Annotated in this window: 25 protein-coding genes, 2 pseudogenes and 1 riboswitch; of the genes and pseudogenes, 15 read left to right on the forward strand and 12 right to left on the reverse strand. The window is 47.2% G+C overall.

What is annotated here, in order from left to right:
- Positions 1-16: 16 nt before the first annotated feature.
- On the reverse strand, positions 17-2,983 hold the full coding sequence (locus tag B5D35_RS13915; RefSeq protein ID WP_078753163.1) for a DUF6531 domain-containing protein: 2,967 nt from the start codon (positions 2,981-2,983) through the stop codon (positions 17-19).
- 536 nt (positions 2,984-3,519) lie between these two features.
- On the opposite strand from B5D35_RS13915, the gene B5D35_RS13920 reads away from it, so the two are divergent.
- The gene (locus tag B5D35_RS13920) at positions 3,520-4,806 is read left to right on the forward strand and encodes a DEAD/DEAH box helicase (protein WP_078753164.1); all 1,287 of its coding nucleotides are present in this window, start codon (positions 3,520-3,522) and stop codon (positions 4,804-4,806) included.
- Positions 4,807-4,892: 86 nt separating this feature from the next.
- Here B5D35_RS13920 and B5D35_RS13925 read toward each other — a convergent pair whose 3' ends face one another.
- Both B5D35_RS13925 and ribB read right to left on the reverse strand, forming a co-directional pair.
- Positions 4,893-6,815 carry a BCCT family transporter gene (locus B5D35_RS13925; protein WP_078753165.1) on the reverse strand — a complete coding sequence of 641 codons (1,923 nt, stop codon included), beginning with the start codon at positions 6,813-6,815 and terminating at the stop codon, positions 4,893-4,895.
- Between the two features lie 276 nt (positions 6,816-7,091).
- Complete coding sequence (ribB, locus tag B5D35_RS13930) at positions 7,092-7,754, reverse strand: 3,4-dihydroxy-2-butanone-4-phosphate synthase (protein WP_078753166.1); 663 nt, start codon at positions 7,752-7,754, stop codon at positions 7,092-7,094.
- 120 nt (positions 7,755-7,874) lie between these two features.
- A riboswitch (FMN riboswitch) is annotated at positions 7,875-8,018 on the reverse strand.
- Positions 8,019-8,431: 413 nt separating this feature from the next.
- Between ribB and B5D35_RS13935 the strand changes: the two genes are divergently transcribed.
- Complete coding sequence (locus B5D35_RS13935; RefSeq protein WP_078753167.1) at positions 8,432-8,905, forward strand: DUF2127 domain-containing protein; 474 nt, start codon at positions 8,432-8,434, stop codon at positions 8,903-8,905.
- Between the two features lie 188 nt (positions 8,906-9,093).
- Complete coding sequence (locus B5D35_RS13940) at positions 9,094-9,459, forward strand: DUF4870 family protein (protein ID WP_078753168.1); 366 nt, start codon at positions 9,094-9,096, stop codon at positions 9,457-9,459.
- Between the two features lie 42 nt (positions 9,460-9,501).
- Here the strand turns inward: B5D35_RS13940 and clcA are convergent, their stop codons facing one another.
- Complete coding sequence (gene clcA, locus B5D35_RS13945) at positions 9,502-10,917, reverse strand: H(+)/Cl(-) exchange transporter ClcA (RefSeq protein WP_078753169.1); 1,416 nt, start codon at positions 10,915-10,917, stop codon at positions 9,502-9,504.
- A 591-nt stretch (positions 10,918-11,508) separates the two neighbouring features.
- On the opposite strand from clcA, the gene B5D35_RS13950 reads away from it, so the two are divergent.
- A complete protein-coding gene (locus B5D35_RS13950) occupies positions 11,509-11,991 on the forward strand; it encodes a RidA family protein (RefSeq protein WP_078753170.1) in 483 nt (160 codons plus the stop codon).
- Positions 11,992-12,230: 239 nt separating this feature from the next.
- Positions 12,231-13,442 (forward strand): cation:proton antiporter, encoded by a 1,212-nt coding sequence (locus tag B5D35_RS13955; RefSeq protein ID WP_244556608.1) that lies wholly within the window; start codon positions 12,231-12,233, stop codon positions 13,440-13,442.
- Positions 13,443-13,534: 92 nt separating this feature from the next.
- On the opposite strand, the gene B5D35_RS13960 is transcribed toward B5D35_RS13955, so the two are convergent.
- Positions 13,535-16,846 carry a M64 family metallopeptidase gene (locus B5D35_RS13960; RefSeq protein WP_244556609.1) on the reverse strand — a complete coding sequence of 1,104 codons (3,312 nt, stop codon included), beginning with the start codon at positions 16,844-16,846 and terminating at the stop codon, positions 13,535-13,537.
- 777 nt (positions 16,847-17,623) lie between these two features.
- Here B5D35_RS13960 and betI point away from each other — a divergent pair.
- From betI to B5D35_RS14005, 9 genes and pseudogenes are all read left to right on the forward strand, one after another.
- A complete protein-coding gene (gene betI / locus B5D35_RS13965; protein WP_078753172.1) occupies positions 17,624-18,235 on the forward strand; it encodes a transcriptional regulator BetI in 612 nt (203 codons plus the stop codon).
- Entirely contained in the window at positions 18,236-19,696 is a 1,461-nt protein-coding gene (gene betB / locus B5D35_RS13970; RefSeq protein WP_078753173.1) for a betaine-aldehyde dehydrogenase, read from the forward strand.
- Positions 19,697-19,705: 9 nt separating this feature from the next.
- Positions 19,706-21,421, forward strand: a pseudogene (gene betA / locus B5D35_RS13975) (choline dehydrogenase).
- Positions 21,422-21,534: 113 nt separating this feature from the next.
- On the forward strand, positions 21,535-22,446 hold the full coding sequence (locus tag B5D35_RS13980) for a choline ABC transporter substrate-binding protein (protein WP_078753174.1): 912 nt from the start codon (positions 21,535-21,537) through the stop codon (positions 22,444-22,446).
- 85 nt (positions 22,447-22,531) lie between these two features.
- Entirely contained in the window at positions 22,532-23,380 is an 849-nt protein-coding gene (gene choW / locus B5D35_RS13985) for a choline ABC transporter permease subunit (RefSeq protein ID WP_078753175.1), read from the forward strand.
- Between the two features lie 3 nt (positions 23,381-23,383).
- A complete protein-coding gene (gene choV, locus B5D35_RS13990; protein ID WP_078753176.1) occupies positions 23,384-24,574 on the forward strand; it encodes a choline ABC transporter ATP-binding protein in 1,191 nt (396 codons plus the stop codon).
- A 322-nt stretch (positions 24,575-24,896) separates the two neighbouring features.
- The gene (locus tag B5D35_RS13995; protein WP_078753177.1) at positions 24,897-25,427 is read left to right on the forward strand and encodes a hypothetical protein; all 531 of its coding nucleotides are present in this window, start codon (positions 24,897-24,899) and stop codon (positions 25,425-25,427) included.
- A gap of 198 nt (positions 25,428-25,625) precedes the next feature.
- Positions 25,626-26,798 (forward strand): MerR family transcriptional regulator, encoded by a 1,173-nt coding sequence (locus tag B5D35_RS14000; RefSeq protein WP_078753178.1) that lies wholly within the window; start codon positions 25,626-25,628, stop codon positions 26,796-26,798.
- Positions 26,799-26,837: 39 nt separating this feature from the next.
- The gene (locus B5D35_RS14005; RefSeq protein WP_078753179.1) at positions 26,838-27,374 is read left to right on the forward strand and encodes a GNAT family N-acetyltransferase; all 537 of its coding nucleotides are present in this window, start codon (positions 26,838-26,840) and stop codon (positions 27,372-27,374) included.
- A 115-nt stretch (positions 27,375-27,489) separates the two neighbouring features.
- Here the strand turns inward: B5D35_RS14005 and B5D35_RS14010 are convergent, their stop codons facing one another.
- From B5D35_RS14010 to B5D35_RS14040, 7 genes and pseudogenes are all read right to left on the reverse strand, one after another.
- On the reverse strand, positions 27,490-29,910 hold the full coding sequence (locus B5D35_RS14010; RefSeq protein WP_078753180.1) for a VolA/Pla-1 family phospholipase: 2,421 nt from the start codon (positions 29,908-29,910) through the stop codon (positions 27,490-27,492).
- 348 nt (positions 29,911-30,258) lie between these two features.
- Positions 30,259-31,623: a guanine deaminase gene (gene guaD / locus B5D35_RS14015; protein ID WP_078753181.1), complete on the reverse strand. Its 1,365-nt coding sequence runs from the start codon at positions 31,621-31,623 to the stop codon at positions 30,259-30,261.
- Positions 31,620-32,924: a solute carrier family 23 protein gene (locus tag B5D35_RS14020; RefSeq protein WP_078753182.1), complete on the reverse strand. Its 1,305-nt coding sequence runs from the start codon at positions 32,922-32,924 to the stop codon at positions 31,620-31,622. The genes guaD and B5D35_RS14020 overlap by 4 nt, the downstream gene beginning before the upstream one ends.
- 313 nt (positions 32,925-33,237) lie before the next feature.
- Positions 33,238-34,095, reverse strand: coding sequence for a hypothetical protein (locus B5D35_RS14025; protein WP_078753183.1), 858 nt, complete (start codon positions 34,093-34,095; stop codon positions 33,238-33,240).
- A gap of 549 nt (positions 34,096-34,644) precedes the next feature.
- Positions 34,645-36,305: pseudogene (locus tag B5D35_RS14030) on the reverse strand (N-acetylglutaminylglutamine amidotransferase); the annotation flags it as partial.
- 890 nt (positions 36,306-37,195) lie between these two features.
- Positions 37,196-37,804, reverse strand: a complete 609-nt coding sequence (locus tag B5D35_RS14035; RefSeq protein WP_078753184.1) for a DUF805 domain-containing protein — start codon at positions 37,802-37,804, stop codon at positions 37,196-37,198.
- 437 nt (positions 37,805-38,241) lie between these two features.
- Positions 38,242-39,975, reverse strand: a complete 1,734-nt coding sequence (locus tag B5D35_RS14040; protein ID WP_139367770.1) for a hypothetical protein — start codon at positions 39,973-39,975, stop codon at positions 38,242-38,244.
- 432 nt (positions 39,976-40,407) lie between these two features.
- Between B5D35_RS14040 and B5D35_RS14045 the strand changes: the two genes are divergently transcribed.
- Positions 40,408-40,761 (forward strand): nicotinamide mononucleotide transporter, encoded by a 354-nt coding sequence (locus tag B5D35_RS14045; protein WP_170915183.1) that lies wholly within the window; start codon positions 40,408-40,410, stop codon positions 40,759-40,761.
- Positions 40,762-40,777: the final 16 nt, after the last annotated feature.

Raw genomic sequence — 40,777 nt, forward strand, 5'->3', positions numbered from 1 at the left:
ATCGTAGCTTCTAGATTTAGTTCCATCGATTTAAGCAACAAAGCCCCTCCACGATGCGGACAAGGCGCCCAGCCTTGTCGTAGTACTTGTGTCTGGCGGCACCATTGGGACGTGTTAGTGAGGACAGTGCCCCCATCGCATCATAGCTATAGTCGGTATCCGCCCCTGTGGTATCTGTCAGCTGAGTTAACAAGGTGTCATGCCAATAGAACTGAGTGGCATTGCCATTGGCGTCAATCGATTGTGTCAGCCTGTGTGCATCGTCGTACTCGTAGTACACGCTACCTGACGGTGTCGTCACTGAAATGACCCGGTCCAACTCGTCATAAGACAAGGTTTTGAGCGTCGCCAGTCGGTTGCTGACGCTTTCCAGTCGTCCCCACTGGTCATACTGGTACGTGAGCGTTTTACCATCTGGCTGCACCACGTCAATCACCTGACCGTCGGTGTTGTAGCCGTAGGTCCAGGTATGGCCTATCGCATTGGTCAAGCTTGCTAGCTGGCCGTCTGAATTGTAGGTGTATTGCGTTTTGTTTTGAGGGTCGTAATTGAAAGCACCGCTGAGATCTCCTGCTTCGGTGATGTCTGCAACAACATGGTGGTAGCGCTCTGTCAGGCGTCCAACATCGTCGTAAATGAAGTGCTCCCCAATACCACTGGCGTTCGCAGTCAATATGGGCTGATGACCAGCGTTGTACATGGCTCGTAAACTTTGTCCTTGCGCGTTGGTGATGCGATTGAGGTTGCCGAGAGCGTCATAGGACAAGTCTGTTTGGTGGCCTTTTGCATCCATATGCCGACTGGGGCCAAACGTACTCTCGTAGCGGTAGTGGGATGCGCGGTTAAGTGCGTCGGTGCCTGTCAAGGGGCGGAAGGCATCATCGTAGTAAAGGGTTTGTTCAAACCCGTTTGAGGCTGTGACGGTGGATTTTCGTGCCCCTAGGTCAAACGCTTGTGTTTGTGGAGAGATATCGCGGGTGCCTTTGGCAACCTGATGGGCGCGCTTGTAGATATCATAATCTGCCTTCGCCAGTGTTTTACCGTCCGGCCCCATGACCTCTTGCAAACGGCCTTCTGTGTCATAACGGAAACTGGCTTGCGTGACACCACCAATGCGGACTTCACGCAATTGGCCTCCGGTTGTCAGTGAGTACGTTGGCTGTAGGCGGGCAGGTGTCGCCGCAGTTTGAAGATACCCGCTTTGAGTGTAGGTAAGTGTTATGGCTCTACCGCCTGAGTGCCGAATGGCAGCAAGGCGGACTTTTCCAGCGAAGGAGGCATATTCGTAGGTCAGTTGCTGCCCACCACCATCACTGACGGTGGTGAGCTGGCCGGCGGCGTTGAAATTGATGCTGCCTGAAGGCAGGAGCACTTCATAGATTTGGGTGCTGGGTGTATATACAATACGTGTTTTTCCCAGCTCAGCACGATAAACCAGTTTTCGGTCATCGGTGACGCCTAACAAAGTAAATGCAGCTTCCTGCGCTCCCGTGCGCATCACAAACTCAAAGTGGCCTTCTATCGGCTGGTTATTAACGGTAAGTGCCAGCGGTTCCCCACTGAAACGAAGACCCAAAGGGGTGACGTGCCAGCCCATTCCCAACCCTTCATCCCTTACACTGAAGGAGTTGTAATAGCGCCCAAATGAGAGTGACAGGTTGCCCCGCGTGGGGAAGGTGGTGTCTGTTCCTGCCCAGATGAAGTTGCCGTCTTTCCGGCTGCGTTCTAGAGTCTGGGCTATCGCTGTGTATTGTTGACCAGCATGGTTGAACGTCCAGTGCAGGTTTGTGTCTTTTGGCCGCTGGGTTAAGGCATTGTCCATGATGGCGACCGCTTGTTGCTGGGTGACCTGTGCATAATTGGTATTATCAAGGTGATAAGTGACACCGCCACTCAATGAGAATACTGTTTGCCCCTCAAGCCCATGCACGCCGAAAATAATAACGTCATTGACGACTTCTCTTTTGGTCGTTTCGGTTGGGATATGCCCTCTGTCTGGTTCGAAGTCACTGAACATCGATAAATCAAGAGGAATGTCGTTGTCCTGTATCCATTTTACAATGGCGGTGATTTTCCCCAGCCGTTTCAGTTCGTGGAAAACTGGGTATTGGTTAGCCACAGCGTCGTAATTTTGCTCCATCCACAGGGCGAAGTTGCGGTTCGCTGGGTTGACACCGGATGAGCCTGCCACAAGCACTTTCATTGTTACCGGGTCAAAGGTCAGCGTTTGTGTCTCTGGGTCAGTGTATCCCCTCACTGAACCCGGCTCTATCCAGATACGTTGCGAGCCGAAGAGACTGGTTTGGTTATTGTAGTGGTCAACCCATCGCGCACTGTCGTCTGCCGTTTCCATGATAACGGTTGTATCCGGGCCTTTGTAACTGCCGTTCAACCAAAAATAACTGGTTGGCAACGCCTCTTCGAAAAAGCGCTTGGAAAAGCTCTTATATCCGGACGCATTAGCATGCATAGGTTGTCCCGACTGGTTGTCCAACCTCATGGTTAACCCTTTTAGGATACGGTCTGCTTCATAAAGGGTATGGCCAAATGTCGTGTTTTCCAATGCTCCGTCGTAACGCACTTTGACCGTATTGGGGTTGGAGGAGGGCTCGGTGTTAATTGAAACTCCAGGGTATTGCGGCGATTTGCCTTTTAAGCCATACAGAGATTGCACCGCGACGGCCATGTCACTGATATTCAATTTAGGCAGAGCGGGCGCAGATTGACCGTAAAATATGATTTGTCCGGTTGCTTTGTCGTAGGCTGCGCCTTGAATATCAGTGACGTTCAGTAGTAAGTCTGCAGTCTTATTTAATGATATCCCCCCATAACCCAAGTTAAGAGGAGAGTGGTGTCCGTATGAAGGCATGGATACCATGGGGTGTTCGCAATTCATGGCTGTGGCGGTCGTTGAAATAGTGCTTAGGGTGCTCAATGTGAGGGCAGTAAACAGCCCACGACACGCGAGATTGAATCTACTCATTGCCAACTGTCCTTGTTGATGTGTTTACCAGGTAGATAGGAAAACCGTCTTTCGGGTTTATTTGTTTTTTTGCGACGAGTTAATATAAATATGCAAACTACTTATAGGTGTCTAATATCAACGACTGATATAAGTGGCACTTTCTCTTGTATGATTCGTTTTCTTAATTATGAGTCAGTGCGAATACAAATCTGATTGCATATTATCGTAAGAGGATCTGTAGTGTATTCATGTCTTTATACAGTGGATGGGGTGTGATTGGTAAAGACTGACTTTGATGAAAACAGCGTCTTTTTTAAATACTCCGAAGAACAAAAAAGGGAAGCCAATTTAAGGAATGATTGCCTGACATGTTTCTCTGTTCCTTTTTATGGTTTTGGCTAAACCTGCGAAGGGATCGTGATTGATGACATCCATCAATCTTGCACGTTTACGAGCTTTTAGATTGTGTGGCGATAGAGATATCACTAACGGGGTAGGGCAGAAATACACTACTATGTCCGGCTATTAATTTTAGCTTTGAGCCTTTTATCTTAATGACTACTGCAAAGACACCTGCCAGCTTTTCTGAACTTGGCCTTATATCACCACTGTTAGCACGATTAGCGGAACTTGAATACCAACAGCCAACACCTATTCAAGCAGAAGCGATTCCGAGTGTGTTAACAGGACGCGACCTGATTGCAGGCGCAAATACAGGTTCAGGGAAAACGGCCACCTTTGCACTGCCAATGTTGCAGCAGATTATGGAGCAGGGCGATAAGTCAAAAGGCGGCAAAGGTAACTTTGTGACAGGGCTGGTTTTGGTGCCAACCCGTGAACTGGCAAAACAAGTTGCAGACAGCATTAAATCTTATGCCGTACACAGCAACGGCGCGGTGAAAACCGTGGCGGTTTTTGGTGGTGTATCTGCCAATACTCAAATGCTTGCGTTGCGCGGTGGCGCCGATATTCTTGTTGCCACGCCAGGCCGTCTGCTTGATTTGATTTCGAGCAATGCCATCAAGTTAGATCGTGTGAAAACCCTTGTGCTTGATGAGGCAGATCGCATGTTGAGCCTTGGCTTTACCGAAGAGCTCTCGGCACTATTGGCACTGTTACCAAAGAAAAAGCAAACACTTCTGTTCTCTGCGACCTTCCCTGAACAGGTTCAGGTGCTTACGCAAGAATTGCTGAACGATCCAGTTGAAATTCAACTTCAAAGCGCAGATGCCAGCACCTTGGTTCAGCGTGTATTTACAGTGAATCAAGGTGAAAAAACGGCGGTTCTGGCGCACTTGATCAACCAGAATGCATGGCGACAGGCGTTGATTTTTGTCAACGCGAAAAAGCATTGTGAACACTTAGCAGAGAAGCTGGAAAAACGCGGCATTAAAGCAGAAGTGTTCCACGGCGACAAAGGTCAAGGTTCTCGTACTCGTGTGCTTGAAGGATTTAAATCTGGTGAAATCGACGTATTGATTGCAACAGATATTGCAGCTCGTGGTCTAGATATTGAAAAGCTGCCTGTGGTGATCAATTTTGATTTACCACGCAGCCCTGCAGACTATATGCACCGAATTGGTCGAAGTGGCCGTGCGGGTGAAGTGGGCCTGGCATTGTCTTTGATTGATCATGAAGATTACCATCACTTCAAAATTATTGAGAAGAAGAACAAAATCCGACTGGATCGCGAAGAAGTTGAAGGCTTTGAAGTTGATGCGTCTGTTGTCGATGCACTGCTAACGGTGGAAAAACCGATGGCGAAACCCGCTGGAAGCGGTAAGAAGAAAAAGAAAAACCAAGGACTTACAGCGGCGGAAAAGTGGCTTAAAGGGCTATAAGCAATTCAATGAATTGATTGCTTTATAACGTTATTCAAAAAGAAAAGGAGCACACTAGGTGCTCCTTTTTGTATCTATATCAATTGTTAAGCAGATGCTCCGGCGATCTTCGCCTCTTCTTCAATGCGCTGCTTTTCGCGAATGAGTTCATTGAAGTCCATGCGGGCTTGCTGTGCCGCTTCAGAGGCTTGAAGTTTATGCTCTTTTGCGGCCATTGCTTCGTCGGTTAAACGCTGGATTTCAGCCAGTTGTTCTTCCGGTGCATCACCCAGTTCTGCGCCCGTTTCGCCACGGGAAAGCGCTGCCATACGAATTTGCTTCTTGAGCTGCCAAATCGCATCCAGTTTTTCGCGCTCTTCGCTTGCCGCTTCAATTGCTTCATCTTTCAAGCGCTCAAACTTCGCCATCGCCATGCCTTCTTTCGACCATGGATCGACATCTGGGAATTCTTCAATGTTGATGACAGGGTCAACATAGCCTTCCTGATGTGCAAGGTCGAGCGTTGCGGCTTTTACTCCGGAAATCATTAGCATAACGGCAATGACAAGCAATGGTAGACCACCGACGATTGCGGCTGTTTGAAGCGTTGCTAAGCCACCCATGAACATGAGTACTGACGGCATGAATGACAACGTAAACGCCCAGAACAAACGGTTCCAGCGCAGTGGATCTTCAGTCACGTTATTCTGAACGACGGATGCCAGAATGAACGAAATAGAGTCAAACGTGGTTGCGGTGAAGATAATACACAGAAGTGTGAATACCGCGATGACGACGGTACTAAACGGCAATTGCTCAAGAATAGCAAATATCGCCGTTGTCGGGCCTTCGGTGTTCAGAATGGAAATAACATCTAATTGGCCGGACAGTTGCAGAGACAGGCCGAAGTTTCCCAAAATCATAAAGTAAAGGGCACAACCCAAAGAGCCGAAGAAAATCGAGCCTGATACCATTTGCTTTATTGTGCGACCACGGGAAATACGTGCAACGAACAAGCCCATGCTTGGTGCAAACACCAGCCACCATGCCCAGTAGAAAATGGTCCAATCTTGTGGGAAGTGGGTGTCTTCAAACGTGCCATAGCCACCGAATGGTTCCGCCCATGTTGCCATGACGAAGAAATTGGACAACATACGACCGATAGAATCCAAGCCAGTTTCCAGCATGAATAGCGTCGGGCCTGCAAACAGTACGAACGCCAGCAATGCCAATGCACCCCAGAAGTTGATGTTACTCAACACTTTGATGCCTTCATCCATCCCTTTGTAGGAAGAGTAGGCAAACAAGGCCGTACATACGAGCAATACGCCAATCTGCGTGACCGTTGTAGAAGGGATCCCAAAGAGATAACTGATACCTTCATTAATGAGTGGTGCTGCAAGCCCCAGTGTTGTCGCTGCGCCGCCCAAAAGACCAAAGATAAACAGGACGTCGATGATTTTCCCCCAGCCACCGTGGCTGCGTGCTTCACCGATAACGGGCATTAATGCGGCAGAAACTTTCAGAACAGGTTGCTTACGCACGTAGAAGAAGTAAGCAATTGGCAATGCAGGGATAAGGTAGATAGACCATGCGATTGGGCCCCAGTGGAAAATACCGTAGGTTGCTGCCCAGCGAACGGCTTCTTCACTGCCTGCTTCGAGTTGGAATGGGGGGCTTTGATAGTAGTACGCCCACTCGATTGTGCCCCAATACAGGATACTTGCGCCGATACCGCCACAGAAAAGCATCGCTGCCCAAGACGCGGTTGAAAATTCGGGTTTTTCGTCAGCATCGCCAAGCTTGATCTGGCCGATATCACTGAAGATGATATAAACCATAAAAAAGAACGCTGCGATGCCGAGGGCGAGATAGAGAAAACCGAGTTTGTCGGTCATAAAGGTTTTGGCAATCGCAATCCATTCGGCACCTTCTGCCGGCCAAATCAGCAGCGGGATGATCACTGAAAAGAGAAGCCCTAGTGCCCCAAAAAATGTGGGCTTATCTATGAGCTCAAAGTGCTTTTTCATAAAATGTCCTTATACACTTGTCGTAATAAGGAATTTTTATATTTTTAACAACTTGGGGCAATTTGCATTACGAATGGTGCTAATGAGTAACTTTTATAATATTGACGGGGTAAATGCGAGGAGGGGAATTGCGGCGTGACTCTAATGATAGTTGCTTCGTTATTGGATAATGTTAACAATAAACGCCAATTTGCTGGTTTTTTGTGCGTAACGGAAATGTTGGGAATTGCGGTAGAAACATGTGTTTTTTCTACCGCAAATAACACTGATATAGCGTTAGGCAATATTGGCAGCCTGTGACAGGCGATACTGCACCATATCTTCAATGGTCAGCACTGGCATGTTGTGCTTTTTACCAAACGCAATAATCTCAGGTGTTTTCGCCATTGAACCATCTTCATTCTGTACTTCGCAAAGCACACCTGCGGGGGAAAGACCTGCCATTTGCATCAGATCGATCGTGCCTTCAGTGTGACCACGGCGCGTCAGTACGCCGCCTTTGCGTGCACGAAGGGGGAACACGTGCCCTGGACGCGCCAGGTCAGTTGGTTTCGCATTTGGGTTAGACGCCGTTTTAATGGTCGTCACACGGTCTGCTGCTGACACACCGGTGGTTACGCCGATTTTGGCTTCAATAGAAACAGTGAATGCGGTTTGGTTTGCGCTGTTGTTGTTCATCACCATCGGTTGAAGTTCCAGCTTGTCGGCTTGTTCTTCCGGCAGACACAGGCACACGATGCCGCTACATTCACGGATCATCAAGGCCATTTGCTGGTTGGTTAGGTGGTCAACAGAGTAGATAATATCGCCTTCGTTTTCGCGATCTTCATCATCCAACAATAATACGCTGCGGCCTTCGCGAAGGGCTTCTAGTGCAACGTCTACACGTTCAAGAGGGGTGCCAAACTCGGCAAGCAGTGAGGTGTGTGTCTGATTCATGGTAACTCCTGTTAATTAATACCAGAATCAGGGCATAGATGAGCCGTGGACATAACGTCCACAAGCAATACGGCAAAAAATGTGGGGCGCAAACTCGCACTGCAAAACTTGGCGTATTTTTATCATCCTCTTTCATCCGGACTCTAACCGTCGGCTTTGGCATCTCACCAAATCTGCTGACCCCAAACGATGTTTGGGCGCTCGCGGGCTCGTCATTTCTGACATACCGCCGGTGGGGAATTTCGCCCCGCCCTGAGAATAATTTGCTTCAATAAGCACAGTGATACTACTGTGATTTCGAACAAAAAGGGAGAGGGTAGAATCTGATTGAGCAATATTTGCGCACAGCAAAGACCTTTTGTTATGGCGATGTTTGGTAGTGCTCTTCATTAGGTATCAAATAGTTAAGCTTGCTGCTTGGAGTGTGAATAACGTTATGTGGTTGGTCATTTATTGCGTTCAATATTTCCCATTGCGAGTTGTCTAGATTCAAACTGGCGTTTCTTGTTCCCAACCCTTTGATGGCATAGCGGCAAGTGTAAAGCTGGCACGCACTGTAAGTGTTCATGTTACTTGCCGACTCTCAAGGGTTTAGATCCTAGATTTCTTGACCCTGCTACGAACTGTCCAGAGAATACCGCCCAAAATAGAACTATCTCACAGAAGGTGCAGTTAACATGAATTCACAGCCTAAAGGGTTGCGGGCCATTGCAATTTTGGAAGCAAGTAAAGGCTTGCTAGCCTTGGTCGTAGGCTTAGCATTGCATGAGTTGGGTGGGCCAAAAATTCAAGCCATATGTGAAGCATTATTGCAGCATTTGAGGATGAATCCTGCAGGTGAAATTCCCAGTGTTATCCATGAAGCGCTGGCTAACGTTGATGACAAAAACCTTACGATACTTGCTGTGGGCACTGTGCTTTATGCATCGGTAAGATTGATAGAAGCATTTGGACTTTGGCGAGGTTACGCGTGGACGGAGTGGTTTGCACTGGCAAGTGGCGCTATCTATGTCCCCTTTGAGGTTTATGAAGTGTTCACCACAGGTAAGGTGCTACCAATTCTGGCATTGGTAACAAACTTGATCATCATTGGCTACATGGCGTTAGTTATCGCAAAAAGGCGGCGGGAAACCAAGGTAGGCACGCCGTGATTGCATAAAGATAAACGGCTAAATTTTGACGGTTAAGCGGTATATATTTGACTGACATGAGTGCTAAATGAGCAGTGAGTGCTTTGTGTGATACTTTTCATCGCACAGAGTGCTTATTTGTTGATTTGGGTCATTTTTATGGATTAATATGCTTTTTTTCACACTTTAGCAATAAAAGCATAATTATAATGACAAAAGATACAAAGCCTTCAAAGTATAAATCTCCCGCCATGATCGCTTACATGCTCCTTCTTAGTGGTTTGCTGACGTTTGGTATTTTCAGTATTGCTGGCGCAGTCTTTGCGTACATCAAACGTAAAGAAGCAAATGCTGCTGGCGAAGAGATGTACGCAGATCATTTTCAATGGATCATCAACACGTTTTGGATAGCACTGCCTTTGGCGTTGATTAACCTGATCTTGATACCGTTGGGAATTGGTTTGATCACGGCAAGCGTTACCTATTTGTGGGTATTTTACAGAGGCATGTATGGCGCGAAATCGCTGACTGACCTTCACAGCCCATACAATCATCGCCGCGAATTAAACGCTTAACACTGTCAGACAAAAAGAAAGCCGCTAACAGCGGCTTTCTTTTTATGTGGTAGGTTGTTCTTGGCTTTCGCTTTCTTCCTCTCTGGCTTTTTGCTTCGCCAATGAACGCTGTAATAGCTGGCTATAAAGCGGCTTGCCACCGAGTGCTTGTGCTGTCATCGTCGCGCCGAGTGTGGTGATCAGAAGCGGTAGGATCAGCTCATATTTATGGGTTAGCTCGATCACCAGCAAAATCCCTGTAATGGGCGCACGCACCGTGGCGGCAAACAATGCGCCCATGCCTGCGACGGCGAACATACCTGCCGATATTTCCATCGACGGAAAAAAATGCATTGCTCCGATGCCGAAACAGGTGCCAAATAAGGTGCCTAGTGCCAACATAGGCGCGAAAACGCCGCCAGGTGCCCCAGAACCAAAACAAACCAGAGTGGCCACAGTTCTTGCAAGGAAGAGCACCACAAGTGCCGCAATCGTGAGTTTTCCCTCGGCAGCTTCAGGAATGAGCGTAACGCCGCCGCCACTAAGCGAAGGAAGTAACATCACCAATAAACCGAAGGATGCCCCAAGAATGGCGCCAGTCCCGACAAATCGTGACAATTTGTTTTGATGGAATTGCTCAAAACGGTCCATGGTCATCACAACCAATTGGTTAAAACACACCCCAATACCACCGAAAACTAAGCCAAGCACCAGAAACAAAAGCAGAGCGACAAGCGGCACTTCATAATTTGCAGGAAGTGGGATCATTGCGCCTTGTCCCATTAAGCTGCGATAAGTAATGGTCGCCATGATAGATGCAATAATGACGGCTTTAACTGAAATAAGGTTGTACTTAAATTGCGGACGCATTTCTTCAACGACAAACATGATGCCAGCAAGCGGCGCATTGAAAGCAGCGGCTAAACCTGCTGCCGCACCTGATGCGACAAGTGTATGTCGGCTTTCATCGTCTTTTAGTCGGAAAATATCCGTCATCATTCGTCCCACACTGGCGCCCATCTGCACGGAAGGGCCTTCACGCCCCAGTACCAGCCCTGCACCAATTGAGCCGATGCCGCCAAAAAATTTCACGGGAATAACACGCCACCATCGTACAGGCCTGAGCCCGTCTAGCGCTCCTTCAATTTCAGGTATTCCAGAGCCTGCGGCTTCAGGTGCAACGGCTTTAACGAGGAAAAAGCCAAATGCAGAAAGCAAAGCACTGGAGACAACTACAGCCAGAATGGTGAGAAATGAAACGCCATCATGTTGTGTAACCCAAAGGTGGCGCTGTTCAACCACCCAATCGATAGCAATATCGAAGAAGGTGCAAAGAAGGCCTGCAAAAACACCGACAAACATCGACAACACGAGAATAGAAAGTGGACTTTGGTGATTGGCAAGAAAGCGCCGCATTACGCTAGAGCGTGGTCGGGAGCTCAACAGTTCATCCTGCTGCTCAGTAGGCGCATTAGACATGTGTGTTTCCTTAACTTTATTTTTATCTTTTCAGCATAGGGCAGTTCGTTACTGACAATTTCGCCGTATGTGATACACGGCGATAAGAATTGTTTACAAGCAGCGAGTCATTGGGCTTTTTTAGCGCACGTTCCTAGGCTACGTGAGTCTGCATAGGACATCGCTGGGTAGGGATTCTTGAACGTGCGATGGTTCGTGAAAAGCTAGAGTGGTGTCGAATACCAGATCGAAAAGCAAGTATTGTTTAACGGTAAGTAAAGGTCCGAAAATGCCGTAAACGGCGATTATTGGACGCGCAATAGTGTAGTCCTGTGAAGTAAGACTTATCAACGCTTTGCACCTGAAAACATCCAAAATTCCATGCATTTTAAGATTGCAGTTTTGTAGTAAAAACATCGCGCAATTCTAAAAACGTTCTGTGATGGGAGTGAGGTCGGGAAACGCATTGAAATGGATCGGTGATACACGAGTGTAATTCTACAGATTAATTACATGGCAAATTGAGAGAATAGAGCCTTTGATGTCGTTGAGATATTGAAGACCCTTTTGTTAGGTTGGATTGGTCTGTTACATAGATAGTTAAGGATAATGATGACTAACACCGTTGCAAATAACGATGCAGAAGCGCAATTGATTGCATTAGGACTCCAGCTCCCGAAGGTGTCAAACGCTCAGGGTAACTACGCCAATTGTGTGCGCACGGGGAACCTTCTTTATGTCTCCGGCAAAGGACCTGTGGCCGGCTTAGACGTAGTTCCAAAAGGTAAACTTGGACGGGAATACAGCGTCGATGAAGGCTACGAATTTGCTAAAGCCACGGGGTTAGATATTCTAGCCGCGGTAAAGCTGGAATTGGGCTCATTGGATAACATTGCCCGTGTCGTAAAAATTCAAGGCTTTGTTAATGCGACAGAAGATTTCGAGCAACACCCTAAAGTGCTAGATGGCTGTTCTGATTTGTTTGCCACAGTATTGGGCGAGCGAGGTGTCCATGCGCGATCTGTGTTCGGCGCACTCTCACTACGCGGCAATCTTCCCATCATTATTGATTCGATCTTTGAGGTTAAGGCATAGCTGCGTCTGAAATCAGGCGACGTGTTTACCGCGCGTAAACGATATCGCGTCGCTTTCGTTTCTTCTTCTTCTTCTTCTTCTTACGCTAGCTGAATCGATACCTTTAGCTTGCAGTATTAATTCTCTCAATTTCAGCACTGAACGGATCAAATTATCGAATGCTGGCTGTATACGCTGGTAAAAGTGTCCATTTTGCATCTAGGTTAGGAGGAAGAAAGCGACAGTTGTAAGAAGGAAAGATGATGACAAAATCAGTGCCTGAACTTGTTACCTATGCCGTATTTGGTTGGGTTGCGCTCAATGTGGTTTTTTACGTCTCTGAGCGTTGGATGGTGTTTACCGACATTATATGGGTTCTGATGGCAGGGTTGGGTTACGGCTGGCTTTCCTCTTTGGGGGAGTTAGACTTGCCGCCGCTGGTGATGGACCCAAAGGTGGTGCTTTTCGTCTTCGTACCCCTTCTGATTTTCGCTTCAACCAAGAAAATGTGCTTGTTTCATTTCAGGCCGATCATTGTTCCCGCGTTACTGGCAGGTACATTGGGTATCATCATCAGTATGTGTGTGGTTGGGCTTTCTGTTCACTGTTTTTTTAACGTACCTCTTCTGCCGTCTTTGCTGTTCGGCGTCATCATTTCTGCGACTGACCCCTTAGCCGTGAGTGCGTTATTTAAAGGTAATAAGAACATTACGGAAAACCAAAAACTGCTCATAGAGGGCGAGTCAATTTTAAATGATGGTTTCGTTGTCACCGTGGCGGGCATTCTTGCTCTACTGATCTTCACTTCGACCAGCTTTAGCTGGCTCGATACAAGCGCAAGCTTTGTTTCACACATTGTTGGCGCGCTGGTCACAGGGATAGTGTTAGGGCGTGGGGCAAGAGCCATATTGCGTTTAATGCATTCTTCTTACTACATACTCACCACGAATATCACTCTGGCGCTTGCGTATGGCAGCTTTGTCGTTGCAGAAACCTTTCATTTCTCCGGCATTTTGGCCGTGTTTGCAGCAGCGTTGGCCTATGGCTACAAGCCGGATGAAGACCGCGTAAACAGGGATGCGGAAGAGAAGATTTGGGCGTATCTTGACTATGCAGCCAATGCGCTGTTGTTTTTCTTACTGGGTACCAGTTTTGTCGCATTAACACAAAATTCCACCTTCTCGGTTTTGATGGTGATACTCGCGATTGGGCTACTTTTCCTCGGGCGTTTTACTGCTTTATCGATACTGAAGCCATTTATGAAAATTGAAGGAGTCGCGCTTTCAACGATGGAGTTCTGGCTGATGAACTTCTCTGGTGCAAGAGGCGCAGTATCTGTTGCATTGATCTTGCTTCTCCCTTCTTCGTTTGAATATCAATCTTTATTTCTCGCCACCGCGTTTGTGATGATTTTGTTTTCGTTGGTGGTTTACCCCTTGATTACAGCGAAGTTATTAAAGCAAGGAGGATGAGTGGGGTTTCGAGGTAACTGTAAGGGTTTTCAAGGTAAGACAAGGGCAGCGGATACTGCCCTTATTTTATTTTCACATATTGCCGTTTGAAATTAGTGTTGGCTAAAATTCGCGGTAACCGGCGAAACGAGGGAACGCTCTTGATTGTTATCAGAAAATTCCAGCGTGAACGTCTTGTCGACCATCTCTTCGGTGAGTACGATATCAAATCGATAAGTGCTGTCGTCCAACGTGCTCTTGTCTTCCAGCAGCGCAGAACGGTGATGCGTGTAAGGGACGTTGTAAGGGCAGAATGTCAAACGTGATTCGTCGTTTGATAAGGTAAGGGTTTTACCTTTGAATACCTTCCCTGAACAATCATTGAGCGAGGTCTCAAGCGACAGTGGTTTCACTTTTTCGATGCGAATACCATTCTGATCAACAATCACTTCAGCTCGAACCTGTTTCACCTCATTTGTGGTTGTATATTCGGTTTCTGTTGCATATGGGCTGTTGTTGGTGACGTGCCATTCGAATTCAGACACTGTGCCTTCTTCAATGACGATGATGCCTGTTTCGTCTTTTGCTACCAGTTTAACGTTGTAGCTTCCTGACTCATAAGCCCCGTGCTGAAGCGTTTTGGCGTTGTCATATTGCGGTTGGTAAACACCATTAATAAACCACTTGAAAGATTGAACACGTTCAACGCTGCCATTCAGTTCGTGGAATTCAACCGATGGGTTAAATGCAAAAACTTGATCGGATTGATCAGCGAAATTTACGTACATCTGGTTCTGGTTCAGAGAGGCATGCTGTGGCGATATGATGGAAAAATAGCCTGCCTTTTGATAAAGACGATTTGCCCAACGTTCTGCATTGTAAGCATGGAAAGGGTAACCGTTTGATCGCATGATGGAGATGTCCGTTGAGCGCCACATTCCCGTCGGTTGATATTTGCCGCCTTCATACCATCCCGCAGTCCCCGAAGGGCAAGATGCTGTGGTTTCTTTACATACCGAATCGATGGTGACGTCTTCGGGTAGGAAATGTTTCCATGGTACGAAATTAAAGTCACTGCAGACATTGCTGTCACAGAAGTTAGCAGGCCCTATATCGCCACTATCTGAATATTCATCATGTAGGTCGGCGAAAGAATGCCCTAGCTCATGAACAAAGACATGAGGATTCATTTTGTTTGAAGTGGGTATGTTACCACCAAGGCCACCGTAAACATTGGTGTTAACCATGGCAAGAATCATGTCATGTTGAGGTACGACAGTTTCGACGTGATATTTTACCAAACCGTCATTCACTGCAAGTCCGCGAGCCTGTGAATGCGCGCCACCAACGTAAAACCCAGCATCGAATACTGTGTCTTTGTCGTTTTTGTACTCAGGAGCATTACTTGGCGCCCAAGTAGCAATTCGACAATTGTCGAAGGTCACTGGGTGACAACCCTCTTCTATCGTCCAATCTGCGCCTCGCTCATTCGAGGGAACGAACACTGAGTGGATGTTGTATAGAGCCATGTGTGGCAACAAGTTGTCATAACTGAGGAATGCTTCCAGTGCATTTTTAACGTGCATGTCAAATAACGCTTTATCTGTCGCTAAATAGCCATCACCCGTGATAACCAAATCCCAGCCTTTACCATCAGTACGCCCGATGTATTGCTTGTGGTTTCCGTCAGCGGAGACATAGATCGGGTTGTCAAAATCGATAACAGGAAGGGTACTTGGATCGTAATCAATTTGACTATTGAAGCGGACTTCACCGTCGCCAAAACCCAGCAAATCAGCGTAGTCAGCTTTGATTTTCACGCGAATGTCGCCAGGGCGATAGGTTTGGTTGTGTAAACGTATCACATCACTCGTCATCGGTTGATAAGACAAACCGCCATTGACCGAGTATTCGTACAGCGAGTAATTAAAGACATTGTTAGTGAGGTGGATATTGTGACCACGATGTTCAAGGGTCGGATCAACATATGCAATGTCTTCCAACACCTTGTGGATTTGTATTAATGCAAGGTAATAGTTCTCGGCATTCTGCTCGCGATAGGCTGTTAAAAATGCGTCTTGGATCGAAGACAATTGGTCATCAATACCTGCGTTTACTAACAGTTGAAGTGAGCTGACGATGGGTTGATGCTTATCACCAGACATAACATTCGCGTCGTACATTTCACCGTCATAACTTCCGCCAAGAGCGGGAGACTGGTGGTCTGGTTGGCCTTGAATACCGTGGGCATAGGTGTAAGGGGCGGTGTTAAGGTTCACGCTGTATTCACGCGCATAGGTATCACGGCGCGTATTAAGGTTGATGTCGTAATACTGAGCGACGAGGCGAGGGACACAAGTGCCTTGCAGGGCACCATAGTCACCATCTGCATAATCAGTATGGTCGTGGTAAACGTACAGGTCACCACCTTGTTTAATGAAGGCTTCAATGTCAGCACAGGCGTGTGGGTTACCCTTCTCAATATTTGCGTAATACGCGCTGTGTGTTTCTGCACTTAGCGGTTCATTAACAAATGAAAAAGGGACATCGTTACCTGCCACATACGCGGTCAGCTGTGGATCAACGGCTTCACGCTGCGTGATGGCGTAGTTTTCCTCAAACTGCGCATTCACATTGATCGCGTTAAGTAATACGGATGACAATGCGTTTGAGTTGTTCCAAAACGTATAAATGTCATCACGAATCACGAACACCTTTGAGCCGCTGTTTGGCGCCATTTCCGGCTTGATGTTACCAAAGCTAATACCGTCAGACGAGGTCAGCACATTCGCCGCGTAATTGCTCATGACGTTGTTCATTTGCGACGTATACGGGTCAACGTAAATGCTAGACGCATTGCCTAAAATAGAACGTGCTTCTTCGTTGTAGTTAATAATGGCTTTTTTTAGAGTGAATGCCTTCGCTGGCTCAATCAATGCGGCGAGAGAGACGTAATCCTTCGACTGACTATTTGCCGAAATCGCATCAAGAATGCGTGATACATTATTGAGGTACTTTACGCTGATCGCTTTATTGAAATTGGTTAAATCGAAGCGATTAGCTGCGCCGTTCAAGTTGTGAAGAGTTTGAATGTCTTGGTGGAATTGATTGGCTTCAAGGGCGATAGCGTCAAGTTGATTCTGATCGTTTACATTGATGTTTTTGTTGTTGAGAAAGAATGCTTTGTAAATGGGGAGCATGTCAGCTTGATAAAGGTTGCCAAACAGTCTTTCTAAAGTGTCACCCTGAAAATCAGCTTCGCCATTGCTATCGATAAAGGCTTGTAGTTTTGATTGATCTTGGCCGATAGGATAGTTTCGAGTCTGAGGGTTATTCGTCGATTCTTCAAATGTGGTTTGCGCGGTTGCCGCGCTTTGATTACTGGCAAGTAGCGCAGCCAGTATCATCCATGCAGTTTTATTCACATTGACTCCTAGTAAAGTGAATTTTTAATCTTTGCTCCTGAGAAATGCAACATGCGTCGCATCTATTCAAGGCGAGAGATAATTAAGGTTGTGGCGTGAGATATCAATTCAATTCATTGATGCATAAGGATAATTTTTTTTGTGACCGTGTTTTTAGCGTGATATCGCGAAGTTAAGGAATGGGAACTTACTTAACGTATTGTATTTAAAGATTTTAATTGTCCGTGTGTTAAAGAGGGTAAAAGTGAGAAATAAGTAATCAAAAATGATCTTAATCATGTTGTGAATAATTAATTCGTTAACATCAATATTTCGTATTTTTGCCGTTTTTGTTTGTGACCTAATATATTGATATGTCTCGCATTGTTGAAAATATAATATTGTTTTATCTTCGATTTAAATAACCGGATTGGGAAACTTCCGCCATTTATTCCCTTCTCACTTTTCCTGAAGACAGTACTCTGTTTGGCTATTGAAATTGCATGTAACGGCTTGCCACTTTCCTCTTAATTCCCCGATTTACACAACGCATAGCGAAAAATACCAGCGTTGCTAAGTGTGTGAACGTGTTTCTTTTGGGTTCTTATCAGCGCAAGGGGCCGACTCGAAAAGAGGTCTTCCTTCGATACTGTCAGTAATATTTACAGCACTATTCTCACTTTGACTTTTTGTGACTCATTTGTAACTCTATTTTTAATTGAACGTTCAATTAAAAAACATTATGTCTACATTTTAGGTGGGTATGAGGATTATCCAAGTCACGATAAGGAGCGTTGAATGCCAAAAGTAGGAATGCCTGCAATACGTCGACCACAGCTTGTGGCAGCCACGGTTGCTGTTATTGATGAAGTGGGGTTGGCTGGCGCAAGCGTCTCGCTTATCAGCCGAAAAGCAGGTGTATCCGCAGGGATCATCAATCATTACTTTGGTGGCAAAAACGGATTGCTTGAAGAAACCATGCGCTCTGTCCTTAGGGAATTGTCTGAGGGTGTACAGAAACGCTTAGTTGTGACGCCTCACCATGATGCTCGCGCACGTATTCTTGCCATCGTAGAGGGTAACTTCGATCCCAATCAGGTAAACAACAAAGTCACTAAGACGTGGCTGGCATTTTGGTCTCACGCCATGCATGAACCTACCTTGTTTCGGCTACAACGCGTGAATGAGCAACGTCTCCTCTCACATCTTCGTATTGAACTGAAAAAGCTATTGCCCAAGGAAAAAGCCGCGTTTGTTGCTCAGGGAGTCGCAGCACTCATTGATGGAATTTGGCTTCGAGGTGCGCTCAATCCGCGGGGAATCGATCCTGCTTCTGCTGTCGCGACAGTGGAAAATTACCTCACTCTTCAGCTTCTTGATTCATCATCCATATCAAAAGGCAAAAATTAAATGGATATTAAACAGTTATACATTCATGGACGGTATGTTGAAGCCTCTTCAGGTGAAGTTTTTACGACGTTAAATCCAGCGACAGGAGATATTTTGGCGGATGTTCAGCAAGCCAGCCAAGCCGATGTCGATCTCGCTGTGAAATCCGCGTGGGAAGGGTTTCAAATCTGGTCATCCATGAGTGGCGCAGAGCGACGGACGATATTAAACCGCGCCGTGGCGATACTGCGTGAACGTAACGATGAACTGGCGGCATTGGAAGTATTGGATACGGGCAAGCCGATTCAAGAGGCGCAATATGTCGATGTCGTGACGGGCGCGGACGTGATTGAATATTACGCGGGCTTGGCTGTCGCGGTTCAGGGGGAACAACAAAGCCTGAGTGAAAACCAATTCTTCTATACCCGCAAAGAGCCGTTAGGTGTATGTGCGGGTATCGGCGCTTGGAATTACCCAATCCAAATCGCCATGTGGAAAGCTGGGCCTGCATTGGCAGCAGGTAACGCCATGGTGTTTAAACCGTCAGAAGAAACGCCATTGACCGTGTTGAAACTCGCGGAAATCTTTACCGAAGCGGGAATGCCGGATGGTGTGTTCAACGTGGTGCAAGGCGACTACCGTGTCGGGCAAATGCTGTCGCGCCATCTGGATATTGTGAAGGTGTCATTCACCGGTGAATGTGGAACGGGCAAAAAGGTGATGGCGGATGCCGCTGGTTCGTTGAAGCCCGTCACCATGGAGCTTGGCGGCAAGTCGCCACTGATTGTGTTTGATGACGCAGACTTAGATAACGCAGTGTCAGGCGCGATGATCGCCAATTTCTATACCCAAGGTGAAGTGTGTACCCATGGTACCCGCGTGTTTGTGCATGACAGTGTTTATGACGCATTCGTAGAAAAACTCAAATCGCGTACTGACAAGCTGGTGGTCGGCGACCCGACTCACCCAGACACTCAAATCGGTGCGTTAATCTCGAAAGATCATCTCTCCAAAGTCCTTGGCTTTATCGAGCAGGGCAAAGAGAGCGGGGCGACGCTGCTCTGTGGCGGTTATCAAATCACGGACGGTGACTTGGCGAAGGGCAACTTTGTTGCACCGACCGTTTTTGCCGATTGCCATGACGACATGGTGCACGTCAAAAACGAGATTTTTGGCCCCGTGATGTCAGTGCTTCGCTTTAGTGATGAAGATGATGTGGTTCGTCGCGCCAACAACACCAAATACGGCTTGGCGGCGGGCGTGTTTACGACCAACTTCTCCCGCGCGCATCGCATTGTCGCCAAGCTTCAGGCGGGCATTTGTTGGATAAACAATTGGGGGGCCTCTCCAGCGGAAATGCCCGTTGGCGGCTACAAACAGTCAGGAATTGGCCGAGAGAACGGGCTAGAAACCCTGAACGCCTATACCCAGACCAAAAGTGTTTACGTCGAACTTGGTAACGTCGACAGCCCGTACGCGTAAGGAATGGCCATGACGAATCAGACGGAATTTGATTACATCATTGTCGGCGCGGGTTCTGCGGGATGCGTGTTAGCGGATCGTTTAACCGGATCAGGTGAACATCAGGTCTTGCTGCTTGAGGCGGGAGGAACCGATAGAAGCATCTTCATTCAAATGCCAACAGCGTTGTCCTACCCCATGAACACAGAAAAGTACGCGTGGCAGTTTGAATCTCAGGCGGAATCTGGCCTAGATGGACGAAAGTTGCATTGTCCGCGCGGTAAAGTACTGGGCGGCAGTTCCTCCATCAATGGCATGGTTTACGTACGTGGCCATGCATGTGACTTTGATGAATGGGAAGCCAACGGCGCAACAGGCTGGAATTACCAATCTTGTTTACCGTATTTCAAACGCGCGGAAACCTGGATTGGCGGAGAAGATGCGTATCGAGGCGGCGACGGGCCGGTCGGCACCTGCAACGGTAATGACATGGCATTGAACCCGCTCTACCATGCATTTATCGATGCGGGCGAACAAACAGGTTACCCTGTAACGGAAAACTATAACGGTTTTCAGCAAGAAGGCTTTGGCCCGATGCACATGACGGTCGATGGCGGTGTGCGAGCTTCAACGTCCAATGCTTATTTGCGCCGCGCGCTTAAGCGTCCAAACCTGACCCTTATTAAAGGTGTGACGGTCAATAAACTGCTGATAGAAAATAAGGTGGCGGTCGGCGTTTCTTACACGAAAGGTGGCAGTGCTTATGAGCTAAAAGCCCGCCAAGAAGTGATCAGTTCAGCAGGATCGATTGGTTCCCCGCAATTACTTCAATTATCAGGTGTTGGGCCAAAGGCCGTTCTAGAACACGCAGGTGTCGAAGTAAAATACGACTTGCCGGGCGTGGGCGAAAACCTTCAAGACCACCTCGAAGTGTATTTCCAGTATTTCTGTAAACAGCCCATCACCCTCAATGGCAAATTGGGGCTGATCAGCAAAGGCTTGATTGGCACACGTTGGATCTTGTTCAAAGACGGTCTGGGGGCGACCAACCATTTTGAATCGTGCGCGTTTATCCGCAGCCGAGCGGGCGTAAAGTGGCCGAATATTCAGTATCACTTTCTGCCCGCCGCTATTCGCTATGACGGCAAATCTGCTGTTGAAGGCCATGGATTTCAGGTTCATGTTGGCCCCAATAAACCATAAAGTCGCGGCCATGTACGAATCACGAGTGCTAACCCGAGCGACAAGCCAGAGATCGTCTTTAACTACATCAGCACCGAGCAAGACAAACAAGATTGGCGGGACTGCATTCGCCTAACCCGCGAGATTTTGGATCAAGATGCGATGACACCTTTCCGCGACGGCGAAATCCAGCCCGGAGAAAGCGTTCAAAGTGATGACGCGATTGATACGTGGGTAAAAGCCAACGTTGAGAGTGCTTATCACCCATCTTGTACCTGCAAAATGGGGGCAGACAGCGACCCAATGGCCGTGCTCGACAGCCAGCTTCGCGTAAGAGGCATAGAAAATCTGCGCATTGTTGATTCCTCCATTTTCCCAACGATTACCAATGGCAATTTAAACGGCCCAACCATCATGGTCGCAGAACGAGCGGCAGACATGATTTTGGGCAATGCAATGTTACCCAACGCAAACGTGTCGGTATGGCTAGACCCGAACTGGGAAACGCAACAGCGGTTGAACGCGAATGTCTCTGATAAGGCGCGAGAGAACGCTGCGAAATAGATAATAAGAAAGACAAATAACTGACCGGCGTGACGACGGGTTACGCCAACAGATAAAGGAAGAGGAAAGCAATGATGGATAAAATTTAGACTCAGCGACTAACCGGCATTAGCATGATGTTAGCCGCCAGCCTGCTTGCTGCACCGGCTTTCGCGAATCAGTGTGAAACGGTGCGTTTCTCGGATGTTGGTTGGACAGACATTACAGCAACCACGGCAGCGACAACCCTTGTACTGCAAGGTATGGGGTACGAAACAGACATTCAGCTATTGTCCGTGCCCGTTACCTATACCTCGCTGGCAAACGGCGACATTGATGTGTTTCTGGGGAACTGGATGCCTACCATGGAAGGCGATATCGCGAAATACCGCGAGGCGGGTACCGTAGAAACCATCGGCATGAACTTGGAAGGTGCAAAATACACACTCGCAGTGCCGAAATATGCCTTTGAAGGCGGCGTAAAGAACTTTGCAGACATTGCCAAATTTGATGACAACTTTAAAGGTCGAATCTATGGCATTGAACCGGGCAATGATGGCAACCGCCTTATCCAAGACATGATTGATTCAGATGCATTTGGCCTGAAAGGATTCGATTTGGTTGAGTCGAGTGAAGCGGGCATGTTGTCTCAGGTAAAACGCGCAGTGCGCCGTGACCAGTGGATTGTATTCTTAGGATGGGCGCCACACCCAATGAACAGCAACTTTGAGCTGGAATATCTGGCAGGCGGTGATGACTACTTTGGCCCTAACTTTGGTGGCGCTAACGTGTACACCAACGTACGTCAGAACTACACCACAGAATGCCCGAATGTAGGCAAACTGCTGACTAATCTCTCGTTCACCTTGCCAATGGAAAACGAAATCATGAACGGCATTTTGAACGACGGTGTGAAGCCGAACGTGGCAGCGAAAGAGTGGTTGCAGGGTAATCCTGATGTGTTAACTGCGTGGCTGGACGGGGTTAAAACGCAAGATGGAAAAGAGGCACTGCCAGCCGTGAAAGCGCATTTGAACATCCAGTAAATATGGGTTTCTCGCAAGTAGAGCGAGAGCATTGGGCTGGTGACAATAGGTTATCAGCCCAACCATCATGGAATTTGGAGTACACATGGACTGGATTACAGACAACAAAATACCCCTCGGCAGCTACATGGAAACGGCTGTTGATTGGTTAACGTACAATGCAGCCGGCTTTTTCGACGCACTTTCATTGTCGCTGGAATGGCTGATCCTGTCTCTTGTCGACATCATGCAGTGGTTACCACCGTATGTGCCAATTTTGCTGACAGCTGCCTTGGCGTGGCTACTGCATCGCCGTCTTTCTTTAGTGGTCTTTGTCACCGTTGCCTTGCTGTTAATACTGAATTTGGGCTACTGGCAGGAGATGATCGAAACCTTCGTGCTGGTGCTCACTGCAACAACCTTGTCCGTCATGGTGGGTGTGCCGTTGGGCATTCTCGCCGCACACAGACCGTGGCTTTACACCTTCATGCGTCCCGTGCTGGATTTGATGCAAACCATCCCAACGTTTGTGTACCTCATTCCTACCTTGGTACTGTTTGGTTTGGGCGTGGTGCCGGGTCTGATTTCAACCATCATCTTTGCTATCGCTGCGCCTATTCGTCTGACCTATCTCGGCATTCGAAGTGTGCCAGAAGAACTGATTGAAGCGGGGAAAGCGTTTGGTGCTACGCCAAGCAAACTCCTGTTTAAAGTAGAACTGCCTGCGGCCATGCCAAACATTATGGCGGGGATCACGCAGTGCATCATGTTGTCTCTCTCCATGGTGGTGATTGCTGCACTGGTGGGGGCTGATGGTTTGGGTAAACTTGTTATCCGAGCATTGAACACCGTCAACATTTCTCAAGGCTTTGAAGCAGGCCTTGCCATCGTGCTGGTGGCGATCATTCTCGATCGCTTGTGTAAAGCACCTGCATCGCAAGGGAAGGAGGGGTAATTCATGATAGCGGTATCCATTGAAAACCTAGACGTCATTTTTGGTGAAAAAACCGTACTCAGTACAACACTCTTAGACCAAGGGAAATCTCGTCAGGAAATTCTCGAAGAGACGGGCGATGTAGTAGGCGTCAGTAACGCCACTATCTCGGTAGAGAAAGGCGAGATCTGTGTGCTGATGGGGCTTTCTGGATCAGGGAAATCCAGCCTGCTTCGTGCCGTAAATGGCTTAAACCCGATTGCGCGTGGTTCACTGAAAGTACGCGATGGCGAGGCGATGATTGATCTCGCGGGTATCGACGAAAATACACTGCGCGACCTTCGCTCACACCGTATCTCCATGGTGTTTCAGAAATTCGCGTTGATGCCCTGGCTCAGTGTGGTCGACAACGTCGCGTTTGGATTAGAGATGCAAGGCGTAGGCAAAGTCGAGCGCAGACAGCGAGCAATGGAAAAACTCGACATGGTTGGGCTAAGTGAATGGCATGACAAACTGCCGCATGAGCTTTCTGGTAGTATGCAGCAACGGGTAGGTTTAGCGCGTGCCTTCTGCATGGACAGCGATATTCTGCTAATGGACGAACCGTTCTCTGCGCTGGATCCGCTGATCCGAAATCAGCTCCAAGATGAGTTGTTAGAACTGCAACGTAAGCTGAATAAAACGATCCTTTTTGTCAGCCACGATCTTGATGAAGCCCTGAAGATCGGCACCAATATCGCCATCATGGAATCTGGCAAAATCATTCAGCACGGCAAGCCGGAAGATATTGTACTGCGCCCCGAAAACCAATATGTGGAAGACTTTGTCGCGCACACCAATCCTCTCAATGTGCTTCGTGGCCGCTCCTTAATGACACCCATTGATAAACTGGTGAAGGAAAACAATTCACTCATTCTCAATGAACACGAGCAAACCCGTTTGGTGGTGGATGATGAAGGGAAAGTCACGGGGGCGATTCGCAAAGAAGAAGAACTGTCCCTCTTGCATTGGGATGATACTCAGCCCGTTGAGAGCGTGAAAAAAGACGATGTGGTGGTCGCTACCGCCGATATTTCCATGCGTGATGCGCTAGAAATTCGTTACCGAACAGGGCTTCCCGTCCTATTGGAAAGCGAAGAGAAAATCGTTGGGATTCTTTGTGATGATGACTTCTACCACGCTTTACTAGGCAAGCATTTCTCGCAGGTGGCTTGATAGGGTTGGAGAGGAAAGTGCCATGGGAAGTGGCACTTTTTCAAACTGGAAGCGAACCAGTTATTCTGGCTTATTATCAAATCCTATAACCAAAAACGGCCTCTTCTACACAGGCGGAGGCGACGAATTGGTGCCGATTTACGGTGATGTCGCACTTGGAACGGAATTGAACTGATAAGTGCAAGGTGAGGGTGTCTTCGCGTGAAATAGGAAGAGGCGGATTGTCGAAGGTAATGCCGGCTATGTCGCTTAGGCTGAAGCACTGCTCTTTACTTCATTAACAATGGAGGATGGGCTTGTATACACAGTCAAAGAGGCATGGATGTTTGACTTTACTATTGGCGATTGGGTGTATGCCACGCAATCCGGCGTATGGCAAATATACCGAATTGATGAGTTTAGGGCGTTTAATCCATCCACAAAGGAATTCGAAGATAAGTCGCTGATATTCGCCAAGCGGTTTTTCGATGACAAGGGAAAGGCGGCTTTTACGCAGGACTTTTTCTCCATCACTTCATTGTTTCCCGTAAAAGGGGAGTCAAAGCTCGATCTGGACTTGTACATCAAGAGTCATCCCAGACTTTACGCCAAGTTTAATCGCTATAACCCCGAGCCCATCGATACCGTTTGTCAGTGTTGGATTGACGTGCCTGAACATCAATCAACCGAAGAGATAGCGGACATGTTTCCCAAAAATGTGGAATACACACAATCTGAGGCTGCACAGCTAATTAACGCACTGGGGCTAGACTTAAAAAGCTCTCCGCACTGGACAGTGGAATTTATCTCCCGTGGCACAGTGTTACGGGATGGATATATCCGGTACGTATTTAACCGAGTGCTGGAGTTTTGATAACTACGCGCGAATCCTTTACAAGAACAGACTGACGAGACAAAAAGCTTCTCTTTCCAGCGGCAATCCGGTTGGCGCGATGAGGGTCGCTGACGAGTGCGGTCACTCACTTTTATTTAAATAACCTCATTTTCCATTTGACCTGTCTATAACTCTACAGTTTAAGATTCACCACATATCGACGAAACGAGACGGACTATGTACCGCATTTCTGAACTGGGTGAACGCGTCGGGTTATCCCGTACCACCTTGCTGTATTACGAGAAGCTCGGGCTTATTCAAGGTGAGCGTCTTGAGAATGGCTACCGGACTTATAGCGAGCGTGATTTACAGCGTTTAAGGCTGATTCAACAGTTACAGGCAGGTGGACTGACACTAAAAGAATGTCAGGCGTGCTTGGAAGCAAAAATCGACCGAACCTTATTGGTTAATCGCCTTGAACAACTCGATGCCGAGATAGCGGAGAAACAACGGTCCCGAGAATTGTTAGCTTCATTGCTTGGTGAAGACGGTCAGAGCGACTGGCACGATCAGGCAAGCAAGGTTGCGCCTGACGAGCACTTGGCGTGGCTTATTAAGCAGGGCTTTAACGAAAAAGAAGCACTGCGATTGAAATGGTTGTCAAAGAACATGAACGAACACGATCAATACATGGCTGACTTTATGCACATTTTCAACGCGCTGGAACGTTGGGGGCCGGGATCGGGATCGGACACGCTGCGTGCATTAAAGGCCGTACCATTTGTCCCAGAAAATCTACTGGAAATCGGCTGTGGTCGAGGCATTGCGACCACGGTTCTTGCTAAGAACACGAACGCAAGAATCACAGCGCTGGATAACGAAACGACTGCGCTTGAAAGAACAATGGAGCGCGCAACAGACGCCGGTGTTGCCACGAAGATTGAAACCATCTGCGCCAGCATGACGGACATTCCGCTTGAAAAAGGGCAGTTCGACCTGATTTGGGCTGAAGGCTGCGCGTATGTCATGGGCGTAAACAACGCGCTTAAACAATGGCGTTCGCTTTTATCAGAAAATGGTGTGCTGGTATTAAGCGACATGGTGTGGTCTGTCGATTCACCTAGCCCTGATATTGCAGCGTTTTTGGGAAGTGAATACCCAGATATTACAACCGCAGCAGTGCGCATTGCACAAGCAAACGCGGCTGGCTATGACGTGATTGATACCTTCACCATGAGCAAAGATGCATGGGATGCGTACTACACGCCACTTGGCGAGCGTGTCACTGAGTTGGAGACCAGCATGGCAAATTCAGCAGCATTAAAAGACATTAAACGCGAAGTTGCGCTAATGACAGCGCACTTCGGTGAAGTGAACTACCAACTATTTATCTTGGCAAAAGCAAAATAACTGCTCGTCCGGCGACTTTTGGCAAGAAAGGAAAATACTGTGAAAATTAAACAATACGAACCATCACAACTTAACGACATCAAAACCTTATTCCAAAACACCTTCACCGATTCAGAAGGCGAAGCGGAAGGCAAAATGGTCAGCGAGCTTGCCCATGAAGCACTCACGACCACAGAGAGCAAAGACGTATATGGTTTTGTGGCGATGGACGGCGACACGTTGGCAGGCAGTATCGTGTTTACACGTCTGACGCCTGCAAACGGCGCAGAAGCATTCTTGCTTTCGCCTGTGGCAGTTTCTACCTCATACCAAAAACAAGGTGTGGGTAGCACTCTGATCAACGAGGCATTAGAAGTGCTGAAAAGTGAAGGCGTAGAATTGGTATTCACTTATGGCGACCCAAATTACTATGGACGCGTTGGCTTTAAGCAAATCGGCCAAGACATCGTGAAAGCACCGTGTAACCTGAGCTTCCCAGAAGGTTGGTTGGGACAGTCACTCGTCAGTGACGAGGTTTCTCCCATTGAAGGCGAAACAGGTTGTGTTGCTGCGATGAATAAACCAGAAATCTGGTAATTACGCAGTTCTCATTGATGCTCTACGTTTCTCACGAAACACACAAAAAAGCCTCCCAATGCAGTCGCAAAGGGAGGCTTTTTGATTTCACTACGTCGAGCTTAGTCGTGCGGAATTACTCTTCCATCACGGTGGCATCAGTGACCGTCAGTGTATTGCCGTCACCTTGAACAAATGAGCGCATTTGTTGCTGCATTTCTGTGGTGCCTGGCTTGGCGTCATTCGCGAGAACCGATGAATGACCGCCGCCACGGAACTTAAACAGTGCCGCATTTTTAACGAGCGTACCTGACACCGACGAAGTGGTGACGTCGATGTTTAAGTTTTGGACCAAAGGTTTGGTGCCTGCAAACGGAGAGTAAGGAACCAAAATATCTGTGCCCGCAAGCGTTTGGCCTTCAGCAATGGCATTTGGAATGATGCTGTCACCATTCACCTGTGACATATACACCGGAAGTTCTGCCGAAATGAGGCGCGCATGGTTGGTTGGGTCAACTGTGTCTAACACCGTCTGTGCGGCAAATGCAAAGTGGTCATAACTGTCATACAGTTCGCGCAATGTCGCTAATGATTCAGGAGAACCGTTGTTCACCAACTTCTTCTCATATGAGCCATAGCAGAACAAGAGTTGCATCCAAGGCTTACCGCCACATTGCTGAGCAAATTTGTCATTCACTTTCAATGCCACGTTGCCTTTAATCAAAGGGCTGAACATGGTTGAGTTTAAAAGCAGATACGGGATTTCAGCACCCGGATTCGCCAGTGCCAATTTGTTCAACGCAAAGTAGCGATTGTCCGTTTCGACACTGTTCAGTGTATTGCTTACTGCACTGCCCGCATTAATGCCTGTAATTGCGCCCAGTGAATGACCTGCATACCCAACGCCATTATCCATCGAAATGGTTGCCAGTTTCCCATACTCAGATTCTGGGTCAGCCGACGCAGCGACGTTTTCTGCCATCAGCCCGATGGCTGCACGGAAGTTAATGACATCGATGGTGCTTTGACGCAAGTTGTCGCGCGCTGTGGTGAGAGACGACAGGTTCAGGTACATCTCAGGGTCACTGCCTGCGTTTTTGCCGCCGACTCCACGGTCACCGTGGAGTGGGTGATTAATGGCAAAAATGGCGCGACATTGTTCAGTCAGTAATGCATCAGACAGGTTCGAGGTTTCAAACGAGCCTTTGTCACTGGTGACACCATGTTGGTAGATGGTGATCGCGTTGGCACCACGCTCCTGACATTCTGGTTTTGTAGGAATGGTCATTGAATAATCAATGGTTTGCACAGAGCGAAGTGTTGGCAATACGCTAAAGCGCGTCATTAAACGCTCGCTGTCCACTGGTGAGCCATTGGCCAGTGTCAGGGCACTGCCCGACAACGCGTCGATGATGCGACGCTTACTCTCCACACTGTGTTCAAAGTCAGTGATATCTTGTACATCAACGTTCAATGCCGCCAGTTGAGCGTGAACCGCTTGCTTGTCAGCCTCAGTGCCTTCTTCTAGTACATGACGGATCTTAGCAACACTCGGCATGCCGCTCTGCCAAGGGGAAGACAGGTAGTTTTCTTTGTTGATATCGAGAAAGTAAGGGAGCGTGATTTTCCCATAGTAAATAGCACCCACGTCATTCGGTGTGTTTTTTTCGAAAACAGGGGTGGTCATCGAATACAAAGATGCCAATTGTTCCGCTGACACACTGTTGTCAATCGATGCCCCTTTCCAAACGGTGTTCGGGCCGTGCGCAATAGCTTGTGCCGTTGCATACATGGTACCCGCCAGCACATCGCCAACAGACGCGGTTTTGAACCAAGAAGAGAAGATGATCGTCGACTTGTCGACACCCGCTTGCTCAAAGGCATTTTCCGTGTTGTGCGTGATCGTTTGAGCGGGTAGCAGCTTCTCTACCGGCACTTTGTTTGTTGATTTCAAAACAGCATAAGAAAAGCTCGTGCCCACCGCGTTGTTTTGGGTGTCTTTTAGGCTGTTAGTAACGGCAAACATGTAGTTGCTTGAAGGCTCAAGCGGCTTAAGCAGCGTCGCGGTGAGGGTTTCGCCTTTCGCTTTCACTGTGTAATCCACACCTTCTACCAGCAACGTGGCATCAGACGATGCGTGAGGGCTACTTGGATCTTGAGATTTAAGCAGATAGAAGCTGTTTGCAGCACTGCTTGGATCAAGCGGGTAACCGCTGAACTCGACGTCAATCGGTTGGCTGGTGCTCCAACCATCCGTTTTGCCCATCGCAACCAGTGGATCGGACAAATCGTCAGGGTTAACCGCCGTGCTTTCGACACTCAGCGTTTGGTCATCTTTATCTGTGGCGAGATAAGAGGGGATCACAATGGTGGGTGATGATGGGTCAGAGACCAAATCGAACAGCACAGTGGTTTCCGCGCTTAAGCTTTCAAGAATCGCGGGGTCAAAGACGGTTGGATTCGTTGGGTTGGTCGAGGTAGATGAAGAGTCTTGCTCTCCACATGCTGTCAGACCAAAAGTTGAGGCGATAATGACAGCCAGCAATTGCTTTTTCACGGTAGGTTCCTAACTGAAACACGTACGTCACAGCCCATAAATTCACACGTTGGGCCAGTGAGAAGTGAATACGTTTAGACACTGTTGGTCACAGTGCGATTGGATAGAGCTACAAAAATTCAATCAATGCAGGTGGTAACTCTATGAAGTTTGGGTCTTTCCAATGGAGGTTGGTCAGCGTTGGGCGGATAGTATGTGCTACTTAAAAAGGCGTCAAACCGGAAATTTGATTGTGATCATTCCGATGTTTGATGCTTCGTGCTAGCGGCGCAATGGCATTGTTATAAAACGAAAAAGCCGCCCGATACATTTGCAGAGGGCGGCTTTATATTTTGGGGCTTTCAGGGCTTACTTAACTTGCTTGCCCTGAACCCAGACTTTGTCGATGTCACAGCTTTGGCCCAGAGACACAATTTTCTCCAGAATGTCGCGTGGCGAATCCATGTTTGGCCAAATACGCAGGTTGCCCAGCATGCTAGGTTTGATGACCAATGCATCGAAGTGGAAGTCTTTCTCGAACACACCCACTTTCTCGTTCAGCACACGACCACCGCCAGCGGTTGCCATCCAGAACGCTTCAACAAAACTCACACGAGAACCCGCTACACCACGCTCTCCTGCCGCAAGACGTGTATCTACGCCGTCTTCGCGAACGCGAGAGTGGGTTACCGCATCAAAACTTGCGCGGAAAATAGAAGGTGATGGTGCGCCAGCAATGTCACTGCCCAGACCGATGCTCACACCACTGTCCAGCAGTTCGCGGGTGTGCATCGCGGCATTGGCGAAGAACATGTTCGACAGAGGACAGTGGCCGATACCTGCATCAAATTCTTTCAGCATGGCGACATCGTTGTCGGTCAGGAAAATCGAGTGTGCCAGAACGGTTTTGTTGTTCAGCAAGCCCGCTTCCGCATAGATCTCGATATCGGTTTTGCCGTAGTGTTGCTGCGCATAATCACGCGCCCAGTCACTCTCAGAACAATGCGTTTGCATGTGAACATCGTGCTGTTGAACCAGTTTGCCCAGTTCGCGCAGCAGTGTTTCGGTACAGCTTGGCACAAAACGTGGGGTGATTACTGGCTTCACCAAACCGTGTTCGTTACCTTTGAGGCCACGCACATTCTGAATAAAGGCTTCCGTTTCCGCCAATGCTTCTTCAACAGACGGTTCGCGGTAGAAATCAGGACACTGTTCCGCGTTGTCCATGTTGATTTTGCCCACAAACGCGCGCTGGCCTTGCTCAAGGCTGGTCTTCGCTAAAAGCTCAGACGCTTCACGGTGGATAGACGCAAAGTACACCGCGCTGGTGGTACCGTTCGCCAAAAGGGTACGGGTAACGTCTTGGTAAACCGGTTCTGCAAATGCCAGATCGCCGTAGCGGTTTTCCAGCGGGAAAGTGTAGTTTTGCAGCCAATCATACAAAGGCAAATCCAGACCTTTACCTGCTTGCGGCCATTGTGGCGCGTGGCAGTGCAGGTCAACCAGACCTGGCATCAGGAACTGGCCTTTTTCTACGATGTTTAGTTTCGATGCATCACGGAGTGCATTCACGTATACGCTGTGCTCAGCGTCGTCAGCGGTAAAAGTGCCGGCGATGTCACCGCACTCATCAACGAGGATGAGAAAATCAGGCAGGAATGCCATTTCACCTTTTACTGGCGTGTGGAAAGTATCGGCCAAAATACCGAATTGAATGCGAGTCATGTCGATCATGCCTCAGCCTCCTGTACAGCATCCTCAGGGAGGATAAAATTCAAAATAACAGCAGCAAGTGCGCCAATGGCGATACCTGAGTTAGCCAAGTAGCCAACCAGTTCTGGTAACGCGTAAATCAGTTCGCGGGGCATGAATACCGCACCCAGCGCAAGCATAATCGGCAGGCCAATCACCAGCATATTACGCTCAGAAAGTTGAATGTTTTGCACAACGCGGAATCCGTTCATGGCAATCACCACACAGATCACCGCAAAGATTCCCGCGATAACCGCATGTGGCACAGATGCAATCAGGCTGGTCAGTTTAGGCACCAGACCCAATACCAATAGAATGAAACCACCTGCAATAATCGCGCGGCGAGATGCCACGCCTGTGACCGCGATAATGCCCGCATTGGTGGAGTAACCCGTTACTGGGCTACCGCCTAACAGTGAACAGATAAACTGACCCGCAGCCTCACCCGTCGCACCGCGGTTTAAGCGATCGTCTTCCAAATCTGTGCCTGTTACTGCTGTCACCGCACACCAAGTACCTGTGGTTTCAACAAGTACAATCATGGCAACAAACAGCATGGTTAGAATCGCCAGAGGGTCGAACACCAACTCACCAAAAGGCAGCAGGGTAGGCAATTGAATCCATGCTGCATCAGAAACCGCAGAGAAATCCGCCATGCCCATGGTCGCTGCGACCAAGGTGCCGACAAGGATCGCACCCAGTACAGAGGCCAAACGCAGCCAATGCAGTTGCTTCACAAAACAACCCAGTAGGATAAAGGCACTCAATGAGAACATGCTCGCCATTGCGATCAGAATGTTTTCTGCAGGGCGGTCAGCCGTGTAAATGCCGTTAAACGCAACAGGAAGCAAAGAGATACCCACAACGATGTTGACCGTGCCACCAACAATAGGGGGAACAAAGGTTTTTACCAAACGGCTGAACAGGTTCATCGGGCGGCCAAGCAGAGCCACGAAAATCGCCACAGGGATCATTGCCCCGTAAACCGCACCCATACCCAATGATTTACCTATCGCTGCAATCGCACCAATAGGAATGTACGACGGCCCCTGCATCACAGGCAGTTTTAGCAAAAAGCCAGATTGGATGATGGTACACAGACCCGCAACGATGAAGGTCATTTGGATAAGGGCTGATGTGTCCCCAACCGAAAGAGAAAGTAGGCCAGCAAGAATGATAGGGACGATGTAGAGATCCATTGCCAGCACATGTTGTGCCCCAAGCGACAAAGACTTCGGCAAAGAAATCTTCTCATCAATATTCAGAGGAACGGCAGTTTTCATAGGTTTTAGTACCAAAGTGGGTAATGAATTCTGAAGGTGTAAAAGTGACCAATTAACAGCCAGATAAAGACAAGAACACCTTGAAATTGGCGCGCATAATACTTGTTTTTCGAAGGAAGGCAATCGTTTGCGTGAGGTTTTTATCAATAGGGGAAGAATGGAGGGTTAAGTGGTGGTTTTGTGGGCGGTGAGGGGGGCAAGTGAAGTGCCAGTTAGCGTGTAACTGGCGCGGAAAGGGACAGAACTGATTTAGAGTTGATGCTCAAAACGATGCAGTTCGGATTAGGATTGTCTGGGCAAAGAGAAGTATATGTTATGAAACTTTGTCAAAGTTATAACGTCGCAGTACAACGTAATCCAAACTACCACACCAAATAACCGGCTTACCTGTTGTTGCATAGTAACAATCACCAATGATGAGAGCATGACAACCCTCTAATTGATCTAGAGACTTATCTACCTTGAAATAATTGCGAAACTCATCCGTGATATCAGGATTGATCGAAACACTTAAACCATCACTACGGCTACCAGCATTTAACCAAAGCCTACCATCAGCCGTAAAACCGGCATCACTGATAAATCCCCAATACACTCGATTTAACCCGTCATAGCGCTCATGAACATCTTTGAAATTTACAAAAAGCTCATTGGCTTTGTCTGGTAACCCCTGGATTGGAGCATAGGGGATAGTTACTTTCGAATCAGATGTATAGAGTTTGTCGGAACGAACTAGCTTATAAAGGGTATTTTGAAGTGTTAGGTGCGCGGGGTAATCTTTACCACCACCGTTTTTGACCTTATTTCCTGACCTTTTCTCCCCTGTGGGAGAATCTGGTTTAGGTGCGGGATTTTGAACGTCGACTTCATAATTTTTGTCTAAGCCAAGATCTAAAACTATACCGGAGTCTGGATTAGCGGCCGGCTGGCCATCACCACCGTCGCCGTCATCAACGACTTCATAGTTGGTTGCATAATTACAATTTTCTGTATGGTGAGCGCAAAAATGCGGTACTTTATTCCCGTAACTTGACTTTCTGAACCAAGCATCTCCTTTGCAGGAAGTGCATTGCAAATTTCGACGCATAGTTACAATTGCTTTTTCTCCCAGCGCCCAAAAATCATCCGCATACCACTCTTTCCCATCAATAGTACAAAAAGCTATTTCCATATTTTTTGCCTCTTTATAGTTATCGACCTAACAAGAATGGAATCAAGCTACCGCCCTCTGCTTCTCCGAACGCAACCGCCACTCAATGCCTTATAAAATCTACGCGAATCTACCATGAAGTAAGAAAATATGTACTTGAATGTAGTCACGTTCTGTATGAAATTAAGAGAAAAAAGCTAATAAATTCAGAGTAGTATCATATTTAAAGGAGGGCGAGGTCGTTCTATGGTTGACGCGGCACAAACATAAAAAGGAGCGATAAATCGCTCCTTTGGTCTTTTTACCTTCGCGGATGTTGTCACTGTTGATGATGATGCCAATTTGGATAAATTTGGTACCCGCAGGCAGCGTGATCGGTGGTCTGGTGGTTGTGCTTGGTGGAAGTATGTAGTCAGTGAAAGTTTCAGATATCAACTGGTTGTTGCCGTTGAACCGGTACCTGCGTCTACCGATACAAAGAAGGATGGGATGTCTGTAGGTGCACTCCTGTTAAGCGTCACTCTTGTACCTTACCTACATGTCATTTTCTTACACGTTCTTCACACACAATCAGGGTACATGCCTTTGTAACCATAGCTCTAATAAGGCGAGGTGCCATAACTTACTTCCCTTTAAGCGGGTATAGTACCGCTCAGGCTGGGATAATAGCTTTTCAACATAGACGGGGTTAAATATTCCCCTTTGCCTAGCTGTGTCACTGAGAAGAACCATCCGCATAAAATCAAGGCATTCACCCTGGATATACTTTAATGCTGGCACAGGAAAATACGCCTTAGGGCGATCGATAATATGTTCGGGAAGGCGTGCTTTCGCAATGTGCTTTAATACGTGCTTACCAAAAGAACCAAGCTTCATGCTCAGCGGCATACTTGCTGCCAACTCCACCAGTTCATGGTCAACAAAGGGGACTCTAGCCTCTAACCCCCATGCCATTGTCATATTATCTACGCGTTTTAGTGGGTCATCAACAATCAGCGTTGTGACATCCAGCTTCAATACTTTATCAAGATATTCATCGGCCTGACCTTTGGCCAACAATGTCCGAATCAGGCGACTGGTGTGATCATCACCATGAAAGCGTTTATCAACAGTATCAAGATACTCATAATGGTCACGATCAAAATATTGCGATGCGAACCTTTTCACGTCATCAGGCTCATTAGAGTTGTACATTTCCGGATACCAGAAGTAGCCGCCGAACACTTCATCAGCACCCTGTCCGCTTTGAACAACTTTTACATGCTTAGAAACCTGTTCCGCTAGCATGTAAAATGCAACACAGTCTTGCCCAACCATCGGCTCAGACATCATATCTACAGCCTCAACCAGACGCGTCAGCACTTGGCTGTCAGGAACAAAAAACCTGTGATGTTCAGTACCAAATATTTCAGCAATCTGGTCGGAATACTCAAATTCATTTCCCTTTTCTGCAGGTTTATCTTCAAAACCAACAGTAAAGGTTTTCATGTTGTCTACCCCTGATTCGGCTAACAATGCGACCAGTAAACTCGAATCCAAGCCGCCTGATAACAATACGCCAACTGGTACATCTGAGGTAACTGCCTGCCTTTTCACAGCGGATTTTAACGAATGATAAATGGCCTCAGTCCATTCATTTTCATCCATTTGATGGTGAGGACGCTGGGCAGACAATTGCCAATATTCTCTCTCTGTCACCCTGCCATCAGCACGAAACGTCATACTGTGTGCAGGCCGTACTTTTTGAATGCCATTTAATATCGTATGGGGAGCAGGAATAACGGAATGCAATGTTAGCTGGTGATGTAAACCGACTGGGTTAATACTTGTATCCACACCCGCATTTGCCAACAACGACTGAGTGTTTGATGCAAAGATCAGCCTGTTATGATCAATGCTGTAATACAAGGGTTTGATTCCCATGCGATCCCGAGCCAGAAATAAACATTCTCTGTTTATATCCCAGATGGCAAAAGCAAACATGCCATTAAAATGATCAACACACGTTTCTCCCCAGTGCGCATACGCCTTTAAAATAACTTCCGAGTCACCTTGAGAAAAAAGTGGTAACCACTATTTATTAACTCTGAACGCAATTGCGGAAAATTATAGATGGTGCCGTTGAACACCAAGACCAGACCAAGTTGGTGATCAATCAGCGGTTGATCTGATTGTCCGCTTAAGTCAATAATCGCCAGACGACGGTGGCCCAACGCAATCGCATTATCAGAAAATGAGCTCGCATGATCTGGGCCACGTCGTTCCAGTCTATCCATCATTTTATGCGTACGATTTAAGTCAGCTCGCTGACCATCAAACCTGAATTCACCACATATACCGCACATAACGTCCTTATTTCCCTTAAAGCTTACATTGAGACACACGTATTTCTTCTATACGCAGGCAACCCGAACGTTGCCTGCGTATATACCTGACTCGAAATCAAGTGAATTTGTGATTTTCTTTTACTCAGTCAAGGATATTTCTTTGTAATAATTTTTACAGGCGGAATTTTATTACTCAGGCTCAGTTTTATTTTCCAGTTATATCGTAATCTGTTTGTTTTCCCAACGCATTTGAACCATTTAGTTGCAATATATTCTCACTGAACCATGAATACGGGGAGACCAAGAAACATAGACAGACACATTAAGAAAAGAACAAACCTGTTAGTGTCAGGTATTCGACTGCCAGATCGCTAACTAATCTTTTTACTCTGTTCAATCTCCTCTATCAGATAACCGTCTGAGCGTTATGCTTTTCGAAAATTACTGAAAAGGACAATATTAAACCATAAACAGCGATAGATGCTGTGCACGGCTAGATTGGGTGTAATAGAATTACCTTTGCGAACATCCGTTATGGATGGCGATATGAGTGTTCAAAAAGTGACTGTCTGAATAGTTCGGGATTCTTGTGCAGAGCCTGTTACGGTAAGGTCTTCAACGACAACCGTGGAATCTACATCTTAAATCGTCAAGGTTTTGGTTCCTGCCGTAGGTAACGACTTAATGGCGAAAATGACAACGCGAAATAGACTGCTTTGTTGTTTGAGAGTATTGGCTGCTAACGCAGCCAATAGAATTCTATTGCCTATTGACCGGAGAAGGGCTCATATGTGTTATAAAATATTCCATAGTAAAGTCAGTGCTGAAACAGCAACAATTAGATCAAACACAACAAGAAGTACCGAGGAAACAACAGATGAAAATACCTTTATAGTTGAAGGCTTCTTAGGCGCTGGACCATAAATATTTTCCTCTGAATCACCAACCTTGAAGAACAATACCCAACGGATGATAGGAACCCATAAAACAAATGATAGATATTGAGGCCAACATAAATCTTTTACTCTTGATATTGTATATAGCCATGCAAGAACACATGAGACACCCCAAAGCCAAGAGTTGATAAAGTAGAAATGCACATCAGCGTTTTCTATAGAATAACCGAACATGCTTAATTTGGAGTTTTCATCTATATACCCATTCATAAACACAGGGAGTAAGATACACGCTAAGAAAGAATTTATAAGATACTCAACTCTTCCCATTCTAGGTGTTTTAACCTTCGCCTTTTCTTTTTTTTCAAGTGACTCAACCAAATGTTCGCTAACCTTTTTCCTAGCAGGCGCGAATAAACTTGTTTTACAGTCACCGCAATATCGGCTTGACTCAACAAGTCTTAAATCTTCTCTAGGGAAATCTCCACCACACGATGAACACCTCATTATAAAACTCCTTTTTCATAAATCAGCTAGTAAAATTACACCCGCAGTTCTTGCTCTCGCGATTATGCGATGACATCGATGCTGGGAATATGGGGTTCAAATTACGATAAGTATGTAAACAGAAACGGTAGGAAACTCGGCCAAAAATAGTGCTAACTCACCATGGAGCAAATCAAAACCAAGCTACCGCCCTTTGCTTATCCGAACGCAACGGCCCTTAAATACCTTACATATTCTAAGTGAATCTATCATGTAGCCAGAAAACCTGTACTTGAATGCAGTCACATTATGCATGTAATTTGAGGAAAAATACAATAAATTCAGAGTGATATCGTAAATAGGCGAGGTGTGGGGCTTTTTGTTGTTGGCACTCCACAAACATAAAAAAAGGAGCGAGAATTCGCTCCTTTGGTCGTTCTACCTTCGCTTAGTTGTGTTTAATCGTCGTCTTGGATGGTGACTTCTGCGACTTTTATATCGCTAAAGTCCCTCTGAGTGAAAGCAAGTACATTGAGGGTTTCGTTACCTTCACGGATATTGTCACTGTTGATGATGATACCAATTTGGATAAATTTGGTACCCGCAGGCAGCGTGAACGGTGGTGTGGTGGTTGTGTTTGGTGGAAGTATGTAGTCAGTGAAAGTTTCAGATATCAACTGGTTGTTGGCGTTGTAGAAGCGGAACCCGCCTGTATCTTTGTTGAAATCAACGTGGTCCGTTGCCGTTGAACCGGTACCTGCGCCTACCGATACAAAGAAGGATGGAATGTCTGTAGGTGCACTCCTGTTAAGCGTCACTCTTGTACCGTAGAAAATGCCGGATTCTTGTGCCAAGCCTGTTACGGTAATGTCTTCAACGACAACCGTGGAATCGACATCTTCAATCGTGACGGTTGATGTTTGCAAATCTGATTTATCTTGCGTAATCCATGTCTGAAAGGTAACGCTCTCGCCGCTCTCAGTCACATCATCAGTGATGTAAGATACCGAAAACGTCACGGTTTTGGTTCCTGCCGGAAGCGATACCTCGCTGCCAGCCTCTTGAAGACTCACTTCGACAGTGTCCAGGCTTTGACCATCGTTATTTTTAAACGTAATTGAAGCGACACGATCGTAGTCTTCGCCGCCTGTCGCACTGCCATCTACCAATGCGGCATTCAGGGTTGCGCCGTCAGTGCTTGCTTTGTCCAGCGTCGCTTCAAAGATGCTTGTGCTGCCTTCTGATAGGTTATCGCCGTTATTTGTGAGTGAGGTGACCTGGTTGACATCGCTGTTAAAGACCGTGGCGTCATAACAGGTGTGCTCTTCAGATGTGACAGTGGCCAAGGCACTAATGCGGGTTGGAAAAATACCAACCGCGACTTTTTCGCCCGTTTCAGGCTTAAAGCGCCACAACCAGTTGCTGTTGATGTTGCCAGAAACATTCTGGTTTTTGGCAGCCATCAGTAATTGTCCGTTTTGGTCTTTTGTTACGGCGGTGACGAAATCAACGTAGTGGAATGCTTTTAGCGTAAGCTCTGCGGTTTGTTTGTCGACGGTATACGTTCGGTTATTGGTGACAAACAATAACTCTCCATTGTGAAACTCAAAGTCGCCCCAACTGGTAAAGCCGCCTATACGGGCATTGATTGGAAACTGGGCGATTTCCGTTACGTCACCAGATTCGATGTCCACCTTGAACAGTCTGACTGAGTCGGAGGCATATAATTCGCCTGTGGCCGGGTCAAAAGCCATACGCAAAATTTGGAACCGGGTGTTGGCGACCTCTACGTGTTCTTTAGATGCAACATCGTAGTATGCGAGTTTAAAGGGCGTATTGGATTTGGCGTGGAAATCTAGCGCGTTGAGTTCTTGCTCTGTAAACAGTTCTTCAGCACCTTCCATGTGGTAAGAGATTGGCGCTGGTACGCTGGAATAATAGATACGATCTGAGTGTTGATCGTAAGCCATCGCTGAACTGCTGAAGCGTGCTTTTGAGTTGATTGTTGCGCGATCTGAGGCGTCAGAGAAGTAGTCTGAACCCATGAAAGCGTTCTCTTTTAAGTCAATAAGAGCACCGACATGTCCTCGACCTGCATTCATACTGTAAACGTTTCCATTGCATTGCGCAAAAGAAGCCGCAGAGGCGAAAATACTTGAAGCCGCTATCAGCGAGACTAGATATTTCATCATTCCTTTCTCGGTTTATCCTGTTGCAGTGCGAACTGACGACCTGAACCGCGATTTCGGGTTGAAGGCGAGTTGAATGAACAAATTACCTACATAAAAAGTGAAGATCTCTAGATTGCAGTGCATTCCAACGTTTTACCAATATTTATCATGATAAATATACTCAGCGTCAAATACATGATTCATAAATACATAGTAAAAAAGGATGGCAAAAGTCTGTCTCTGGTTGACTTGTGCCGAATTTGAGACGGAATAATTTGGTGGTTTCGCAGGTGATCGCCTTCTTCCCCTATGTTGAGACACTCCCAACTCTTGTTTTCTGCAACAGTGATGCAGTAGACAAGCGTTAGCAGGGGACTGTCTAGCAGGGAACAGATTGTTGAGATGTCCCACAAAGCGACAGTAGGTTGTGTCTTACCACGTGAGGCGTGTTTTATGGCGATTAACAATGCGTTAAAACTCTTTTGGACAGCGTTGACGACATTTCAAAAATGGTTTTTTGTCATTTTTCTATTAGGAAGTTTTTTTTCATTTCTCTCACCGCTTTTTCTAGGCGGAAAGGTAGTTGAACTATTTACGTTTACAGCCATTGTCGGCTTGATTTGTGCTGTGTCAGGAGTTCTGACTTCAATATATCAAGCGAGAGGAGAGGTGATTGTTTATGGGTTTATCATTGTAAACACAGTGACTTATGCATGGATAGCTTATGCGAGTGATTTATACGGTCAGGTGATACAGAATCTTGTTTTGTTATTGCCGAGGCTTTGTTGCTTAAATCGATGGAACTAAATCTAGAAGCTACGAT

Source organism: Enterovibrio nigricans DSM 22720 (assembly GCF_900167155.1).
Classification (GTDB): domain Bacteria; phylum Pseudomonadota; class Gammaproteobacteria; order Enterobacterales; family Vibrionaceae; genus Enterovibrio; species Enterovibrio nigricans.

Coding starts and splice junctions, on each gene's coding strand:
- B5D35_RS13935 (WP_078753167.1), top strand. CDS start 8,432: ATGAATTCACAGCCTAAAGGGTTGCGGGCCATTGCAATTTTGGAAGCA.
- betI (WP_078753172.1), top strand. CDS start 17,624: ATGCCAAAAGTAGGAATGCCTGCAATACGTCGACCACAGCTTGTGGCA.
- B5D35_RS13920 (WP_078753164.1), top strand. CDS start 3,520: ATGACTACTGCAAAGACACCTGCCAGCTTTTCTGAACTTGGCCTTATA.
- guaD (WP_078753181.1), bottom strand. CDS start 31,623: ATGATCGACATGACTCGCATTCAATTCGGTATTTTGGCCGATACTTTC.
- B5D35_RS14045 (WP_170915183.1), top strand. CDS start 40,408: ATGGCGATTAACAATGCGTTAAAACTCTTTTGGACAGCGTTGACGACA.
- betB (WP_078753173.1), top strand. CDS start 18,236: ATGGATATTAAACAGTTATACATTCATGGACGGTATGTTGAAGCCTCT.
- B5D35_RS14000 (WP_078753178.1), top strand. CDS start 25,626: ATGTACCGCATTTCTGAACTGGGTGAACGCGTCGGGTTATCCCGTACC.
- B5D35_RS13995 (WP_078753177.1), top strand. CDS start 24,897: ATGTTTGACTTTACTATTGGCGATTGGGTGTATGCCACGCAATCCGGC.
- choW (WP_078753175.1), top strand. CDS start 22,532: ATGGACTGGATTACAGACAACAAAATACCCCTCGGCAGCTACATGGAA.
- B5D35_RS13915 (WP_078753163.1), bottom strand. CDS start 2,983: ATGAGTAGATTCAATCTCGCGTGTCGTGGGCTGTTTACTGCCCTCACA.
- B5D35_RS13955 (WP_244556608.1), top strand. CDS start 12,231: ATGATGACAAAATCAGTGCCTGAACTTGTTACCTATGCCGTATTTGGT.
- B5D35_RS13940 (WP_078753168.1), top strand. CDS start 9,094: ATGACAAAAGATACAAAGCCTTCAAAGTATAAATCTCCCGCCATGATC.
- clcA (WP_078753169.1), bottom strand. CDS start 10,917: ATGTCTAATGCGCCTACTGAGCAGCAGGATGAACTGTTGAGCTCCCGA.
- B5D35_RS13925 (WP_078753165.1), bottom strand. CDS start 6,815: ATGAAAAAGCACTTTGAGCTCATAGATAAGCCCACATTTTTTGGGGCA.
- B5D35_RS14035 (WP_078753184.1), bottom strand. CDS start 37,804: ATGAGGTGTTCATCGTGTGGTGGAGATTTCCCTAGAGAAGATTTAAGA.
- B5D35_RS14020 (WP_078753182.1), bottom strand. CDS start 32,924: ATGAAAACTGCCGTTCCTCTGAATATTGATGAGAAGATTTCTTTGCCG.
- B5D35_RS13950 (WP_078753170.1), top strand. CDS start 11,509: ATGACTAACACCGTTGCAAATAACGATGCAGAAGCGCAATTGATTGCA.
- ribB (WP_078753166.1), bottom strand. CDS start 7,754: ATGAATCAGACACACACCTCACTGCTTGCCGAGTTTGGCACCCCTCTT.
- B5D35_RS14025 (WP_078753183.1), bottom strand. CDS start 34,095: ATGGAAATAGCTTTTTGTACTATTGATGGGAAAGAGTGGTATGCGGAT.
- B5D35_RS13980 (WP_078753174.1), top strand. CDS start 21,535: ATGATGTTAGCCGCCAGCCTGCTTGCTGCACCGGCTTTCGCGAATCAG.
- choV (WP_078753176.1), top strand. CDS start 23,384: ATGATAGCGGTATCCATTGAAAACCTAGACGTCATTTTTGGTGAAAAA.
- B5D35_RS14040 (WP_139367770.1), bottom strand. CDS start 39,975: ATGATGAAATATCTAGTCTCGCTGATAGCGGCTTCAAGTATTTTCGCC.